The sequence below is a fragment of the Saccharopolyspora spinosa NRRL 18395 genome (assembly GCF_000194155.1).
Classification (GTDB): domain Bacteria; phylum Actinomycetota; class Actinomycetes; order Mycobacteriales; family Pseudonocardiaceae; genus Saccharopolyspora; species Saccharopolyspora spinosa.
Map to the genome: position 1 here is coordinate 354,825 of NZ_GL877882.1, position 57,497 is coordinate 412,321.

Below are 57,497 nucleotides of genomic sequence, written 5' to 3' on the forward strand. Positions count from 1 at the left end.
CGAGTACGAAATCCATGACACGAAGCAGGAAACCGTCGGCCCACCGGTTGTGGCGGCTGGTGACCAGCAGCGCCAGCGGCACGCCGACCAGGTAGGACAGCAGCAACGACAAGCCCGCGAGTACGACGATCGAGGTTCCGCCGCTGAGGGCGAGTGCGAGCACATCGCGGCCGAGAACATCGGTTCCCAGCGGGAATTCGGCCCCGGGCGGTTCCAACGGACCGGCCACCGAGCGCACCGGGCCGGCCAGTGCCGGGCCGACCAACGCCACCAGCGCCGGAACTCCGAGCATCACTGATCCGAGGACGACGGTGGGAGCGGGGAATCGACGTGCAGTCACGCGACCACCTCGCGTTGTGGGACGAGTCGCCGGGATGTGACGTCGGCGAGCAGGTTCAACGTGATCGTGGTGGCAGCGAACACCAGCGCGTAGCCCTGCACCGAGGGCAGGTCGCGGGCCATGACCGCACCGATGAATCCCGAACCCATTCCTGGTAAGGCGAAGATCGCCTCGACGACCACCACCCCGCCGAGCAGCCCGTCCACCGCCCGCGCGAGCTGCTGCACCGCGGGGCCGAGCGCGTTGGGCAGCACGTGCCGGAACACGACCTTGCCTTCGCTCAGCCCGTGGAGTCGGACGTGCATGGCGTATTCGGCGTTGTCGGCCTCCGCGACGCCGATGCGCACCTGGCGCGCCAGGGCGCACAACTGCTTGCTCACCAGCACTCCGACCGGCAGGACCAGGACCGCTGGTTGCGTGGCCAGCGACCACCCGGACGCCCCGGCCGCGGTGGCCGGAAGCCAGCCGAGTTGGAGGGCGAACAAGGCCACCAACAGCAGGGCCAGGGCGAACTCCGGCACCGAGTTGAGCATCACGATCACGCCGTTGAGCACCCGATCCAGCAACGATCCCTGGCGCAAACCCGTGGTGACGCCGGCCGCGACGGCCAACGGGATCACCACCGCCAGCGCGAGCAGTGTCAGCAGTGCTGTGGTGGCGAAACCTCGGGCGATCTCGTCGGAAACGGCCTCGCCGGTCAGCAACGACTGGCCCAGGTCGCCGTGCACCACACTGCCTAGCCAGTCCAGGAAGCGCTCCCACAGCGGCCGGTCCAACCCCAGCTGCTCGCGCAGCGCCGTAACCTGCTCATCGGTCGCGTGCTCGCCCAGGACCACCACCGCGGTGTCGCCGGGCAGGATCGAGGTCAGCGCGAAAACGGCGACCGCCACCGCAGCGAGTTGCAGCGCGGCGGCCCCGAGCCGCCGCAGCACGAACAACCCCATCAGCCAAGGGCCGCCCGGTCGAAGCGAGCCCAGTCCAGGGAATTGGGCGGGGCTGGCCGAACACCGGTCACCGCGCTGGACACCGCCACGTTCCAGTCACTGAACCCCCATATCACCAGTCCGCTGGTGTCCCGTGCCAGGCGCTGCGCGTCGGCGAGCAGCCGCGCCCGCCCTGCCTGGTCCACGGTGCTCAGCGCGCGGGTAAAGAGCGCGTCGAACTCCGGTGACCGGTACCCGGTGTAGTTGTTGCTGCCCGCGTCGCCCCGCATGCGCTGCCCCATGAAGGTCGTCAGCGGCAGCGTGGCAGTCCGGGTATGGGCGGCGACGCCGTTCTTCTTGATGTCGGAGAAGTACGTCTCGGACGGCCCCATGCGCGGGGTGACTCGCATCCCGGCCTCGCCGAGTTGCTGGGCGATCAGCGTCGCCGCCGACTCGAAGTAGGGGTCGGCCGCGCTGGTGAGCAGTTCGAACTGCAAGCCCTCGGCCCCGGCCTGCCGCAGCAGATCCCGGGCGAGGTCGACGTCCCGCCCGCGCTGCGGCAGGTCCTGCGGGTAGTACTTCAGGCCCATGCCGAACAGGTCGTTGCCGAGCTGGCCGTGTCCGCTGAGCGCGACGTCGACCAACGCCTTCCGGTCCACACTGGACAGAACCGCCCGCACCAAGCGCGGGTCGTTGAACGGCGGGCGGTCGATCTTGAGCGCCACGGCCTGCATCGTGCCCTGCGATGCGGCCAGCAACTGAGCGCGGCTGTCTCCTTGCAAGAGCTTCGCGGAGTTGGCGCTGACGTCGTGGATGTAGTGCACCTGGCCGGACATCAGCGCGGCTACGCGGGCGCTCTCCTCGTTGATGGGCACGAACTCCAGCTCGGCGGGTGTTGGCGGACCACCCCAGTAGCCGTCGAATCGGGCGAACACTGCGGGACGACCCGGTTGGAACGAGGAGAACCGGAACGGGCCGGAACCAACTGGAGCGGTGAAGTCCGTGGTGCCAGCCGGAACGATCTCGGTGGCCGGCGCACCCCACACCGAGGGGAACTCGAAGTCCGGGGCCTGCAGCACCAGTTCGAGTTCGCTGGCCGAGCGCGCACGACTGGCGGCGAAGTCGACGGCGGCGAACTGCCGCCGCGCGGGCGAAGCCGTGGCGGCGTCGGCGATGCGGCGGTAGCTGTAGAGCACGTCGTCGGCTGTGACCGGCCGGTTGTCGTGGAAGCGGGCGTCGCGCAGCCGGATCAGCCACCGCGTGCCGGTGGCGTCGGGCTCCCACGACTCGGCCAGGCGCGGCACGACGCTCATGTCGTCGGTCGACCAGCGCCTTCGCCCGCGCCTGGTCGACGAACAGCGAGCTGGTGTGCGGGTCGAGCGACTCCTTGGCACCCGCGGTGGGAAAGGCCACGCGTAGCCGCCCGTTCGAGCTGCCCCCACCACCGCAGGCCGTCAGCGGTACGACCGCGAGCGCCCCCAAAGCGCCCTTGAGCAGCTTTCGTCTGTTGACGCCAGTCACTGTCGTGCTTCCTTCCCCGTCGTTGCGGAATCGCTGGTCGATTCGCGGTTCACGCTCCAGCTCCGCGGCGCCGATTCCGCCGAGCAGCCCCACGGAGAGCAGCGCCAGCCACGGTGCCCACCGCAGCGGTGCGTCGCCGGTGAGGTCGAGCAGGGCACCGACCAGCCAGCTCACCCCGGCCGCGACCAGGCTCGACACCAGGTAGTAGAAGCCGTAGTAGGTGCCTGCGAGGCGTTCGCTGCCCACCTCGGGCAGCAGTTCCATTGCGAACGGATTGGTGATCGCCATCCCGATCGTGAACAGAACCGTCGTCAGCAGCACGGGCAGGCACACCAACGCGGTCCGCGTCCAGTCCGGCGCGCCTGGATCCGGTGCCGCCAGCAGCGGGCTGCTCACCAGCACGGGGACGAAGGAAACTCCCATGCACATCAGGCCGATCGACACCGAGCGGCCCGGACTCCACCTGCGGCGGCACCACTGCGTGATGCGGACCTGCGCTCCTACGCCGACCACAGTGGACACCACGAACACGGCGGCGATGGACTCGGTGAGCCCTGAAACCCGTTGCGCCTCCAAGGGCAGCAGCAGGTAGAGCTGGTTGTAGAGCCCGAAGTACGCGGACAGCGCGAGCGTGAACGCCAGGAAGCGCAGGTTGGTGACCACTTCGCGCCAGCTGCCCAGCACGTTGTCCTGCTGCGGCTGGAGTTTCTGGCGCGGCAGCACGATGATCTGGGCGGTGGTGAGCACGGCGAAGGCGATGCACGCCACCCACGCGATCATCCGGAAGTCGACGGCGAGCAGCGCGGCACCCAGCAGCGGACCGACCAGCGTCCCGGCGTGTGCGAAGACGTTGAACACCGCGAACGCCTCGGCGCGACGCTCTCCCGCCTCGTGCATGAGGTAGGTGCGCACCGCGGGGTTGAACAGGGCACCTGCCAAGCCGGTGAGCACGGCGGCGGCGAACAACCCGGGCAGCGAGGTGAACACGCCGAACAGCCCGAACGAGACCACCCGCATCGCGCAGCCAGTGATGATCATCGGTCGGCATCCGAGCCGGTCTGCTGCGGTCCCGCCGACCAGGTACATCCCCTGCTGGCTGAGGTTGCGGACACCGAGCAGCAGGCCGATCACCGCCGCGCCGTAGCCCAGGTCCGCGCTCATGTACGACGCCAGGAACGGCAGCAGCATGTAGAAGCCCACATTGATGCCGAACTGGTTGATCATCAACAGCCGCGCGGCGGGCGCCAGCTGCCGGAAACCGGTCGCGCTCATCGGTCGTCCTCCCCGCACACCCCGCAGTCCTCGGCGCTTCCGGTGCTGCGGGAAGAGCAGGGGTCCACGACTTCGCGCGTCCTGGTCCATCCGCCTGAAATTGCTGGCGATTCCACTTCGGACGGTCTCCGCGCTGCGGGCACCAGGCCATGTCCGGCGAGGTAGTCGTCGTCGAAGATGCTCTGCCAGTAGCGGTGTGGCCCGTCCGGGAACACCCCGCACACCGCGTCCGACCCCAGTTCCTCGGCGCACCACGCGGCGACCAGCGCGACAGCGCCGGTGCTCCACCCACCGGTCACGAACGATCCGGCGGCGAGTCGCCGGCATGCGTCGGCCGCCTCCGCCGGGCCGATCCAGTGCACCTCGTCGAAGACGCCGTAGGCAACGTTGCGCGGGTGGATGCTGCTGCCCAGCCCGCGCATCAACCGGTGCGCGGCTGGTTGACCGAACACCGTGGAACCAACCGAGTCGACGCCCACGATCCTGATGTTCGGCCAGTGCTCGCGAACAACCGAGGAGATCCCGGCGCTGTGCCCACCAGTGCCGACACTGCACACCACCGCGTCCAGGTGCTCGAACTGGCACGTGAGCTCCCGACCCAGACCGATGTACCCGGCGGGATTGTCCGGATTGCCATACTGGTCCGGCCAATAAGCACCCGGCAGCAGCGCGAGCAACTCGGTCACCCGGTCACGCCGTGCCCGCTGCCAGCCGCCCACGGGGTGGGGCTCCCGCACGATCTCCACCCGTGCGCCGTGGGCCCGCAGCAGCGCCCTCGTCATTGCGTCCAGCTCCCGGTCCGCCACGATCACGACGGGATGTCCGAGCGTCGAACCGACGCAGGCCAAGCCGATTCCGAGGGTTCCGCTGCTCGACTCGACGATCGCGCCGCCGGGGCGCAGCTCGCCACGCCGCCGGGCGCCCTGGATCAGCGAGAGGGCGGCTCTCGCTTTCATGCCGCCGGGGGCGAATCCTTCGAGTTTGGCCCAGAAACCGGGGTGCGGCGAGGAAAGTGGCGTGTCGATGCGCAGCACCGGGGTGTTCCCGATGAGGTCCAGCACGGAGTGGCACTTCGGCCCCCCGGCGGTCCAGCGCGCTTCGGTGGCCGTCACGTCAACTCACCTGCTGCGGTGTAGCGGTAGAGGTCCGTGCTGTCCCCGGTCAGCCAGAAGAAGGGGTACGGCTCTGCCGACAGGGCGTGGACCGAGGTGCCGACCAACTCCCGGAGCACCGCGCTTCCGGTCTGCGCGAACATCACCAACGGCAACCCGCGTTCGCGGCAGTGCCCGGCGATCTCGTCGAAGGTCCCGTTGCCGAGCACCATGCCGGACGCCAGCACCGCCTGTGCCCCGCCGATCGCCTCCCGGTGGTCCAGGAGAACGGGCTCATCCCACTCCGTGCGACCCCCCTTCAAGTCGCACGGGACATAATTGACGCCACGCTCGCGCAAGGCGGCAAGTAACGAGTTCACCACACCGATTACCGCAATGCTGCCGCCCTCGGGCACCGGGACGAGGTCGGCGACCGCCCGGGCGCGGGCCATCGACTTCGCCAGTGAGGTTCCGGCTGGAATGCGTACCGCATGGCTTTCCGGGTGCTCTGCGTGCGGGACGAGCGCGGCCAGGTAGGCGTCGAGCACGGCGACCCGCACCGCGGGGTCTTCGTGCTCCAGCAGTTCGGCGACGCGCTGGCCGACGAGTTCGTGCACCGTACCGGGCTCGATCTGGCCGGGTTCCACGGCGCAAGAGCCCACTGCGCCGCCGATCCGCACGCTGAGTACGCAATTGGTGTATCCGGAGCTCCTTCCGGTGTGCTGTGCACTTTGCACGGTCATGAAGACGACCGAAGTCCGGACGTAGTGCAGGCGCCGTTCATCGATTCTTGTTGGGTCAGTGGTGCGAACCCGTTCGACCACTGCGCGCAGGGCCGAATGCGATGTCCGGGCCAAGGAGAGTTGAGCGGGAAGCACAGATGTCTCCACGGGAGTCAGCGTTCGGTACGGCAGGCTGCCCCGCCGTTGGTCCGGTCGGATCAGACCTGCGTTGCTGGCGCCCTGGTGTGGAGCAGTTCACGAGGCTGCGTCAGGCCGGCACACCAGTCGTGGTGGCCGTACTGGACAGCAATGGCACGCGCTGCGCGCTGCTGCACGTCGAATACCTCCTCCGGGGCTCCGCGACCCCGTACGAATCGGCACGACGGTGTCAGTCTCCTGACTCATGGATCATCGCTGCTCGCCGGCCTTCCCACCGCATGAGCGGCAGTGGCACAGGTGGCGGCAGCTCCCCATTCACAGTGGCGGGACCGTGCCGGACTCGCACCGGCTTCCTGGACACCATCGCGTGAACTACCGCGGCGACATTGGCAGCGCGCGGACCGGGTGTCAAGACCTTGCCAGCCAAGATCACTCCGGTGCCAGGCCGAGTAGCGTGGCCCAGCGATCAGCGCAGTGTCGGGCGGACTGCGGCGGTCGTGCTGATCACGCTTTCAGGGCGGCCTTGACTTCGGTGTAGCCCCACCAGCACCGGCCAGGCTAGTGGCGAACGATCCGCTGGCAGCCACATCCCACGACGCGGTTCCGTCTATCCCGGGCGGGATGGGCCTCCGAAACCGTCTTTGAGGTCGCGGTTCGCGGGCCGCTGCGCGAGCGATGAGTTGCCGGTCACACGGCCGCTCTGCTGCGCCCGCGCGCAGTTCAGGAACCGCGGGGTATTGCGGTGAGGTAGGGCACGAAGGTGCTGGTGTTCTCGCTGACGGCGAGCTCGTGTCCGATCGGTGGGAAGGCGCGTTGCGGGCAGACCCGGCACCTACGGCCAACCCGGCAAGACCTTCGCCATCGGCCTCGGCTGCGGGCAGATCCTCACCCAGGTCGCCGAGATGCCCAACGGGCGGCGCTACTTCTGGATCGCCCGCACGGTCTCGCGCTGCATGGCGCGCTCAACTCCGGCGGGCTGCTGCGCGTCCCCGGCGCTTTCAACCCGCTAAGCGCGAAGCTGATCCAGGACACCGGTTTCGACGGTGTCTACATCTCCGGCGCGGTACTGTCGGCCGATCTGGCGCTGCCCGACATCGGGCTGACGACACTGACCGAGGTGGCCGGGCGCACCCAGCAGATCGCGCGCGTCACCGACCTGCCGGTGCTCGTCGACGCCGACACCGGATTCGGCGAACCGATGAACGTGGCACGCACCGTGCAGACGCTGGAGGACACCGGTGCCGCGGGCTGCCACATCGAGGACCAGGTCAACCCGAAGCGCTGCGGGCACCTCGACGGCAAATCGGTCGTGGGTGCCGGGGAAATGACCCGACGGATCGCAGCTGCGGTGCAAGCCCGCCGCGACGAGAACTTCGTGCTCTGCGCGCGCACCGACGCCCGCGCACTTGAAGGGCTCGACGCCGCGATCGACCGGGCACGTGCCTACGTCGACGCCGGTGCGGACATGGTCTTCCCCGAAGCGCTGGCCGACGAGGCCGAGTTCGAGCGGTTTCACGCGGCGGTCGACGTTCCGCTGCTGGCCAACATGACGGAGTTCGGCAAGAGCCCGCTGCTCGGGGCGGACACACTTGAGCGGCTGGGCTACAACGTCGTGATCTACCCGGTCAGCCTGCTGCGGCTTGCGATGCACGCAGCCGAGGAAGGGTTGCGCCTGATCCGCGCCGAGGGCACGCAGGAAGCGCTGCTCGACCGCATGCAGCACCGCTCGCGGCTGTACGAGCTGCTCGATTACGCCGACTACAACACTTTCGACGACAACGTCTTCAACTTCACCGAACCCGGGAGGAAGCGGTGACCTCCGCAGCTCCGCAGGTCCACAAGGGACTCGCCGGTGTTGTCGCCGACACCACCGCGATCTCCACCGTCGACAACAGCACGAACTCGTTGCTGTACCGCGGGTATCCGGTTCAGGAGCTGGCGCAGTCCTGCTCGTTCCTGGAGGTCGCCCACCTGCTGTGGAGGGGCGAGCTGCCCACTGCCGAACAGCTGCGCCGGTTCGCGACGACGGAGGCATCGCAGCGCGAGGTCGGGCGCACGGTGCGCGCGATCGTGCACCACACGCCCGAGAACTGCCACCCGATGGACGTGCTGCGCACCGCGGTGAGCTACCTCGGCGCCGACGATCCGACCGCCGAGACCGGCGGCCCGGAGGTCGACGAGCGCAAGGCGCTGTCCCTGCTGGCGAAGCTGCCCACCGTCGTCGCCCTCGACCAGCGCCGCCGACGCGGGCAGGAGCCGATCCCGCCCGACCCGGAGCTGGGCTACGTGGCCAACTTCTTCCACATGACCTCCGGCTCCGTGCCGGATCGCGAGACGCTGCGCTGCTTCGAGATCTCGCTGATCCTCTACGCCGAGCACAGCTTTAACGCCTCGACCTTCACCGCCAGGGTCGTGCCGTCGACCCTGGCCGACCTCTACAGTTCGGTCACGGCCGCGATCGGCGCGCTCAAGGGACCGCTGCACGGCGGCGCGAACGAGGCGGTGATGCACATGCTCACCGAGATCGGCCGGGCCGACCACGCGGAGCAGTGGCTGCACGAAGCGCTGGAGCAGCGCCGCAAGATCATGGGTTTCGGTCACCGCGTCTACCAGCACGGCGACTCCCGAGTGCCGATCATGCAGAAGGCGTTGGAGGAGTTCGCCGCCGGACGCGACGCCTCCGCGCTGATGGCATTGCACCACAAATTGGAGACGGTCATGTTGCGGGAGAAGGGAATTCATCCCAATCTCGACTACCTGACCGGGCCTGCCTACCACCTGATGGGCTTCGACATCCCGACATTCACCCCGCTGTTCGTGATGAGCCGGATCACCGGATGGGCCGCCCATATCATCGAGCAGGCCAGCGCCAACAGCCTCATCCGGCCGCTGAGCGCCTACGGCGGGCCCGTCCAGCGGCACGTTCCGCTGCCAGCGCAGCGCCTCGTCGGTTAGACCGAGCCGGGAGGTGGCGAAGCCGAGGCAGTATGTGCATGATCGGTGCGGGCAGTCTCATCTGGTGCGTGCCGATGACGAAGCCGTCGAATCTGCGGACGAGTAGGGATATTCAGTCATCAAAGTCCCGGTGGGTGGAAGGTGATGTCGGTTCGGTCTAGATGCGGCGGACCGCCTCCGGGACGAACCGCGCCATCGCCGTGTCGAGGGCGGCTTCTAGCTTGCTGGGGTCGGCGACGAGTCCGGAATCGATGGATGAAACGAGCGCGACCTATGCCGGCCTCCGACAGGAGTGTGCGAAGTGCGCATGATGTTGCTCAGCCCAGGGTGAACGGATCGCGGGTTCCTCCGGTCAGCTCCACCCAGACGGACTTTGTCTGAGTGTATGCGTTCACCGCCTCGATGCCGTTCTCGCGGCCGATGCCGGAATCTCCGAAGCCGCCGAACGGGACGCTCGGTGCGATGACGCGGTACGCGTTGATCCAGACGCTGCCAGCGCGGAGGCAGGCGGCGACCCGGTGCGCCCGGTGGACGTCCTTGGTCCACACGGCTCCGGCGAGACCGTAGGGCGTGTCGTTCGCCAAGCGCAGTGCTTCGTCCTCGTCGGTGAAGGGGGAGACGGACAGAACGGGGCCGAAGACCTCCTCGCGCACCACGGTGGATCCGGGTTGACTCCTGTCAGGACGGTGGGCTGCACGAAGTAGCCGTCCAACTGCTCATCGGCGGAGCCTCCGCAGGCGATGGTCGCGCCTTCGGATTCAGCGATCCGCAGGAACTCCTGGACTTTCTCGTACTGCGTCCCGTTCGCCACTGGACCCATTTCGGTCTCCGGATCGTTCGGGTCACCCAGTTTGATCTGCGCTGCCCGTTCGGAGATCAGGCGGACGAGCTCGTCGTGGACGTCGTCGTGCACGATCAACCTGGATCCCGCCATGCACGTCTGCCCGGTTGCGGCGAACACCCCGGCGATTACCCCGTTGGCGGCTGCGGCGAGATCGGCGTCGGGGAAGACGATCTGCGGAGACTTGCCCCCGAGTTCCAAGGTGACCGGATTCAGGTTGTCCGCGGCGGCGTGGGCAACGGCGCGCCCGGTGGTCGTCGATCCGGTGAAGGCGACCTTGTCCACGCCTGGATGGCCTGCGAGGGCCGAACCGGTCTGCGCGGACAAGCCGGTCACGACATTGACCACACCGGGCGGGAAACCGGCCTGCTCGAACAGTTCCGCGAAGGCCAGTGTGGAGGCCGGGGAGTGCTCGGACGGCTTGATGACCACCGTGCAGCCCGCGGCGAGTGCGGGGGCGAGCTTCCAGGTCAGCAGGAGCAGGGGAGAGTTCCAGGGAGTGATGGCTGCGACTACACCGACCGGCTCGCGTCGCGTGTAGACGAGGTAGTCCGGGTTCGGTGTGGGGATCTGTCGCCCTTCCAACTTGTCGGCGATACCCGCGTAGTACTGGTACCACAAGCCCATGCCGTTGAGTTGGCCGATCATTTCCCGGTACAGCTTCCCGGAGTCGTTGACTTCGAGTATCGCCAGCCGGTCGGCGTTCTCACTGATCAGATCGCCGAGCCTGCGCAGCAACGCGGCCCGGGCGAAGCCGGTCGTCCGGCCCCACTCTGCGTCGAGCGCCGAGCGTGCGGCGGTGACGGCGGCGTCGACGTCGTCCGGCCCTCCGTCGGGAATCTGCGCCCACGCTCGACCGGTGAAGGGGTTCTGAGAGGCGAAGGTCTTCCTGGACATCGCGTCGACCGTTTTGCCGCCGATGATCATTCGGAAGTGCTGGAGCTCGTCGTTCATGTTTCCTCCCGCGCGGTCGGTCGTGCCGAGGTACGGCTGCGTATGTGGCGCTGGCGCTGCCTGGTGCGTCAGCGATCCGCGGTCAGGCACCGGGGCTGTGACTTCGTGCCTGACCGCGGATCTACGAGCAGTTCTGGTTCGGGGTTTCAGGCCACCGAGATGCTGTTTCGGACCGAGCGCACGACCTCAGCCGGGTCCACGAACGGTGAGGGGCCTGGCCAGGTCGACTCGGTGATCCGGGCTTCGATCAGGCCGGGTTGCGGCAGGGAGGTCAGTTCGGCCCGCAGGGCGTCCGGGCTGTCCGCGACTGCTCCGGACAACCCTTCCAATGCTCCGCCCACTTCAGCGAGTCGTAGCGGGGTCGGAATGGCTTGCCCACCAGTGATCGAGTACGCGCCGTCGGCGAGCACCACCACGAGCAGGTTTGTGGGGCGGTAGGCAGACAGCGACCACAAGGAGTTCGCGCCCATCAGGAAGTCGCCGTCGCCGAGCACAGCGATTACCTGCCGATGGGGCGCTGCTTCGGCGAGCCCGAGTGCGCCGGCCAGCGCGGAGCCCATAGCGGCACCGAAGTAGAAGTGCGGGCCATCATTCGTCACGTGTCGGACGGCCGACGTCGCGGTGCCGAGGGACGCGACGAGCGTGGCCTCGGGGTGCGTGTCGACGATCGCCCGAACGGCTTCAACGACGTTCACGTTGCCCTCCCAGTTCGGGTTCGAGGAGGAGTCCGCTCGTTTCTCCTGCCTGGTACGCCATGTTCAGCACGGATTCGGTCATGCTCGCCGCGTCGTCGCTACTGCGCAGCGAGAAGGTCTGGATGCCCAGCGACCCAAGCATCGGGGCGGTGGCGCGGCCGATCGGGATCTGCGATGGGTTCGTCTCACCCAGCGTGCCCCGCATCGAAATGATCAGCGGGATTCCGAGTCGGTAGGGCACTGCCAGGGTGCCCAGCGCGTTGAGCGCGTTGCCGAGTCCCGAGCTCTGCAACAGAACCACCGGCCGCTTCCCGGCGATTCGCTGTCCCGCCGCGTAGGCAACGCATTCCTCTTCGCGGGTGAGGGAGCGCAGCGGAACACCCCGCTCGGAAAGCCCGGTGAGCACACCGTTGAGCCGCGAGTCCGGGACGAAGGCGGCGACCGAAACATCGCCGGCGAGCAGTTGGTCGACGACTTCCGCCTGCCATCGCAGGAGTGTCGTCCGCGTCGATGTCGTCACGACGTCCTCTCTTCTTCGCGCATCGTTTTCTCTCCTTTTCAAGGGAATCCGGAAGTTTCACCGCGGCAAGTGGGCGGTGAAGAAGTCGTGCAGTCGACTGCAACCCGTGGTGATCGCGTCAGGTGCTGCGGCGTAGCTGAGTCGGAGGTGGCCCTCGCCTCCGGGCCCGTATTCGGCTCCCGGGCGCACCAGCACACCGGCCCCGGCGAGCGACTCGGCGAGGCTGGCCGAGGGAATATCGTTGTGGTAGCGGATGAAGAGGTAGAAGGCACCCTCCGGCGCCGTCACATCCACGCCCGGCGTTGCCTCGAGCGCCGCGAGCATCAAATCGCGCCGCTTCCGGTACTCGGCCACCATCGGCTCGGTCAGCGCCCGACCGTGACGAGTCGCGGCCAGCGCCGCGCGTTGCACCGCGGAATTCGGCGCTCCGTTGACGGTGCGGGCCGTGGTCGCGATCGCCTTCGCAGCCGCGGGAGGTGCGGTCACGTGCCCGATCCGCCAGCCGGTCATGGCGTAGGTCTTGGAGTAGGTCTGCACGTGGACGAGGTGGTCGGCGAGTGCCTCGATCGACAGAGCTGAGACGAAGCCGTGCTCGGACCAGTCCAAGGCTTCGTAGGCTTCGTCGGCGACGAGCAGGGTCTCGGTGTTGTGCAGGAGGTTCGCGACGTGGTCCAGTTCATCTCGTCGCAGTACTGCCCCTGTGGGGTTGCCCGGGTTGCACACGATCAGCAGCCTCGCGCCGGGGAGCGCGTCAGCGAGGGCCTCAGTGTCGAGGTGGAAATCGCGACGCAGGGGTAGGAACACCGGGACGCCGCCCGCGAGCCGCACGAGGTCTGCGTACAACGAATAGGTGGGGGAGGGGATGATGACGCGGTCCCCGGGGTTGACCAAGCCGAGAACGGTGGCGGCCAACCCGCCCGACGCGCCGTGGGTAACCACAATAGATTCTCGGGTGATTTCCCGGCGAGCGATGGCGGCCGCACGTCGGGCGATCGCTTCGCGTAGCTCCGCGTCTCCGGCGAAGTCGGTGTAATGCGTGTGCCCGTCGCGTAGCGCTTCGATGGCCGCCTCCACGATCACAGGCGGCGTGTCGAAGTCGGGTTCGCCCATTGCCAGGGATACGACACCAGGGGCGGGCGTGGTCGTCGTCGGACGGAGCGAGTTCCGCCAGAGGTCGGCTATGCGAGCGGCGGGTGCGGAACTGGCCGCCGGCGGGGTGTGCATGAACTTCTCCTCGGGTGATGGGCGGGTCTAACTCGCGGGTGTACCGAGCACGTGGACTGGGGACTCCGTCAGCATGGCGCGTCGATCGGTTAAGCAGAATGCTGTTCTAGGCAATGCGGTGATACGGTTTCCTTTATGGGCATCACGTCCGGCCAGCTGGCGCTCGTGCGCGCCATCGAAGAGCACGGCAGCCTGGCCCGCGCTGCGCATGCACTGGGGATCACCGCGCCCGCTGTGTCCCAGCAGATCGCGAGGATGGAACGCGACGTCGGTTCGGCGGTCGTGGAACGGGGCGCTCGTGGCACGCAGTTGACGGAGCTGGGCAAGCTGCTGGCAGTGCACGCGGAGCGGGTCGCCGCCGAACTCGAGCAGGCGAGGGAAGCGGTTGCCCACTACCTGGGCGACCACGCGCTTCGACTGCGCGTCGGGGCGTTCCCGTCCGCGGCGGTCGCGCTGCTGCCGGAGGCGCTCACCGCCTTGCGTTACCGGCATCCCGACGTGGAGCTGTCCGTCAGCGACCTGGTTTCCGACAGCGGGCCGGAACTCGTGGCCGCCGGTGAGCTCGACGTCGCGATCACTGCCTCCTACGGCCAGCCGCTTGCCATCGAGTCGAACGTCCGGCTCGAGCACCTCTGCGTCGACCCGATTTACGTCGTGCTGCCGGACGACCATCGGTTGGCGAGCAGGTCTTCCGACGAAGCGGTTGAGATCAGTGAGCTTGGCGAGGACGTGTGGGCCTGCGGTGTCGCGGGCCGGCCCGCTCGGACTCAGCTGGAGGTAGCGGCCGCGCAGTTCGGGGTGGCTGCCCGCCGGAATTTCCAGACGGAGTCCTATGACGTCGCGCAGGCGTTGACCAGTTCCGGTGTCGCCGTGGCCTTCGTGCCGGAACTCGCTCTCGTGCGGGCAAGGCGAACGCAGACGCGGCGGTTGTTGCCCGAGCTGCACCGCGACATCTTCGCCGCGCTGCCGTCGACGACCGACCACGTGGCACTCGCGGTCGAGCTGCTCGCGCTGTTGCGGCAGGGGCACTGCGGGTGACGCAGGTGCACGATGGGCTCTCCGATCGTTCATGATTGTCCTGCAGACGGCTGACGAGCGATCGCGAACCGCAGTCTGGTGCCGGGGCGGGCTTGCGCGAGCAGCCCGAGATCGGCAGCGTGCACGACGGCGATGACGGGGTATCCGCCAGTGGTCGGGTGGTCGGCGAGGAACACGATCGGCTGGCCGGAGGGCGGGACCTCGATCGCACCGCGCACCATTCCTTCGGAGGGAAGCTGGGCGCTCGCGGAGTGGTCGAGCAGGGGGCCGGAAAGACGCGCTCCGACCCGGTTTGTCTCCGCGGTGACCGCCCAGCTCGCCGATGTCAGCGTCTGGAGCGCATCAGGAGCGAACCAGTCTTCGCGCGGTCCTGCGTGGATCCGCACCGTTGGGTCCAGAGTGGACGGTACCGCGCTGAAGACGACATCGGGACATCCGACCAGGCCACGCGGATCTGTGCCGATTGGCAGCTCTACTCCTGGTGTCAGGGGTTCTGGCCCAAGCCCGGACAGGGTGTCGGTGGAACGGCTGCCGAGAATCGGTGGAACGTCGATCCCGCCGCTGACACCGAGGTAGGTGCGGAGCCCGTAATCCGGCCTGCCCAACTGCAAGGTCTGACCAGGCTTCACGTAGAGCCGTTCGGCGAAGGCGACCGGACGCTGATCGAGCCACGCGGGCGTGGGGGCCCCGGTGATAGCAACCGACGCCGCTCCGTGGAACAAGACGGCCGCTCCGCCGAGCGTCGTTTCCAGGCATGCCGCGTCCTCTGAATTGCCGACGAGTCGGTTGGCGATGCGGAAGGCGGCTTCATCGGCTGCACCGGAGGTGGGCACGCCAAGATGCGCGTGGCCGTGGCGGCCGAGGTCTTGGACGGTCATGAGAGGACCCGGCGCGAGGATCTCGACGGTCGTCCGTGCCGGACTCACGGTCCCACCGCCCGGAAGCGAACCTGGTCCCCGACGTTGATCAGGTTCGGTGGGCTGCGGCGGGGATCCCACAGCGGCGGGCTCACCGAGCGTCCGATGATGCTCCACCCACCAGGGGTGCCGCCCGGATAGATGACGGTGTACTCATTGGCGATTGCCACGCTGCCCGCAGGCACGTTGGTGCGCGGGCTGCCCAGGCGCGGAACGCGCAGCCGTTCGGGAATGCCCACGGTGAAAGCCAGGCCGGGGCTGAACCCGAAGAAGTCCACCAGGAAGGTCGCCGAGCTGTGCAGGTGGACCACCTCGTCGCGGGTGAGCCCGGTCTGCTGGCACACCAGGTCGAGATCGGCACCGTCGTAGACCACTTCCACTCCGACGGCCTCGCCCGTCAGCGGGCGGGATTTGCTGACCGGGGCGCGGGCGAGGTCCTGCGCGACCAAATCGAGGACTTCGCGATCAGCGACAGCCAGCACCGTCCGGGGTCCAGGAACGATCTCGACGAGTCCCCCGGAGTGCTCGCTGCTGCGCAGCCAGGAGGCCAGCGCGTGTGCATTCTCGCCCTCCGACACGTCGATCAACAAGCCGCGCTCACCCGCCCATCGCAGGCGTCGCGCGTCTGTCACGGCACGGTTCCGATGTCGGGAAGCGAGGCCACAGCGACGCCTGCGGATTCCAGTGCTGCCCTGGTTTTGTCGGCGAACGCGGCCGCTCCTGGCGAGTCCGAGTGCACGCAGAGGGAATCCACCTGCATCGGGATCGTGGTTCCGTCGTTGCTGACCACCGTTGCAGTCGTGGCCATCGCCACGGCCTGGTCCACCGCAGCGGCGGGGTCGCTGATGACTGCGCCTGGCTCACCGCGCGGGACCAGCGTGCCGTCGCGTGTGTAGGCGCGGTCGATGAAACCCTCGCGCAGCACCGGCACCCCTGCCTCAGCGGCGTGTCTGGCAAGCCTCGTACCTGGCTGGCAGAGCAGTGGCAGGCCCCGGTCGAACTGGCGGATCGACTCGACGATCGCGGCGGCGTGCTCGATGCGGGCCACCGCTGAGTGGTAGAGGGCTCCGTGCGGCTTGACGTAGCGCACGGTGGTGCCGACGGCTCTCGCCATGCCGTCGAGCGCGCCGAGCTGGTAGATCAGGTCGTCGAGGAGCTGTTCCTGTGGCACGGCGATGTATCGGCGGCCGAAGCCGCGCAGATCGTGAAACCCGACGTGTGCGCCAACTGCGACACCGTTGGCAGCCGCGGTTTCGCACGTCCGGCGCATGGTGGAGGGGTCACCGGCATGGAATCCGCAGGCGATGTTCGCGTCGGTGACCCTGCGCAGCAGGGCGTTGTCATCCGACATGGTCCAGGCGCCGAATCCCTCACCGATGTCGGTGTTGAGCGAGATACGTCGCTGTTGGTCAGGCATCTGCGACCTCCGGGGTCGGGGGACTGTTTCGTCGTTCGGTGCGGTTCGCAGGCTCAACGGTCAACGCACCATCTTTTCTTGGCTCATCGCGGTTTTTCCCTCCCGCAATGAGAGCTCCTTCGTTTCTGGTACGAGCAGGACAACCGTCACCGTGACCGCCGCGCACGCGACCACGTAGATCGACACCGCTGAGGCGGAGCCGAAGGCTGTCAGCAGCGCCACGGCGATCATCGGAGCGAACGCCGCGCCCGCGATCCCAGCCAGTTGCGAACCCAGCGCCGCTCCGCTGTAGCGCACGTTGGTCGGGAACAGCTCGCTGATCAGTGCTGCCTGCGGTCCGTACATCACGGCGTGGAAGAACAAACCCCCGATCGCGGCGGCGAACACCATCGCGGGACGTTGGGTGTCCAGCAGGGCAAAGAACGCGAAACCCCACGCCCCAGTGCCGACAGCTCCGATCAGGGAGAGCGTGCGCCGACCGAACCGGTCGGAGAGATGACCGGCCAGCGGGACGACGAGCAGTTGCAGCGCTGAACCGACCAGCAGCGCGTTCACCACGAGTTGCCGGGGCAGTGAGTCGAGTCCTGCCGCATAGCTGAAGATGAACAGCGTCCAGATGTAGTAGCTCACGTCCGGCGCGATCCGCACCCCTGCTGCGGCGAGAAGCCGGATCGGGTGTTCCCGCACAACGCTGAGCAGCGGGGCCTTGCTGGTCTTCTTAACCTCCCGGAACGCCGGGGATTCCGACACCGCGATGCGCAGCCACAGTCCTATCAGGACTAATACGGCGCTGAGAAGGAACGGCAGTCGCCAGCCCCATGCGTCGAATTCCTGCTGCGGCAGGATCGCCAGCATCAGGCCCAGCACACCGGCCGCGAGCAGGTTTCCGACCGGAGCTCCGATCTGTGGCCAGCTGGCCGCGAGTCCGCGACGGCGGGCGTCCGAATGTTCGCTGCTCATCAGGACCGCGCCGGCCCACTCGCCACCGAGGCCGATGCCCTGGAGGAAGCGCAGGGCTGTCAGCAGGATCGGCGCGAGCATCCCGACGGAGTGGTAGGTGGGAAGCAGGCCGATGCCCAGCGTCGCGGCACCCATCAGGTACAGCGTGTGCACCAGCGCCTTCTTGCGGCCGAGGCGGTCACCGAGGTGCCCGAAAATCGCTGCACCGATGGGGCGAGCGATGAAGGCCACCGCGAACGACCCGAACGACAGGAGCGTGCCCACTGCCGGATTGAAGCTGGGGAAGAACAAGCGGTTGAACACCAACGAGGCGGCGAGCCCGTAGAGGAAGAAGTCGTACCACTCCAAAGCGGTCCCGACAGTGCACCCGAACAGGGCTTTTCGCGTCGATGCTGTGACCGGTGCCGGATTTTTCATCGTCTTATCGTGCGGAGATCGAGCGGTCGGGAGAACGCTGTTCTGCTGTGGTCAGCATGCTGGATCGCTTAATCCTGAAGCGAAGTTGGGCCCGGGGCTGCCCGCCGCGGCTGCCGGCGGGCAGCCTCGGAAAGTGCTCCTCAGCCGGCGAAATCGGCGGTCAAGCTGGACATGGAAAGTCGCCCGGGCGGTAGGTGTCAACCTGCGGGCTGCGCTGCTGGACGAGCACGCCCCCGCTGACCACCAGCTTGGTGCCGGTGACGTACGCGGCATCCGGGGAAGCGAGAAACAGCGCAGGTCCCGCGAGGGTCTCAGCGGTGCCGCCGAGCCCGAGGGGAACCGTCTGGTCCCGCATCCGGGTCGCTTCGGCCGACTCGTTGGCAACTGTGGCGATGAGTCCGGGCACCAGGGTGTTGACCCGCCCGGGTGACGGGGTCGGCCAGCTCCGCAGGCAGCTCATCCCAGGACCCCACCCCGGACTCGGCATCCTCGGCCGCGTCGGTCTCCTCGGCCTCGGCGATGATCCGCCCGGCCTGACGGCGGAACCACTCCAGATCATGACTGGCGTCCAACGACGCATCCGCGGCGATCTTGGTGCCATCAATGGCCACCGTCGCAAGCCGCACCATCCCCGCCCGCGCACACAACGCCAGCACCTGCGCGATCACACCCTCGAACCGCTCGATGTGCGTTTTGCGGAACCGGGCGATCGTGGTGTGATCCGGCACGCCCGGCGCGCAGATTACCCGGAACGCCACATCCGTCTCACACAACCGCTGGATCTGCCGCGACGACCGTTCCCCGACCACATACGCATAGATCAGCAACGCCAGCAGCATCCGCGGGTCATACGCCTCACGCCCGCCACCGCCAAGCCGGTGCCGGGCACGAAACCCCTCAACGTCGAACTGACCAACCACATCCAGCACGAACCACCCCAGATGCCCCGCCGGCAACCACTCCCGCAAATCCGGCGGCATAAAAAACTGCTGATCACGCTCAACGCCCCGAAACTGCAGCCCGGCGATCGAGATTGGGTGAATGAGGTGAACGGACCGTTTGTGACATCTATCGGGGTGAACAGGCCGTTCGCTTCACACCTGCAGCCCGGCGATCGAGGCGCTGCTTGCGGCGCAGCCCAGCGGTACCCCGGCAGCAAGGTCAAGGTCTCGGCGGTCGATGCAATCCGGGACAACAACGGCCTGATCTACCAGCGCCAGCGATGATCAACGCAGCTGGGCAGGCCGACCCCCCGCGAAGTTCGCCGCCGCACTGCGCCCGTTGCTGGCCGAGGTCGTCGGCCCGGTCGTGGCTGAGTCCGTGCGGGCCGCACTCGGCGAACCGGGCGCAGGCCGACGCGATTGTGGACGAACTCGCGCGACGGCTGGGAGGTGCGGCAGATGAGCGACTAGCTCACCGCCTGGCTACGCACCATCGCCCCGCCTGGTCCGCGCTCGTGGTCTGGCTGGCCACGTGCGGCGCGTCGACATGGCTCGTCAACGCGCTCGGCGACGCCGGGTCCACGCTTGTCGTGCCGCTGGTGCTCGCCGCGGTCTACCCGGGACTCCGCAGCTCGAACCGCACCTGCCGCCGTGGGCAACCCGCGTGCTGCTCGGCAGCAACACCCCACCCACCTACGGTCCACCGGCCGAGACGGCTGGTGACGCTGTCGGTATGACAGCAAGCCCCACGCGCCCGAGTGGATGATAAAGAACCCTGTTACCCGGGTGCGGGGTGTCTCGTCCTTTTCGGGTGGCAATGTCCGCTCTATCGCTGGTGTTAACGGAAGCCTTTACGGAATCCTTGCAGGCCGGGCCCTTGTAGGACGGGTGGGTAACGCGGAGTGTTGTTGTTAGCACGTGGCGCTGACCTGCAAGGACCAACGCGGCGTGTGTGCCTTTGGTGGGACGTCGGGGGTCTTGCCAGGGGATTGGGGGAGGGGCGCGGGCGGCGGTCGGGGTCCGCCCGCCCCACCAAGATCGAGATCTTGTCCGGGGCCACACTGCGGCAAGCTCCAGTGTGACAACGCCTCGCATCCTTCACGGCTTCAGTTCCCGTTCGATCGATGACGGTGCGGGTGCCGCAGGCCACCAGTGCCAGCAGGCGAATCTGCGGGTAGCCGGCGCCGCCGTGGTTGCCTGCCTGTGGCAGAGCCGCGCCCTCATCGCTCTCGCGGACATCCTGAAACTTCACAGGCGTAGCTGGCATCAGCTGGGTGACAACCCGGACTGCATCTTCGCCGCCGTCCCACGGTTCCATCACTCGAGGCATGCGACCTCGTGTCGCACCTTGTCATTGCGGGCGGCGACGCTGCGGTTGAGCTTGAACCGGTTGATCACGTACTTGATGCCGTGTCGCTGTTTGCCCCTCGTGCACCTCTCCTTCCGGAAGTCGTGCGGATGGCCGCCTGGGCTGAGTGCGAGCTGCGCAGCCCGTCCAGCACGAGGGTGATGACACCGTCGGCCTCGGCCCGCCAACCGGGGCGGTCATGGGCCGCGCCGATGCCGTGCAGTGCCATCATGACGGCACCGGCAGCCACGTCGTCGCGGGCGGCGCCGTCCTTCACGGCGGCGGCCACCAGGTCGGTGACGGCCTGCTCCAGCGCCCGACTGCCCTCGGCGAGGACACCCGAGCGGTCGGCCATGAGCGTGGCAAGCGTCCGGGCCAGGCCCTGGTGGGCGTCCATGTGGTCGACCATGCCGTGTAGGAAGGTCGCCAAAGCTTCCGCCGCGGGCAGCGTTGCCTGTAGCTGGCGGGCGCGGTCGCACAGCGCCGCGACTTCCCCGTGGTAGACCGCCTCGGCCAGCGCCTCACGGGTGGGGAAGTGGCGGTACAGCGTGCCGGTGCCCACGCCGGCCAGGCGAGCGAAATCATCGAAGCGCAGGTCGAAGAAGCCTCCGGCGTCGAAGACCTCCCGGGCTGTGGCGAGCAGGGCCTCGCGCTTGCGTTGGGCGTCGGCCCGCAGCGGCTTGGGGGCGGTCATGCGCTACCTCGCGTTGACAAATGGAGGTGGCCTCCATATTTTCGAAAATGGAGATGACCTCCAATTCGATCGTACCCCACGAGGTGCAGCTTGAAGATCCTGATGTTCGGCCGAGGTGTGATCGCCACCTTGTACGGCTGGGCCCTGGAGCGGGCCGGGCATGACGTCGAGTTCTACGTCCGCCCGGGCCGCGCGGCGACGTACGGGGACGCGGTGGACCTCGACCTGCTCGATACGCGGCGCCGGGTGTGGGGCAGCGCGTCGTCCAGAAGTGGCCGGTGCGCTACCGCGAGGAGCTGGAGCCGGACCACGACTTCGACCTGATTGTGCTCAGCGTGCAGCACTACCGCCTTGAGGAGGCATCGGCCTTCCTGGCATCGCGCGTCGGCCAAGCCACAGTGCTGGTCTTCGGCAACATCTGGGCCGAGCCGCTGGCCGCGATCGGCGACCTTCCCGTCGACCAGGTCGCCTGGGGCTTTCCCCAAGCCGGCGGCGGCTTCGGCGAGGACGGCGTGCTCCGCGGGACACTGCTGCTGCCGGTCCTCTTCGGCACCTTCGGCCGGCCCCCGACCGAACGTGAGCGGGCCGTGCGCCAGGCGTTTCGCGAGGCCGGGTTCCGGCTCCGCGAGCAACCCGACTTCCGCGGCTGGCTGTGGATCCATTTCGTGTCGGACGCCGGCCTGCACTCGCAGGGCCTGAGGCTGGGCTCGTTGGCCAAGCTGGCAGGAGCGACGGGCGACTTGCGCGAGGCGCTGCTGGCCAGCCGCGAGCTTCTGCCGCTCCTTGAAGCGCGCGGCCTTTCTCTGCGACGTCACCGGGGCGGCGGGCTGCTGTTCCGTGCGCCCACCTGGCTGACGGCCCCTGCGCTGGCCTGGCTGACCGCTCATGTCGCGTCGGTGCGCGTGAATTTTGAGGCGCACTCCGATCCCGAGGCTCAGGAGCCTCGTGAGATCTGCCGAGACGCGCTGGCGGAGGCACGACGGTTGGGCGTCGCGGTACCGCGATTGGAAGCGGCGGAACCGAGCTTCGCCCGCGAGGGAAAGGGCTGAGCCTGAATCCGCGTGTGTCACGAACGTTGAGAGGAGCTCGATGGAGGAAGAGCTACTTGATGCGGTGCTGTGCAGGGGATGAGGGTGCCCTGCCCGGTGTCCCAGACCGTGGCCACCACCTCCACGTCCCCGCCGAAGTCGTCGCTGGCCAGAACCGGGCTTAGCGCGTCCCGGCGGGTCTCGAACTCGACTGCGGTAACGGCGCGCGGCCCCGAGGAGGCACACGCGGAGTGCGCGTACCCGGCCACTTCCAGCAGGCAACCGGCCATGTCCACGTGCGTCCCCACGAGCAAAGATCTCGGCGACGACTGCGGTAGCCCGGTTATTGCGGGAAACGATGACGAATTGCATCCGGTGCAGGTTTCGTCGCTGCGGGATGCGCGGCCGATGCGCTGCTGGTCGCCGGTGCGCGCACGCCGGTCGCCGGATCGACATCCTGGAGCCTGAGAGCGGATTGCCGCCAGGGGTCTGAAGACTTCGTGAAGAAGGTATGAACCGGGGTTGGGCATGCTTCATCTCGGAAGCAAAGCCGAGGCTTGGGAGTGCGGACATGATGGCAAACGATCACGACACGGTGCTCGCCACCATGATCTTCGACCTGGTAGCCCCGGCGGGTGTGATCGCGCCGGTTGGTGTGGAGCTGCGGTACGACAGCCGGAATCCGTACGAGATCTCCATGAAGCTCAATGCTGAGCCAGCTGCTCTCGCACAACCTGTGATGGCCCAGTTCTCCCGCAACCGTCTCGATGCGAATGGAGCGCAATGATGATGACGATTCGAAAGCTGGCCGCGACCACCCTGCTCACGCTGGGGCTCGCCGGTGGTATCGCCGCCACCCAGGGTGTGGCGTCCGCAGCCACGTTCGTCCCGGCCGGGGTCTACTCGTCGAGCTCGGCCTGCGCTAAGGCGGGCAACGCGGGCTTCCCGCAGCACCGTTGGGTCGGCTGGCGCTGCGAGAACCTGCACAACGGCCGGTACCTGCTGTGGGTGCAGCCGAGGTACTGATCCGGTGCATGGTGCGTAGGTGCGTCGGAGCCGCAATCCGACAGCACCTTCAGGACATGCCCGCCCCGATCGTCGCCGACGCACTCGGCTACCACCCCGTCACCACCGTCCGCCTCGCTACCCAGGCCGGCACCACCTGGCGCCGCTACACCCCAGGCGATCACTCGCCACTACAACCAGGACGAACTCGCGACAGTTGAATACGCGAACCCGCCAGTCTCACCACCCATTCCGGCCGTCCCCCATCTTCGTCGGCCGCGCCGCACCGTCCGGGAACGAGCCAGTGGCCGCGGTGTTCGACCGTGATCGTCTACACCAACAACGCCATCCAGTAGGAACGCGAGAATCAAGCTGTCGGCCTGGGCGCGCAGGAAGGTGCGCCAGGCGTCATCGCGGCGCGTCGATGGCGGGATCCTGCTGGCACGCAGGATCTTGCGGATGGTCGAGGCGGCGACCCGATGGTCGAGGCGACGCAGTTCGCCCTGGATGCGAACCACACCTCAGATCCGGTTCTCCCTCGCCAGGCGCACGATCAAGGCGACCGGTTCGTCGCTGATCGGCGGACGACCCGGCGGCTTCGGCTGCCGCCACCGCGCGGCGATCAGCCTGCGGTGCCAGCTCAACAACGTTCCCGGCTTGACAATCCGGTGGGTGCGTAGGGTCTTCGGAAGTATCCGGGCAAGCGAGGCTAGGACCGCGCGATCAGGCCAGGCAGGCGAGGCCTCGGATTGTTCCGTCGCAGCACAGCGACCTCGTGTCGCAATTGCGAGTATCTCTGCGTCCTTCGACGCCGGCGATCGAGCGAACAGGGTTAGCCAGGACAGCACCTGAGCTAAGAGCCGATAGACCTGACGAACAGCCGCGATCGTCGATCATCGGACGTCACGATCGCCCAGGTCAAACCCGGTGGCCGCATTCTCGACCAGGGTAGGCGTGGGATCCCTCTGGAGGAGTTGTGTCGCCTGCCAGCCTGAAGGGACCACCGGTTTGCCATGAGCATGGGACCGGGTTGCAGATGCCCAGCCCAGACGGTCCCATCAGTGGCAAACAGGTGGTCCCATGCTCCTGGCAAAACCGGCTCTGAGGTGGTCCCTTACTCCTGGCAGCCGACAGGCGTCGTTGCGCAGTGGCGGACAGGGCACGGATGACTCCTATGAGGTAGTCGATTACGTGCTACCGTCTACGCCATGTGGATAGGTGGTGCTTCCGCGAGCCCGTTGGATCGGCAGGTTCGGGATTGGGGCGAACGCCGGAGGCAACACGCACTCCAGGTTGTTGACTCGCACACGGCGGGCAATCCGACGCGAATCATTGTCGGTGGCCTCGACCTGCCTGAATATGCTCGCACCGTGCCACTCGCACGCGCCTGGTTGCGAGACGAAGCGGACTGGGTGCGTCGGCGCCTCAACCACGAACCACGCGGCGGGGCGCTGACCTGTTCCGTGCTGCCAATCCCTGCAACCGACGACAGCCACGATCTGGGCGCGGTCATACTTGAGCCCGGGTCGTACCCGCCGATGTGCGGGCACTGCATGATCGGTCTCGCCACAGTTGTTCACGAGCTCGGTCTGGCGCGGGGAAAACCGGCGGGTGATGGCGGCACTCGCTACCGCATCCTCACTCCGGCCGGCGTGGTCGCGGCGACGGTGCGGGAGGGACCGACGACGGTTGCGCTCGAGAACGTCGATTCGTATGTAGTCGCGAGCTGGCCGGAGGTCCTGGATGGCCACGAGGTCACCTGCACCCTGGTGTACGGCGGGGATTACTACCCGGCGATCGACGCGACCGAGCTAGGCCTCACTCTCGACCGCTCACACGCCGATGACATCGTCCGTCTGGCGCGGGAACTCTCTGTGCGCATGGCACAGCGTGCGGTGATCGACCCGGTCACCGGTGGCAAGGCCGACATCTACCAGGTGATGTTTCATCAGGCGGCTGGCACGCGGAGATCGGTGACCGCGGTGGTTGCTCCGCCGGGGGTGATCGACCGCTCTCCGTGCGGCACCGGTTCGAGCGCGCTGTTGGCGCTCAAGATCGCTGCCGGAGAGGTCGATCCGGGTGCGGCCCTTACCACGACGAGCATCATCGGATCTGAGTTCCAGGTGCACGCTGCCGACGTACGTGCGACCGGGGGCAGGCAGATCGTGCAGCCGGTCGTTGTGGGCTCCGCGTACATCAACGGATTCGCCACGGTCGTCGCTGATCCGGCTGACGCCTTGGCCGACGGCTTTGCCCCCATCTAGACCGACCGAATACCGCAGCAGCCGTTGGCCGACAGCAGAGGGAATGAGAAGCATGACCACATTGCGCAAGGACGTCGTCGTCGTCGGAGGTGGCCCCAGTGGCCTGTCGGCGGCGTGGCAGCTGCGGCACCTCGACATCCTCGTCTTGGAGCAGCGCGACAGGCTCGGCGGGCGGCTGAAGTCCTCGCCGCGCGGCGATTACTGGCTCAACTACGGGGGCCATCTCTTCCCGGGCGCTGGCTCCAACATGCATGACCTGACCCAGCAGCTCGGCCTCGAGGTCATCGAGATTCCCGGCCTCAAGACGGCGATGTCGTTCGCCGGCAAGGTGTACAAGAGCAAGCGTGTCGAGGCCTACCCGTTCCTGCTGCCGATGACGCTGCGGGAGCGCTTCGACCTGGTCAAGGTCGGTACCACGCTGATGGCCACGGTCGCGAGGTGGCAGCGAGTCGCGAAGGAGCGGCCCGGTGAGCGGCCGTCGGCGCGGCGTGAGCGGATCGCGGCCTTCCGGGCGGGGGAGACCTTCCGTGACCTGCTGGGCCGACCATCGCGCCGAGTTGATGAGATCTTCCAGTCGGCTGCTCGCCGTGCGGCCGCGGAGCCGGAGCAGCAGAGTGCCGGCGTCGGTGTGGCTCTGTTCGGAGCAGTGTGGAGTGGGAAGAAGGACAACACCGCCCTCAACCTGCACGGCGGTTCCGGGATGTTCGCCGCCGCGATGGCCCGTGAGCTGGGGGACCGGGTGCAACTGGGTGCCACGGTGACGCTGGTCGAGGAGACCGCCGACGGCGTGCACGTGGTCTACCGGGTCGGCGACGCCGAACACGAAGTGCTCGCCGACCAGGTCGTCGTCGCGGTGCCGGCCCATTTCGCCCGCACGATGGTGCGGGACATCCCGGCTGACGTCGACGAAGCGCTGCGGGTGCCGCAGTACGGGTCCTGGGTCGGCATGACGATGCTGACCGACGAGCCGGGACCGATGCCCTACGACGACATTTATGCAATGACCACCCCGGATCGTACGTTCGACATGTTCTTCAACCACGCGAATCCGGTTCAGGGGCCTGGGCGTCGCGCTCCGGGTGGCAGCCTGATGTGTTACGCCGGTGGCGCCACCGCCACCCGCCTCCTCCAGCTCAGCGACGAGGAGATCACCGAGCTGTACCAGCGGGAGATCTTCGAGCTGTTCCCGGCGCTACGCGGCCACATTGTCGAATCGCACATCCAGCGGTGGACGATCGGTGGCACTTACCGATCCGTCGGGGACGCGTCCTTCGAGCCAGTGCTTCGGTACGCCGCCGAGCCAGCGCACCGGATCCGGTTCGCCGGTGACTACTTCGCGCCGCTGGGGCAGATGGAGGTAGCCGTGACCGCGGGTAAAGACGCGGCCGAGGCGGTCATCCGTGATCGCGCGGGAGCGCATCAGCGTCGCTTCGGCTCGGTCAAACCCAGGTGAACCCCTTGACCTACCTCGGGGAAGCAGCGATATTCATACGTAGACGGTAGTCGATTACCGATCAGATACCACCCTGGAGGAAGAATGCGCCCTTCAACGAAGAAGGTCCGTGCGCGATTCCGCCGCACTGCGGGGATCGCGGTGGTGCTTCTCGTCGTTCCGCTCGCACTCAGTGCTTGCGGCAGCAACACTTCGGGCTCCTCGACCGCAGGAGGATCCAGCGCGACCAGGGTGGCGGAGATCGCCGACCTGGTGCCGGCACGGATCCGTAACAGCGGGACGCTCCGGGTGGCAGTGCCGGATGGCTCGGCACCGCTGGCTTCGGTGAACGACTCCGGTCAGCCGGTGGGTATGGACGTCGACATGGCCAACGCTTTCGGCGGCCTGATGGGGCTGAAGGTCGAGATCACCCCGGGGTCGTTCGACTCCCAGATTCCTGGCCTGCAGTCCGGCAAATTCGACATCGCGATGGGTGAGTACTACATAACCGCGGCGCGACTCGCTTCGGTAGACTTCGTCTCCGGCTGGCGCGACTACAGCAGTTTCGCAACCCGGGCCGACGACACATACACACCCAAGCTCCCCAGCGAGCTGTGCGGTCATGGGATCGGTGTGCTGAAGGGCTCGGCGGAAGAGGCGAGCGTCCAGGAGTTCAATACCAAGTCGTGCGGGGGCCACCCGATGACGATCGGTTCCTTCCCCGACCAGGCTGCTTCGTTCCTGGCGCTAAACAGTCAGCGCATCGACGCGGTCGTCACCGGTCGCGGACCGCTCGAGGCCGCGGCGGCTCAGAACAAGTCGTTCAAGATCACCGGCGAGATGGGCGGTGGCCCGACCGCGGTCGCGGTCGCACGTACTGCTGACAACGCCGACATGCTCAAGGCGATTCAGATGGCGTACGACAAACTCGTCGCCGACGGGACCTACGGCGCGATCCTGAAGCAGTGGAAAACCGATTATGGCGCCGTTCCCACGGCGACGATCTACACCAAGGATTCCACGCCGCCGAACTACTCCTGACGTTGCCCTGGTCGGCCCGACGGTGTCGGCGTGACCAAGCAAACGCGCAGAGGAGAAGAGCATGACTCAGCAAGCAACACATGGAGGACGAGCCGTGCCGAGCACTGCAGAGCGCGTGGCGGGCGACGAACTGCAGGCCGTGCCGCGGAGGCATCCCTGGCGGGTCGTCACCGCGCTGGTCATCGCGGTCTTCATCGCGAAGTTCGTCCAGATTCTCTTCACCAACCCGCGATTCCAGTGGGACGTCGTCGGCCACTACCTGACGTTCGACAACATTCTCCAGGGCCTCGTTCGCACGCTGATGATCACTGCTGCATCGATGGCGATCGGCATCCTTGGTGGCATCGTCCTCGCGGCGATGCGGCGATCCGCCAACCCGGTGGTCTCCTCGACCGCGTGGACCTACATCTGGTTCTTCCGCGGCACTCCGGTTCTCGTGCAGCTCATCTTCTGGTTCAACCTCTCGGCGCTGTTTCCGTCGATCAGCATCGGTATCCCGTTCGGCCCCCAGTTCTTCGAATTCAACGCCAACTCGGTGATCTCTGTATATGTCGCGGCGATCCTCGGTCTGGGGCTCAACGAGGCGGCCTACATGTCCGAGATCGTCCGGTCCGGCCTGAACAGCGTCGACCGTGGCCAGACCGAGGCGGCCCACGCGCTCGGCATGCCGGGCTGGCTCACTTTCCGTCGCATTGTGCTCCCGCAGGCGATGCGAGTCATCATCCCGCCGACCGGCAACCAGGTCATCGGCATGCTCAAGACCACCGCGCTGGTCAGCGTGATCGCGCTGCCGGACCTGCTCTACTCCGCGCAGCTGATCTACAACCGTAACTTCAACCCAATCCCATTGCTGATCGTCGCCAGCCTCTGGTACCTGCTGCTCACCACAATTCTCTCCATTGCGCAGCACTACATCGAGCGACATTTCAACCGCGGTCAGCTTGGCGAACGCGGCGGTTCTGAAGGGCGCCGCTGGCGCCGGAAGGACTCTGGACCGCTGACCCCGGGTACGGAAGGAGCGGGACGATGACACCTACGCCTTACGTGGTCGCAGAGGCGCTTTACAAGAGCTACGGTCAGGTCGAGGTGCTGACTGGCGTCGATCTGGAGGTGAACGCGGGCGAGGTGGTCTGCATCATCGGCCCCTCCGGTTCTGGCAAGAGCACCTTCCTGCGCTGCGTCAATCACCTGGAGCAGGTCAACGGAGGCCGGCTCCAGGTCGGCGGCGAGTATGTCGGCTACCGGCAGAACGGCCGCAAGCTGCACGAGTTGTCGCCGCGGGAGACCGCCAGGCGCCGCGAAGACATCGGCATGGTCTTCCAGCAGTTCAACCTGTTCCCGCACATGACCGTGCTGCAGAACATCATCGAGGCGCCGGTCCGGGTCCGGAGGATCCCGAGGCACGAGGCGGTCGCGACCGCGCGCGACCTGCTGGCGAAGGTGGGCCTTGCCGATCGTGAGGATGCCTACCCCCGCCAGCTCTCCGGCGGTCAGGCGCAACGCATCGCGATCGCCCGGGCGCTGGCGATGAAGCCGAAGCTGATGCTCTTCGACGAGCCGACGTCGGCGCTCGACCCCGAGCTGGTGGGCGAGGTGCTCGCGGTGATGAAGCAGCTTGCCCTCGACGGCATGACCATGATCGTGGTCACCCACGAGCTGGGGTTCGCCCGTGAGGTCGCCGACAAGGTCGTGTTCATGGATGGCGGCGTGATCGTCGAGAGCGGCAAACCGCATCAGGTGCTCGGCAACCCGCAGACCGAGCGCTGTCGCAGCTTCCTTGAGAAGGTCCTCTAACCCCCTTCGCCGCCACCCCGTCACCGTGAAAGTCCCAGTGAAAGCAGGAATCCCCTATGCATCCGGCCGCCCCTACGTTCATCACCTCGGCGTTCATCGACGGCCGATTCGTCGACGCGGCCTCGGGCGAGACCGTCGACTCGGTCGACCCGGGCACCGGGAAGGTGATCGCGTCGGTGACCGCGTGCGGCGAGCCCGAGGTCGACACGGCCGTCCGCGTCGCCCGGCGCACTTTCGCCTCCGGTGTGTGGAGCCGCATCGAGCCCGGCGAGCGCAAGCAGGTACTGCTGCGTTTCGCCGATCTCCTCGACGAGCATCGCGAGGAGCTCGCTCTGCTGGACTCGATCGACGTCGGCAAGCCGCTTGCTGACACCCGCACCCTCGACCTCCCCGACGCGATCAACACCTACCGGTGGTATGCGGAGGCGATCGACAAGGTCTTCGGCCGGATCTCGCCTGCCTCGGCCGAGCACCTCGGCCTGATCTCGCGGGAGCCGATCGGGGTGGTGGCCGCCGTACTGCCGTGGAACTTCCCGATGGCCACGCTCTCCTGGAAGCTCGCGCCCGCTCTCGCGGCAGGCAACTCGGTGATCGTCAAGCCGGCCGAGCTCTCCCCGTTCAGCACGCTGCGGCTCGCCACGCTCGCTCAGCAGGCGGGTATCCCGGACGGCGTCCTGCAGGTTCTTCCCGGGCACGGTCACGTGACCGGGAAGGCGCTGGGCCTGCATCCGGGCGTCGATGCCATCACCTTCACCGGCTCGACCGAGGTCGGTCGGCACTTCCTGCGCTACGCGGCGGACAGCAATCTCAAGAGCGTGGTCCTGGAATGCGGCGGCAAGAGTCCGCAGATCGTGCTCGCCGACTGTGCCGACCGGCTCGACGCGATCGCCGACGAGCTCGTGACCGCGGCGTTCTGGAACATGGGCGAGAACTGCACCGCCGGATCACGCGTCCTGGTCCACCACGACATCCACGACGACCTGGTGGCTCGTCTCGCCTCGCGGGCCGCGGCCCTGCGGGTCGGACCGCCTCAGGACCTCGGCACGCAGATCGGCCCGCTGGTCGAGCAGGCCCACCTCGACAAGGTCCTCGGCTACATCCAGCGCGGGCTCGATGAGGGCGCTCGCTGCGTCACCGGTGGCCGGCGGGTTCTGGAGGAAACCGGCGGCTGGTACGTCGAACCGACCGTGTTCACCGGCGTCACCCCGGAGATGGCCATCGCTCGGGAGGAGATCTTCGGTCCGGTCGTCGCCGTGATCGCGTTCGACAACGAGGACGAGGCGATCGAGATCGCCAACGGCACCAGCTACGGGCTGGCATCCTCGGTCTTCACCTCCGACCTCGACGCCGCGTTCCGGGTCTCCCGAGCCGTCGAGGCCGGCACCGTCTCGGTGAACTGCTACAGCGAGGGTGACATCACCACACCGTTCGGGGGTTACAAGACCTCCGGTTTCGGCGGGCACGACAAGGGCCTGGAGGCCTTCGACCAGTACACCGAACTCAAGACAACCTGGATCGCCCTGCGGGCCTGACCGCCCCGGACCTTCTCGTCGGAGGCCCCCGGCTCCCGATTAGTAGTACATTACCGATTACCGGTAAGATGTGGAGGACAATAATGACTGTCTGGCGAGGGATCGTCGTCGCGGCGGCGCTGCCGTTTCGTGAGGACCTGTCCGTCGATCTGGACCGGTACCAGGAGCATGTCGCCTGGCTTGCCGCCAACGGATGTGACGGTGTCAGTCCGAACGGCTCGCTCGGGGAGTACCAAGTGCTCACCGAGGCTGAGCGCGCCGACGTGGTCCGAGCCGCGGTCGAGGCGGCGCCCGAGGGCTTCTCGGTCATTCCCGGAACCGGGGCGTACGGCGGCCACGAGTCCCGCCGGTGGGCAGAGCAGGCCCGGGAGGCCTGCGCCCACGCGGTGCTGTCGCTGCCGCCGAACGCCTACCGGGCCAGCGACGACGAGGTCGTGGCCCACTACCGCGAGCTAAACGAGGTCGGCCTGCCCGTAGTGGCCTACAACAACCCATTCGACACCAATGTGGACCTGACGCCACAGCTGATCGCCCGGATCGCGGAGTTCGAGAACGTGGTCGCGGTGAAGGAGTTCTCCGCCGACGTGCGACGGGTGCACCAGATCCGGAACCTGGCCCCGCGGATCGACGTGCTCGCGGGCGCCGACGATGTGCTGCTGGAGCTCGTGCTGATGGGTGCGGGTCGGCTGGATCGGCGGGTTTTCCAACGCGTTCCCCCGGGAGTGCCGCCGTCTCTACGATCTTGCCGTGGCCAAGGACGTCGAGCAGGCCCTCCCGCTGTACCAGCAGGTGCACGACGCCTTCGCCTGGGACTCGCGCCACACCTTCATCCAGGCCATCAAGCTGGCAATGGACATGGCCGGTCGCTACGGCGGTCCGTGCCGGTATCCCCGCCTTCCGCTCTCCGCGGAGGACGAGGCACGTGCGCGCAAGGACTTCGAGGTCGCCTTCGCGGCGCTCACGGCTCAGCCTGGGTGAACCGGTTCCACCGCCCGGGCCGGCCGGCGCAGGGCCAAGCAGCGAAAGGCACCGCGATGAAGATCGTCGGTATCGACGTCTACGAGTACCGGCTCACCTACGCCCACGGTGAGTATGCGATGTCCGGTGCGCGGGTCTCCACGCACCAGACCTCGACCCTGGTCCGGGTGCGCACCGACGAGGGCGTCCACGGGTGGGGCGAGTCGTGCCCGCTCGGCGCCAACTACCTGCCGATGTTCCCCGGCGGGACCCAGGCCGCGTTGCGATACCTGGCTCCGTTGCTGGTGGGACTGGACCCGCGCGAGGTGCTCGCTGTGCAGGGCGTGCTGGACGGCGCCCTCCGCGGGTCGTACGACGCCAAGAGCGCGATCGACCTGGCGTGCTGGGACATCCTCGGCAAGAGCCTGGACGTGCCGGTGTCGCTGCTGCTCGGCGGCGTGCTCCAGCAACGGTTCCCGCTCTACGAGGCGGTGCCGCTCGCCCCACCTGCGCAGATGGCCGAGTTCATCACGCGTCGCAAGGCCGCCGGCATCGACTGCTTCCAGGTCAAGGTCGGCAACGATCCCTACGACGACGCGGCGCGTGCACGCGCGGCCGTAGAGGCGGCCGATGGCTCGCGCGTCATCTGCGACGCCAACGGCGGCTGGGGACTGCAGCAGGCGATGATCGCCGCGCGTGAGTTCGACGATCTGCCGGTCTACCTGGAACAGCCGTGCCGCACGACCGAGGACTGTGCTCACGTGCGCCGGGTCAGCACGTTGCCGATGGTGCTCGACGAGAGCATCACGACGCCTGCCGACCTGACCCGGGGGGTCGAGCGGGCCGGCGCGGGCTCGGTCAACCTCAAGCTCAGCCGCCTCGGCGGCATCACGCCAATGCGGCTGCTGCGCGACCTCGCGGTCTCCCTCGGCCTCACCGTCTCCCTGGAGGACACCTGGGGCGGCGATGTGGTCACTGCGGCGGTCGCGCACCTGGCGGCGTCGACCGCGGCGAGCGACCTGCTCAGCGTCTCGTTCTTCAACACCTGGACCAACGAGCACGTCAGCACCGTCCCGCCAGCTCACGACGCGGGCTGGGGGATCACGCCGACTGGCCCTGGTCTGGGTGTCGACGTCGACCCGACCGCGATCGGCGCACCACTATTCGTCAGCTGAACCACCACGAGGAGAACGAATCAAAATGACGTCATCCGAGCAGTTATCCGGGCTCTACTCGGCCATTGTCACGCCGTTCACTCCGGACGGAGCAGAGATCGTCGAGGGTGCCCTTCGCGACCTCGTCGACCGCACGATCGCGGCTGGCGGCGACGGCATCGTCGCCTGCGGAGGAACCGGGGAGTTCATCTCGCTGAGTGCCGAGGAGCGACGGCGGGTCGTCGAGATCGTCGTCGACCAGACCGCCGGGCGCGTTCCGGTGGTCGCGCAGACCGGTGGCCTTTCCACCTTGGAGGCGATCCGGCACACCGCGCACGCCACGGAGTGCGGCGCGGATGCGGTGATGCTCACGCCACCGTTCTACGAGGCGCTGTCGCGCGCGCAGGCCGTGCAGTACTTCGGTCAGGTCGCCGAGTCCACCACCTTGCCGGTGATGGTCTACAACCACCCGAACGGCACCGGTCTGCACATGGACACCGAGCTGATCACCACCCTAGCGACTCAATTCGACAACATCAGCTACATCAAGGACTCCAGCGCCGACCCGTATCTGCTGAGCGTGCTGGTGACCGACCTGCGCGACACGATCAGCACTTTCTGTGGCGAGGACGTGCTGGCCGGGGCCGCGCTGACCCTGGGCGTCGAGGGCCTGGTGACCGGGAGCTTCAATTTCATGACGCCGGTCCATGCCACCATGCGGGACGCAGCTCGTGCCGGTGACTTTGCCACGGTCAGCCGCCTCTGGAAGGAGACGCTCCCGCTGGTGGTCACCCTCGCGAGCAACCCTTACACAAGCGGCGTGAAGACGGCGTGCGCGCTGCTCGGTCACGACATGGGGCCGGTCCGGGCGCCGCTGCCGACGATCAATCCCGAAGGTCGTAAAAGAGCGGATCGCCGAGCTCGATCCCGCCTACTTCACCGGCACGGGGCGGGCGTGATGGAACACTACGACGCGATCATCGTCGGCGGAGGCCCGGCCGGGATCACCGCCGCTTGGGCCCTCCGCGACCGCCGCATCCTGGTCCTCGAGGCTGGTGACCGGCTCGGTGGGCGGCTGAAGTCCGTGCCGCGGGGCGACTACTGGATCAATCTGGGTGGCCACCTGTTTCCCGAGCAGGGCTCGCACATCCGCTCGGTGATGGACGATCTCGGACTCGGTGTCATCGACATCCCGGGCAGCAAGTTCGCGATGACCTTGGGCGACCAGCTCTACCGCAACAAGCGGATCGAGAGCTATCCCTTCACACTGCCGATGACATTCAAGGAGCGCGTCGGCCTGATCCGGGCCGGTCTGCGGATGCTCGGCGGCGTCCACGGCTGGCGTCGGGCGATGAAGCGGCGGCCGAACGAGTCCGAGACCGACCGGCGCGCCCGGGCGGCGACATACCTGGGTGACCGGACGTTCCGTGAGTTCCTCGGTACCCCGCCGGAGCGAGTGGACGCGATCTTCGTCTCCGCCGCGCGCAGGGCCGCGTCGGAGATCGACGACCAGGCCGCCGGTGTCGGTGTCTCGCTCTTCGGTGCCGTCTGGAGCGGTGGGAAGAGCTCGATGGCGCTCAACCTCGACGGGGGCTCCGGCCGGCTCGGGGACGCCGCGCTTGCCGCGCTCGGCGACCGGGTTCGGCTGGGCGCCGTGGTCACCCGGGTCGTCGACGAGAGCGACAACGTGCGGATCGACTACGACCAGGGCGGCGAGCAGCACACCGTTTCGGCCGAGCACGTCGTCCTCGCCATCCCGGCGACGGTCGCGGCGCGCGTGACGGTGGGTCTTCCGGCTGAGGTGGTGAACACGCTGCGGTCGGTCACCTACGGCCCCTTCCTCACTATGGGGATCCTCACCAGCGAGACCGGTCCGGCGCGATACGACGACATCTATGCGGTGACTACCCCTGGGCAGTCGTTCGACATGCTGTTCAACCACGCGAACCCGCTGCGACGCGGCCCACGCCGTCCGGGAGGGAGCCTGATGGTCTACAGCGGTGGAGCGCCGGCAGCCGATATGATGCGGCTCACCGACGACGAGGTGCGCGACATCTACCTCACCGACCTGCTGCGGATCCTGCCGGAACTCGAGGGACAGATCGCCGAGGCCATCGTCCAGCGGTGGGATATCGGCAACGTCTACCGCCGCCCCGGGATGGACTTCGGTCCCGTTCTCGAGTATTGCCGCCGTCCGGCCAACCGCATTCACCTGTGCGGTGACTACTTCGCCGAGCTCGGAAACATGGAGATCGCGGCCGGCTCCGCGGTCGAGGCGGCCTCGTCGATCTGCGGGAGCCTCGCCCAGAGCTCGGCTGCCCGTACCTGACGACCTGCGCGCCCGGACGGGCTCAGTCGCCCGACCACTCATGCACGATATGGGAGAGATGGTGCGCCATCAGTTTGCTCGTCCGGGCGGAATCACCGGCCTCGATCGCGTTCAGGATCTCGAGATGCTCGGCGGCCGACGCCGTCAGCTGCCCCTGGGCGCTCAGACCGGGCAGGCCGTACAGCCGGGTGTGGTCGCGCAGGCTTGCGATGAGCTTGACCAGGCGCTGGTTGCCGGCGAGCTTGGTGAGCCCGAGGTGGAACTCACGGTCGCTCTCGAGGTAGCCGTCCAGATCTCCCTTCGCCGCGGCGGCGACGTTGCGCTCGGCGAGCGCGCGGAAGGACGCGAAGTCGTGCTCGGAGGCGCGCCCCGCGAGCTTGGCCATCGCCGGCACCTCGAGCAGCTGACGGATCTCGTGTATCTCCTCGAGATCACTGCGGGAGGACTCGAGCACCTGGTAGCCGCGGTTGCGCACCGGAACCATGAAGCCTTCGTTGACGAGCGTCAGCATCGCCTCGCGAACGGGGCTGTTGGAGACACCGAGCTGCGAGGCCAGCGCCGCCGCGGAGTAGATCTCTCCAGGCCGGATTTCTCCGCGGATCATCGCTTGTCTGATCACCCGAAGGGCTTGTTCACTGAGCGAGATCCGCTGCATCTGGCTCTGGGACGTGTCAATCGATGCAGTCACGGGCGAGTCTGCGGCCATGTCTGTGATCCTCCCAGTCCGAAACTGTCATCGAGGCGAGTCGGCGGCCGTGGCCCATTGCCGACAAGCTGCCCTCTGTAGTACTTTACCGGTAACAGACCACGATGACCACCGCCGCATGGAGTGGTCTCGACCACCTGGGGAGGGCACATCGGTGCCAGCGGCCTCACCTGATGGAACTGGGCCGACAACCAGCCCGGCGCGGCCCGGGCGGCGGCCACTCACCTAAACGATCTTCGCTGCTGATAGGAATCGCGGGAGAGGCCGCCTGTGCGGATGCTAGACAGCGCGGGGATGTAAAACACGCGCCGCAGCCTGGGGTTATCGCGTTTCGGGCGGCGCAGGTTGCCGGTGCCCCGCTGCGGCAGGTCTTCCCGTCGAGGGTGAAGCCGCACCCGGGCTCCCGCCGCTTACGAGAGGAGTCGTTCGGCGCTCGGCCCCTTGGCGGCACCCGGCGCGTCCACCTTGAGCTGCGTGCGATCGGACGGGGTGAGCCCGAACCGAGCCCCGTACTGCGCGAACGTTGTCTCGGAATCTCGCTGCACCGTCAGGGCCGGGTTCTTCACGAACCCATTCGGCCCCTGCACCAACAGCGCGGAGCTGTTGACCAGCTTGGTCGCCTGCTTGTAGCGGGCCAGCACTTCGCAGACGATCACGAACGCGTCGGTGTCCCACCGGGTGAGCACGCCGACCGCGATCAGACTCGGGGCCAACCGGTCCCACATCGCGGGGGCATCGTCGGACAGCTCCTCCGGCGTGACCTCGCCCTCCGCCGCGATCGGCTCCTCGTGGTTGATCCGGTCCTTGCGGTCGCCGTGCAGCACCTTCAGCGCTGTCGGCTTCGGCTTGGTTCCCTGCGCTCCCATCGCAACTCTCTTCACTGCTGGAGAACTTGAGTCCCCGAACGGGCCATCGGGCGTGGCCGGGGCGCGAACTAAAGGCAGGCTGCCCCGAAGAAGCCGCCGAGATTGAGAATCTGAACCGGAGGTGTCCTGAAGCGCCGCTTCAACTTCGGCGAATGCTCGCACCTTCCTGTCGGCACACGCCCACCAAACAGGGCGAAAGTGCCACTCGGCACGGTGACAGCAGATGGCTGCGAGCTCTCGGCTGCTTACGGATCGCATATCTTTCGTCTGCTGATCAGCTTCAGTTCCAATTCGATAGGAGAGATTTTCATGCACGTTGCCATGAAGAGGTGGGGTCGCGCCGTGACCGTAGCGGCGGCGATGGCAGCAGCGGCGGTCACGGCGATGCCGGGCGCCAGTGCCGCACCGACTACCAGCCAGTTGGCGGCACCGAGCGAGATTCGCACCTTTGCCGACAAGTGCCTTGACGTGTACGGATTCGTCACGGACGACGGCACGAGAATTGTTCAGTACACCTGCAACGGCAAGGCCAACCAACATTTCAGGATCTGAGAGTCGGCGCCGGAAAGGACGTCGATCTCGCGGAGATAGACCGCCTTTCCGGCTCAGGCTCAGCGTTCGCAGTCCATGCGGCGATCTTGCCGTCACCCCACGCGACACGAACTGGTGATGGTGCCCATGATGGACACGACGAAGCCCCCGTCAGCCAGGGAGGCGGGTTCTAGCGATCCTCGCAACACCCTGGATTTCAGGGAGTTGCGGGGATCGTGGTTTCTGGGGAGTTGAGGGCTCGGTTCTTCGAGGCGCTCGACCGGGAGTCGGGCAGTGTTCTGGCCGCTGCCCGTGTGGTGGGAGTGAACCGGAACACGGCTTATGGGTGGGCGCCCAAGGCTGGTATCCGAGGGCGGGGAAAGGCCGGTCCTGCCAGGCACCCGGGGCGTGCGGCCTACGAGCGGCTTCGTGCCTCGGGTGTCGCGGCGTGCTGCTGCCGCGCAGGTGGGTGTTCACGTGCGTACCGCGCAGGACTGGGATCGCGGCTGGCGCAAGCAAGGGCACGTGCGGATCCATGACAATGGCCGCAAGATCGACTATAAGACCGGTGTGAACACCATCGTCGCCGCCTCGTCAGCACCGTCTCTGGCAGCGGTTGAGGCCGAGCTGCACCCCCAGTTCCTGACGGTGGCGGAGCGGGAGACGATCGCTGATCTACTCCGTCAGGACGCCTCACTGCGGGGGATCGGGCGGGCGCTGGGCCGGTCGGCGTCCACGATCAAGCGCGAGATCGACGCCCGTGCGGTCGACGGGGTCTACCGGCCGCACGCGGCGCAGCGGGCGTGGGCGGGCAGTCGCGCCCGCCCGAAGACGGCTAACCTCGCTCAGGACGGGCCCTTACGCGACGACGTCGCCGGCAAGCTGCGGGAACGGTGATCGCCGGAGTAGATCCGTCACGCTCTGGTAGAGCAGTTCCCCGACGATAAGAGCATGCGGGTGAGTACCGAGACGATCTACCAGGCCATCTATGTTCAGGCCTGGGGCGGGCTACGACGCGAGGTCGCGGACGCTCTACGCACCGGACGCACCCGCCGCGAACCACACCGGCAGCCCGATCAGTACAAGCCTCGCTTCGTCGACGACATGGTGATGATCTCCGACCGGCCTCCGAAGAAAGCGCTGCTCTCGGTGATGGGAAAGGTGCGGGCGCTCACACGCAGAACACGACACCGGACGCTCGAAGCCCTGCTGCGCCAGCTCAATCCGGTGCTGCGGGGATGGTGTCAATACTTCCGGCACGGTGTCTCCAAAGCCACGTTCGGTTACCTCGACGCCTTCACCTGGCGTCGGGTGGCCACTTGGCTGCGGAAACGACACAAACGGATCAACTGGAAGGACCTCTACCGACGGTTCCTGACCGGCAGGCCCGGAAACCGCCCGGCTGAGAACGGGATCGTCATGTTCGACACCACACGGTCGAAGTCACTCGATACCGGTGGCGCGCGAACAACATCCCCACACCATGGACGAGCACAGCGGCCACCCCGGCAGCTGGTTAACCCCGGGAACCCGTGGAGCGCCGGATGCGTGGAGACATGCACGTCCGGTGCGGCGGGCGGGCCGGGGAAACGGACCGGGAGCAATCCCGGCACCGCGCCCCGGCCCGACCCACCATCGTCGGCACCCGCAGCGGGAGCGCGATCGTGACCCTGGTCGAACGCACCACCCGGTATGTGATGCTCGGGCACCTGCCCGGCAGGCATACCGCCGAGGAGGTCCGCGACGTCCTTATACCCCTGATCGCGACCCTGCCCGAGCACCTGCGCGGCTCGCTGACCTGGGACCAAGGCTGCGAAATGGCCGCCCACAAGCAGTTCACCGTGGCGACCGGGGTGCCGGTCTACTTCTGCGACCCGCACTCTCCCTGGCAGCGCGGTAGCAACGAAAACACCAACGGCCTGCTGCGCCAGTACTTCCCCAAGGGCACCGACCTGTCCATCCACTCTGCGGCGGACCTCGAACACGTCGCCCAGCAACTCAACGGTCGACCACGCAAAACGCTCGGCTGGAGAACTCCAGCCGAGCGTCTGCGTGATCTACTGGCAACCACATAGGCATCAGGTGTTGCAAGGACCCCAAGAATCCGCCGGAACGAACGGGGGCTTCGTCGCGGATCAGGGTTGATCAGGTACCGGAGCTACGGCCACTGGCCGCGCCCGGCGGATACCGAGCCGACGAGCGGCCCCGCGAATCATTGCCCCGCTGACACTGAACGCACGACGCATGGCGTTCTCCGTTTCTTAGAGCTCGCGCGGATAGGCAGCTGATCATGGGCGTTTGGTGGGGCGTGTGTCCCAGCGGTGGGTGGTCCAAGCGCGTCGGATCAGGACACGGAGGGTGATGATGGCGTCGGCGAGATCGAAGAACGCATTGACGACGGTCTTCACGCGTTCGTAGCAGCGTTGGAGTCGATTGAAGGCGTTGTGCCAGGCGTGCGTGCGTTCCACGGGCCACCGCTTGCCGACCTGGATCGGTGCTTTCTCGCCTTTGCGGGCGATCTGGCCTGCCAGGCCACGCTCGTCGAGTGCGGTGCGGGTCTTGGCCGAGTCGTAACCGGAATCCAGATGCGCGGTGATGTCGTCGGGGAGCGGACCCAGTTCGCCCAGCAGGTCGAGGGTCGGCGCCAACAGTGGGGAGTCGTGTCGGTTGGCCCCGGCCAGAACGCGACCGAGCGGGATGCCGTATCCCTCGGTCCCAACAGAGCGTTTCATGCCTTGTTTGCGCCGGTCGACCGGCGAAGGACCGGCGACCTCGCCTCCGCCGGGGGCCTTGGTGATACACCCGTCGACGGCGATGTCGGTGAGCACGAGGCCGACGATGCGGTCGTAGGCATCCAGCACGATCTGCTTGAGCTGGGCGAAAATCCCCAACCTGATCCATTCATCACGGCGGGTCCGGATCGTCGTTGCTGAACACGTGGTGTCGGCGATGCCCTCGTAGGAGCAGCCGAATCGCAGTACCTGCAGCAGTTTGTCGAACACGATCCGGTCGCTGTCCCGGCGACGGTGACAGCCCCACGGATGCGCGGGGTCGAACTCCTCCCGGGGTGGCAACAGCGCGGCGAACTGGTCCCACAACGGCTCGGTGAGCCATGATGGCAAGAGGCAGGCACGGGTACTCCAGGTGATCACGAAGCATAGGAACTTCCATGATCACCACGCCCGTGCCTGCACCCACATCTGGGCAACCCCACCAACATCAATCCGCGCGACCTCTTACTCGTCGTCCAGACCTGTCAGGCGATGTCGTCGCCTGGGTGTCGGTGACGGACGACGTGCTCCGCGTCCACTACTGGGCCGACGTGCTGACCTCCGACTACGCAGCCCGGTTCGCCGGCTACCACCTCGCGGCTCTGCGCCTCGCCGCCGCCGACCCGGACGCGGCGCACGACGACGCCGGTCGGATGGTTGATGAGGTCGGTATGGACGGGCTGGAGTTGTTCACCACGGTGGGTTGCAAGGTGTACTGGCGCGAATGATCCACTCCGGCACCTCGCTCCGGGACGTTGGTGTTTGCTGGGTGAGCGGGGGTCTGAAGACTTCGTGAAGAAGGTATGAACCCGGGTTGGGCATGCTTCGTTATGAGGGTATGGGAAGCCGAGGCTTGGGAGTGCGGACATGATGGCAAACGATCACGGCACGGTGCTCGCCACCATGATCTTCAACCTGGTAGCCCCGGCGGGTGTGATCGCGCCAGTCGGCGTGGAGCTGCGGTACGACAGCCGCAATCCGTACGAGATCTCCATGAAGCTCAACGTAGGCACGGACGGTCAGGTGGACTGGGTGATCGCCCGCGACCTGCTGGCCGACGGGCTGATCGCCGAGGCAGGCGAAGGCGACGTGCGCATCCGCCCTCGACTGGACGCTTCGGGTGTGGTCGTGATCGAGTTGAGCTCGCCGTCGGGGCAGGCCTCCTTCGAGGTGGATGCCGATCAGCTTGTGGACTTCGTGAACGACACTTACGACGTGGTCGCGCCCGGTGATGAGCACCGGTGGATGAATGTTGACGAGGTGCTGAGCCGGTTGCTTTCGCACAACCTGTAGTGGTCTGGTTCTCTGGAAGCGCCGCACGCCAGGCGGCTGGCTGGGGGTCTTGGCGGTGTTGAACACGTGAAGACTGCGCCGCGCTGCGTCTCCGGGCCGGGAATCCACCCAGCGCAGGTGCAGCGCTGTATGCGGGTATTCGTCGCCGTCGAATACGGCGTTGTATCGCTACCTGAATTAGATCCGGCGGTTCGAGCCGTTGAGAATCCGCGTGTCACCGTCGCGGCGCGTGGTTGTCTCCAGCTCTCCGTAACATCCGGGCAGCCGTGGGGCTCGGTCGACGCAAACGCGCAGATCTTCTCAAGCCGGCTCATCTGCGACAGCCCAGCGCGGCCGCTGTTCTCCGGATCCGAGCGCGTGCCCGCCGACTGCCTGGTCAGGTTCTTGGTGCGCTGACGCTGGGTTATGGTCAAGGTGGGCCTACAAGGGTGCCCGTGGCGGTGTCTGCGGTTAGCTGCGTGGTGTCAGGCAGGGTTTGAACACCCATCCTTGATGGGGGGATCGGACTTGGATCCAGGTGTCCACCGGGATGGAGCCGACGCCACAGTTAGGGTCATTTGGACCGCCAGTACCCGGTTCGCCTCGGATGGGCTGGCAGGAGCCAATGACGAGTTGGCCGGTGTCGGTCATCATCTGACGGCCGAGGTCGTTGTTGAAGCTGGGTGTCGGGCGTACCGCGACCTGGGTGTATCCGAGTTCATAGGTGCATTCGCCGGGCTTTGGTGAGTCCGCGGGCGTGGCCGGGTTGACCGGGGGCGTTGGGGTTGAGATAGCGATGATGGTGGTGACCACGCCGCCCGCGAGGAGGGCAACCGTTCCCAGCGTCATGATCCACTTTAGGCGGCGGGATGCCGGGACTGGGGCGGTTGGGGCCGGTTCTTGTCCAGCAACTGGAGCCGGTTCCTGTTCGTCGGTTGAGGTTGGTTCCCGTCTGGCGTCGTCGAGCCGCTCCCACGCGTCGGCCCATGTCCCTTGTGCGGCGGTGTCAACGCCGAGTGCCCGCAGAATGTCATCAAACACGCTCTGCGGGGCGAGCGTGCGGCCGCTGAGGTAGTTGCCGAGTGTGCTGCGCGGAACTTCACGTCTGTGCTCCCGCAACCGTTTGACCGTGTCATCCAGTGAGAGCTGGTGCTTGCCTTCCTGGCGGCCTTCGGCCCGGCGAAGTAGATCGAGTTCGCGTTTGAGGTCGCTCAGCGTGTGGATCCGGGCCGGGTCCGCGTCGTCCACCATCTACCCCCTTGGTCACAGTGGGTAACTAGTCTGGCACAAGATCATCCAGGGGCATTCAGGAGTGTCCATGACCGTCCAGATTGGCACTATCGCAGGTCAAGCCGGGTGTGGACTGGTGGCCGCGAGATCGCCTCGCAGCACCAACACACATGAACGGATGATCGATCATGCCTAGGAACACATCTGCGGACCGTCGACGGCGTCTCATCACCATGACCGGAATGGCCATCCTTGCTACGGCGGCGTTGGGGGCCTCGGTGTCTGGGGTCATGCCCGCGACCCTGGTGACATCTGCGGAGGCGGCGCCCGTCACCGCTTCGGCAGCCGTCGTCGGCAACGTGCACGCGGGGGCGCCGTATCGTGTCACGGCGTGGACGTTCGCGACGGTCCGCAACCAGCCGCGTTCTGCTGGTGGGCGGGTGGACAAGGTCACCGCCAACCACGGTTATGATGCCTACTGCTGGATCCACGGCGAGAACATCAATGGCAATACCATCTGGGTTCGGCAGTTGGGGGACGCGCGGGTGCAGGGTTATGTACCGGCCGCCTACCTGACCGGCGGTGTGACCGGCGGTGTAGGGACTAAGTGCTAAGTGGCTGCGGACACGCGAAGATCCGGATGGGCGGACATCGGCGGACGTGAAAGTTCCGGGTTGACGGACCTGGCCGTGGGCCGCGATACGCCCTGTTAATCAATGCGCAGGGGCCCTTTCGGCAGGCTCACGCTCTGATTGGCGATCATGGCGTGGTTGTTCCGGAAGGGCCTCTCGTGTGGGTCGTCGTCTTCCCAGGCCGATCACGGCGTGCCAGGTCACGTCGCCGACCTGGTTGTCGCGGCCGCACAGTTGAGCTTTGTGTGGTGAGTCGACGCACAACCATCCGTACGACTGGCCCGAAATGCGGCTCGTGCTCGCGCAATCTGCCGTGCCTGCGCCGTTTGGGTGGAGCCGAACGATCCCGGCCGTGATCCGCGCCGACCGCGCGACAGACTGAGTCGTGTGAACGATCGGCCGGACATACGCAACACCAACGCTGGTGAGGTGAACGGTCCTGTCGTGCAGGCAGGCTATGTCGGCCACATCTCGTTGACGAGCGCATTCGAGCGGCCGCTGGTGCCGCGGCAGCTGCCGTTGGCGATCCCCGGCTTCACCGGCCGGACCGAACACCTGGCCACGCTGGACGCCCTGCTGACCGACAACGACGCCACCGTGATCTCGGCGGTGGTCGGCACAGCGGGTGTGGGCAAGACCGCGCTGGTCGTGCGGTGGGCGCATCAGGCCCAGCGCTGTTTCCCCGATGGGACGCTGTACGTGAACCTGCGTGGTTACGGCCCCGGCACACCGGCCACGGCGGGCGACGTCCTCGCTGATTTCCTGGGCGCGCTGGGCATCTCGCCGGAGCGGATCCCGGTGCGCCTGGACGCGCGGGCCACGCTGTATCGATCGGTGCTGGCGGGACGGCGGGTGCTGATCGTGCTGGACAACGCGGACAACGTCGCGCAGGTGCGTCCCCTGCTCCCCGGCGCGCCGGGGAGCAGGGTGGTGGTGACCAGTCGAGCCGAACTGAAGGGGCTGGAGGTCGGAGAGGGCGCGCGGCGGATCCCGCTGGACCTGTTCACCGAACACGAGGCGCTGGAGCTGGTGCGGGCGATGCTCGGGCCGCGGCGGGCCGAGGCCGAACCCGAGGCGATCGTCGCGTTGGTCCGGGCATGCGCCCGGCTTCCACTGGCGCTGCGGATGGCCGCCGGACGCGCCGCGACCCACCCCCACCTGACGATCACCGAGCTGGTCGCGGAGCTGGACAGTGAGCGCGGTCGGTGGGAGGCGCTGAGCGTCCCGGCCGATGAGCACAGCGCGGTGCGGACGGTGTTCGACTGGTCCTATCACCGGCTTCCCTCCACACAGGCGCGGATGTTCCGGCGGCTCGGGCTGCATCCCGGCCCGGAGATCGGTTTGCACGCGGCCGCGGCGGTGAGCGACCTCGGTGTGCGCGCCGCGCGGGAGTCGTTGGCCAGCCTCGCCGAGCAGCACCTGATCGAGCCGATCGGCCGAGACCGCTACACCTTCCACGACCTGCTGCGCGCATACGCCGCCGACCTCGCCGAGCGGGACGACGATCGGGACCAAGCCCGCCACCGCCTGCTCGAGTGGTACGCGCACCACGTCGGGAGCGCGTATCGGACGATCATCCCCGAACGGGCGGACCTGCACGCCGGAGCCGGTCTCGCCACCCGTGCGCGCCCCGAGATCACCTTCGCCGGACCCCTCGAGGCGTGGGTGTGGGCCGACCTCGAATCCGTCAACCTGGCCGCCACCGTCCGTGCCGCCGCGCACCACGGCCTTTCCGAGATCACGATGCTGCTGGCCGACATCTACGCGAGTGCGCTGGGCCTGGCGGGCCGCTGGGACGATGCGCTGGAGGTGTGCCGTCTCGGCCTGACTGCGGCCCGCCACGTCGGCGATCACCGGGGCGAGTGTTCGTTGTTGCAGAACCTGGGCCTGCTGTACCGAGGCGTCAACCGGTGGTGGGAAGCGACCGACATCTACCGGTCCGCGCTGGCGCTGGCCCGCGATCTGAACGACGCCCTGCTGGAGGCCGAGGTGCTCAGTCATCTCGGCTGGGGGTACCTCGAGCTCGAGCAGTACACCGAGGCTCGGCGTCACCTGGAGGCGGCGCTCGTGCTGAGTGCCGATGAGCCACCTGGGCGCCTGCACGGCTTCATCGAGTTCTGTCTCAGCGGGGTGCGCACCGGACTCGGCGACCACGAACGGGCGTTGCGGCATGCGGAGCGCAGCCTCGCACTGCTGCGGCAAGCCGGTATCAGCGATGTCGAGGCCTCCGCGATACACGCGATGGCGCGCGCGAGACAGGTCGCGGGTGCCCACCCCGAAGCGATCGCGTTGTGCGAACGCGCCCTCGAGGTGGAATCCGGGCACGACAACCCACGCAACCACGCAACGGTCCTGGACACATTGGGCAGCTCGCTGCGGCACACTGGTGACGTGGCGCGGGCCGTCGCGTGCTGGCGCGAAGCCCTCGCCATATTCGACGAGCGCGGCGATCACCGCGCCAGCGACTTGCGGGAACGCCTTCGCGCGCTCGAAGCCGACCAACGGCAGCAGTAACTCCGATCGGTGCCGCTGATCTATTCTCCCGGTACAGCCAGCCGCGAATATCTGTGAACCTCACAACGCGCGCCGAAAACTCTCCGCGCCATTCGGACAATCCGCAACACTCCATTGTGGATACTCGGTCAACCGGACAGCGGCCCGCCGAACCCCGCCCCATCAACCCACCCCCAACACGCAGAAACCTGGCCACGTTCACCAGTACGCGCCTCAACACTGCGGCGCGAAGGACTGCTGCCCTTCCTCGAAACCAAGACCATGATCCTCGAGGGCCGCCCGGCGGGTTACGAGCTTCCCGCCCAATAACCGCTCGGACCAGCACACCCTCCTCCCTCGCTACTACGCGAAACTGGGTCAAGGACCGGGCGGCCGTCGGCGTGCGAGGCTGTTGTCTTGGTGGCGGCGAATGTCATCCTCGGCTGCTTGGAGAACCGTGCGTGCGACGGTTGCTGGGAGAAGCAAGTGGCCATGCGTCTTCGCTCATCCCGGTGTGGGGGCAGCACAGGAATGAGTTGCGCGAGGTGGGTTGCCTGGGGGTGGCGTCGCTGGGTTTGCGACGCCACCTCGGTTTTCGGTGGTTAGCTGAGGTCGGTGATGACGGTCTTGTTCTCCATGTAGTTGTTGAAGACGGCGTGGCCCATTTCGCGCCCCCAACCGGATTCCTTGTAGCCGCCGAAGGGGAGTGCGGGGTCGAAGACGTTCCAGGTGTTGACCCAGACCGTGCCGGCGCGCAGGCGTCGTGCGGTGCGGTAGGCCTTGCCGATGTCGCGGGTGAACACTCCGGCACCGAGGCCGTAGTTGGTGTTGTTGGCGGTGGGCAGAATATCCTTGTCGGCGTTGAACGGTGCGGCGGCGACGACCGGTCCGAAGATCTCTTCCTGGACGGCCTTCATCTCCTCGCGGGTGCCGGTGAGGATGGTGGGGCCGACGAAGTAGCCGCGGTCGCCGACTCGGCTCCCGCCGATGATGTTGGCGCCGTCGTCACGCCCGGAGGCGATGTAGCCGCTGACGCGGTCGAACTGTTCCTGGGACACCAAGGGGCCCATGTCGGTGGTGAGGTCGAGGCCGTTGCCGACCTTGATGTTGCGGGCTTGTTCGGCCACGCCTTCGACGACCTGGTCGTAGATGGACTCCTCGACGTAAAGCCGGGATCCGGCCACGCAGCACTCGCCCTGGTTGAAGAAGATCGCGTGGGCGGATCCGGCGATAGCCTTGTCCAGGTCGGCGTCGGCGAAGACGATGTTGGGCGACTTGCCGCCGAGTTCGAGCGTGACCTTCTTGAGGTTGCCCGCAGCTGCCTGGACGATTTCCTTGCCGACTTCCGTGGAGCCGGTGAAGGCGACCTTGTCGACGTCGGGGTGGGCGGCGAGGGCGGCGCCGGCGTCGCCGTAGCCGGTGACGATGTTCAGGACACCCGGCGGCAGTCCGGCTTGCATGGCCAGTTCGCCGAGTAGCAGTGCTGATAGTGGGGTTTGCTCAGCGGGTTTGAGGATGAGCGTGCAGCCGGCGGCCAGGGCTGGGGCGAGTTTCCAGGCTGCCATCAGCAGGGGGAAGTTCCACGGGATGATCTGCCCGCAGACGCCGACCGGCTCGCGCAGCGTGAACCCGAGGTAGGCCTCCGGCCTGGCGGTCGACATGGGGATGGTGTTGCCTTCGATCTTGGTGGCCCAGCCGGACATGTAGTGGAACATGTCCGCGGCCAGCGGGACGTCGGCGGCTTTGGCGACTGCGTAGGGTTTGCCGTTGTCCAGCGATTCCAGGAGCGCGAATTCCTCGAGGTGGTCGAGGATCAGGTCACCGAGCTTGTGGATGATGCGGCCGCGCTGGCCGTGCGGCATGGTGCGCCACGGTGCGTCGTCGTCGAAGGCGGCGCGGGCCGCTCGCACCGCTCGTGTGATGTCCTCGGCTTCTCCGTGGGCGACCGAGGCCAGTTTCTCCTCGGTGGCCGGGTTGAAGCTGTCGAAGGTCCGGTTCGACGCCGCGTCGACCCATTCGCCGTTGATCAGCAGTTTGCGGTTCAGGTCGCCTACGACCTGCTGGATGCGGGGTTCTTCGGCGGCAATGGTCATCGTTAACCTCCTCGGTCGTCAGCGAGCCGGTCGGGTCGCTGGGCGTATCGGGCTTTACCCTGGTGCTGTGGCATGGGCGTTGCCGGAGTGGACGGTGCTCGCGCTGTTGCGGGAGGAGTCGCGGCACGGCTTCGCCATCGCCGCGCTGACCGCAGCGGACGGCCCCCTGGGGCAGGTTTGGCGGATCCCGCGTCCGCTGATCTACCGCGCGTTGAGCCGGTTGGAGCCCGCCGGTCTGATCGAGCCGCTGGCGGTGGAGTCCGGCGCGGGGCCACAACGGACGGTCTACGCGTTGACCGACAGCGGTCGCGAGGCGGTCGACGAGTGGTTGCGGCAGCCCAGCGAGCATGTCCGGCAGCTGCGTTCGGATCTGCTGATGAAGCTGGCGTTGCTCGACCGCCGTGGTCTCGACCCGCGGGGTCTGCTGCGTGACCAACGGGCGGTGCTGGAGCCGATCGTGGCCGCGTTGGCGGCGGACCGCAAGCGGCAGGAGGACTTCGACGCGGTGCTGTTGGCCTGGCGGCACACCAATGCCGGCGCGGCATTGCAGTTCGTTGACGACTTGCTCGCCGAGGCGTCTGGCGGGGCTGGCGGCCAGTGTCATGTTGATCGTCCGGCGCGACGCCGAAGCCAGGACGGTGGTTGATCGCATTCGGCGGCGATCGTCCGCCAGCTCAGTCCGGCCGCGCGTCGATCGGCGAGGTAGGCGTCGATGTCGGGGAACCCGAACCGGTTCGCCACGCCCACGGCGCGCTCGACGCAGCGTTGCCGAGATGTCGCGTGGGGCGCCTTGGTCAGGCCGTGGCGGGCCAGTGCGGTCTCCACGGCGCTGCGGCTGAACCCGACTTCGGCGGCGATGGCCCGTACGGAGTGGTGCCGTACCAAGTGGCGGTCGGTGAGATAGCCGCGCACGTCGGTGAAGCCGAGTCCGTGGATCACGGGTAGCCAGCGCGTGTCGTGCCGCAGTTGTGCCGCGTCGTCGGTGATCGCGTGCGCGGCATCCGGATCGACCGTGGCCAAGTGGCGGGACAGCCAGTCCTTGTGCAGGCCGGCTTCCCGGCTGATCCCGGCCAGGCTCGCCCCGGCGGCCCTGCGATCACGGACAAGCGCGCCGATATCGATGAACCCCAGCCGCGCGGCGGCTGCGGCCGCGGTCTTTTGCAGGTGCTCGAGGCAGCGGCGTCGGGTGCCCTCGGTTCGTGCAGCCGGTGAGATCGCCGCGAGCGCCTGCAGCGTCTTGAGTCGTCGTTGCGCGGGATGCTTTCGGCCGCGGGCTGCTTGTGCGGCGGCGTCGGTCAGGGCACCGGAGCGCACCCACACCTGCCCCAGCTGCGATCCAGCGCGGACATTGGGATCGAGAACCCTGCGCGCTCGCATCGCCCGTGCCCGCCGCCGTCCGGTGTCCGTGCCCTCCAGTGATTCACCGCGTTCCAAACCGAACGCCTGCCGGTAGGACAGGTGGTCCCAGCCATGCGAGCGCAGGTGCGCGATGACCGATCGGAACCAGCGCCCGCACAGGTGGCACTGCACCAGGTCGCCTTCGCGGACGACGGATCCGATCGGCGCGTGATGTGCGGGCGTCACCGACCACACCTCCCGCGACGGCGACTAGTCACAATGAGACTAGAGTAACCGCGGACCAGCGTAAAGCGCTGATCGTCACGAGCCGACCCCCTCGGCTGGGCGACTACTCGGTCACGCGATCAGGGGCAGCGCCGAAAGATTCGCAGTCCCCATTAGCCAACTCGGGCGAGTTGGAGGCGGCAGACACGGCGCAAGTAGCGGTTGGCGTGGCCGCCGTGGGGCACGACCAGCGTGGGCCGCGTGAGCAGGTGTCCGTTGTAGCGAGTGGCCAGCAGCGCGGCACACGCGCCGAAGTCGGGGGCGATTTCCGCCCAGGACAGCACGACTTGGTAGTCGTCTTCGGAGCGAGCTCGTGAGGCAGCGAAGCGGTACAGATTCTGTTCGGCATCTTGCTCGGTCTTCGCCACACGATGGGCAAGCATGTCTCGGGAGGAGTTTGCCGCTCGTGTGGCCGAGGCAGAAGCTGCGGTTCATGAGATGGAAATCCGTCGCACCAAACTGGTTCGCGCTCGCCAATACCGCCGTGAGGTGGCCACCGATGCCCGTGGCCGCCGAGAGGCAGCTCAACGGGAGGCGGCTGAAGCCGAGGGGCGAATACGTGAGGTCGGGGTGCTGGTCGAGCGAACCTACGCTTGGGCTTCGGCTTTTGCTTCGGGAAGGCAGGATGTCGGCCGGGAGAGTCTCGGCGGCCTCGGCGTCACCGCTGTTGCCGGAGCTGACGTCGGTGGCGGTGATGATCTCGCTGTCCGGGTCGATGGCGATATGGCCTGTGGGGCCGTCGAAACCGCGGGCTTGGGTTTTGTGCCCGTGGCGGGTTTCGGGGTCGACGGTGGAGATGACCCGGTCGGCCGCGACCGGCCGGGTCATGCCAGCTGTGTAAGCCGCGGGTGGGCCAAGATCGGGAGGGCGCCGTCCTCCCAGAAATGGTTCATTCGTCATGCAGGACACATCGGATTCGAATTCTGACCACCGCGCGCAGCCGGGCGGCCAGGTCGGCACCGGCGGCCGTCAGCAGACCACGGATCGCCGAGCGGATCATTCCGCCGGGCGTGCTTAATGGTGAAGCTGTCGATCTGCCCGGCAAACGTGCTCAAAGGACAGTACTCGTCACTGCAAAAGAACCGGCGAGTCCGCGATCAAGCGCCACCCGGAATGGACAGATCGCAGTCAACCAAGATCAGATCTCCTCGAAGGCCGAGATCGCAAAGACACTGCGAACATCATCAGGCTCCCACAAGTTGAGCGTGCAAACCGGTCCAGCGTCGGTACATGCAGGCGCGGGGGCCGCGATCTTTCTGTTCCCGGGAGTGCAGATGATGGTGGATCTGTGGCTGTCCCGCTACGTCGCGGAGGGTGCGGGCTGGGCCGAAGTCTCATTCTGCTCGCGCTAGTGAGGCATTTGAGCTTTTCGAGGTCAGAGTGAAGGGCTGTCGGCTGCCAGGAGTAAGGGACCACCTCAGAGCCGGTTTTGCCAGGAGCATGGGACCACCTGTTTGCCACTGATGGGACCGTCTGGGCTGGTGGTTTGCAACCCGGTCCCATGCTCATGGCAAACCGGTGGTCCCTTCAGGCTGGCAGGCGACACGGGCGAGCACATTTCAGCAGTCGGTGTGCACACAGCTGGTTGGGCTTGCCCGAGCTAATCTGGATTCGTCATGAGTGCACCGCCCTTGAAACAGTCTCAGGGTGGGTGGCCGGCGGAGGTGACGAGCTTTGTCGGCCGCCGGATAGAGCTGAGCCAGGTCAGGCGTGCGTTGTCAGGTTCGCGGCTGGTGAGTCTGACCGGTGTTGGAGGTGTGGGCAAGACTCGGCTGGCATTGCGGCTGTCCTGGGACGTGCGGCGCGCGTTTCCGGACGGGGTTTGCTTGGTCGAGCTGGCTGGCCTGGAGGACGAGGGGCTCGTGCCCCAGTCTGTGATTACTGCTTTGGGGATCCACGATCAAGCGACTCGTTGGACGCCTGAGACCGTGGCCGAGCGTGTGGGGGACCGGCGGCTGCTGCTCGTTCTGGACAACTGTGAGCATGTCTTGGAGACGTGCGCAGCCACGGTGGCCACGCTCTTGGAGCGGTGCCCGCAGCTTCGGGTGCTGACGACTACGCGACAGGCACTCGGCATCGCAGGAGAGCAGGTCCTGCGGGTGCCGGCGTTGAGCTACCCGCCGGGTGACGCGGAATTGCAGCCTTCAGGCTTCATGGGGTATGAGGCCGTGGCCTTGTTTGTGGACCGAGCGGGCGCCGTGGTGCCGGACTTCGCTCTCGATGACCGCACAGCCTCGGCAGTGTGCGCTATCTGTCGCCGCCTGGACGGGATCCCGTTGGCAGTCGAATTGGCGGCGTTCAGCCTCCGAGTCTTGTCTCCCGATCAGCTAGTGCAACGGCTGGATGACCGATTTTCCTTGCTGAACGTGGGAAACCGGGATGCGTTGCCAAGGCACCAGACACTTCGTGCTCTGATCGACTGGAGCTTCGATCTGTGTTCGGAAGAGGAGAGGACGTTCTGGGCGAGGGCGTCCGTGTTCGCTGAACACTTCGACCTCGAAGGTGCGGAGAGAGTCTGTGTCGCGGACGACCTGGATCGGACAGTCGTCCTCGATGCTATTGCTGGACTCGTGGACAAATCAATCCTGATCCGCGACGAGCGGGACGGACGAGTCCGCTTTCGGATGTTGGAGACGATCCGACAGTACGGCCTGGACGTGCTGCGTGGTTCCGGCCACGAACGGCAGGTTCGGTGTCGTCACCGCGATTGGTATCGAGGACTGGTTGAGCAGATGCAACTCGACTGGTTTGGCCCGGATCAGACCGCCTGGTTCGCTCGCATGCGGGTTGAACACACGAATATTAGGACCGCGCTCGAATTCTGCTTGCGGGAGCCAGGCGAGGCTTCGGCTGGGGTGCGCATCGCGGACAACCTCCGGGACTACTGGCGCGTGAGCGGACTCATCAGCGAGGGACGTCGCTGGTGCGATCGGTTCCTGGAGGGGGATAGTGGCGCGAGCGTCCGGCGTTTGCGTCTGCTCATCAGTGCTAGCCACCTCGCACTTCTTCAAAGCGACCTGTGGGCAGCGGTTGAGCCGCTCGACGAAGCGCGAAGCCTCGCGTTCGACCTTCGTGACGAGTTCTGCGACTTGCTGCTTCACGTTCCGGAGGCAGTGGCGGAGGCACTCCAGGAGGAGTTCCCGCAGGCCATCACTACATTGGAAGAGCGCATAGATGGGCTTCGCCGTTCCGGTGATCTGCCGTGGTTTTCGACCGCGCTGGTCGTTTTGGGAGTGAGCTGCTCGCTGTTGGGCGACCATGAGCGGACGACCACCTACTACAACGAGCTGCTCGATCTGTGCCGAGTACATGGCGAAAAGTGGCGTCGGTCGTATGCGCTTTGGGGGCTGGGGGTTGATGCGTGGCGGCAGGGTGACACGCTGCATGCCACCGAGCTTGTGCGGGAAAGCCTTGAAATTCAACGCCATTTCAATGACTACTTGGGCGCAGGGCAGTGCGTCGAGGCCCTGGCGTGGATCGCGACGAGCGAGCGGCGTTGGCAGCAAGCTGCGCGGCTTTTCGGGTTGGCGAGCACAATCCGTTACGAGACAGGCGGGCGTCTCCTGTACTTCTTCAGTGGGTATCATGCTGAATGCGAGCGAAAGGCGCACGAGGAGCTGGGGGATGGAGCCTACGCCAGGCTTTTTGAGCAGGGCGCGAATGTGGGGCTTGAAGGTGCTATCGGGTACGTACTAGGTGAACGGAGTGTCAAGCATCGACCGAAGAAGTATGACGCTACACCCCTGAGTCGTCGTGAGCGGGAGGTTGCTGACCTGGTGGCACAAGGTATGAGCAACAAGCAGATCGCCAATGGCCTTATGATCTCTCAACGGACAGCGGAAGCCCACGTTGAACACATTCTCGTTAAACTAGGATTCATGTCTCGTGCCGAGATTGCAGCCTGGGTAACCGAGCAGCGGTCGGACGATACCCCTTAAATCTGTACGGCCGCCGGTTGCGACGCTAGCCACCATTGTTCCGTGCCCGAAGAGGTCACCGATGCCGAGGGCTACACCCGGGACGCTATCGGTATCCCTTTGGTTCATCGGGCGTCCTCACAGTCATCGCCTTGCCAATGACGCGGGGATCGCTGTCTCAGCGAGCGCGGCGCCCTCTGAGACGGCGTCGTTGACCCGGCGAGGCTGGACGGCATCACCGATAACCGACCGCGGAATGCCTGCCCGTGTCAGGGAGTCCGCGAGCGAGTTGTCCGGCGTGGCACCGGACCAGTGCACCGCCCAGGACACCGACAAGGTTTCCGTGACACCGCCGCCGAACATCCCGGTGACGTTGAGGTCGCCGCCCGGGGAGGCGACGACTCGAGACCGTTCGATCACCCGGATACCCAGCTCGTTGAGCCTGGCGAGCAACGGGTAGAGAGTCGGCTCGCCCTCGCCTTCGGCGACGTGGAGGCAGCTGGTCACCAAGGTCACGTCGGATCCGGATTCCGCCAGTTTCTCGGCGATGAGTACGGCGTCCGCGCGTCCCATCTCGTCGATGACGGCTCCCGGGCCGGTGGGCCGCCGGCCGGACATGGCGTCGTCGAGCGTGATGAGACGGGGTCCGTTCGTGGGTACGTTGATGGGGCTCGGGACGGCGGTGGCGCCGGTGGCGAGGACCGTGTGGTCCGGGCTTTCGGTTCGCACGAACCCGAGATCCGCGTCGAGACCGAGCCGGACGTCGACCTGCGCCTGTGCCAGGCTGTGGCGCCACCACTCGATGAGCCTGCGGAATTCACGGCGGGAGAACGAGTCGGTCCACTGGAGCATCCGGCCGCCCAGTTCCGAACCGCGGTCCACGAGCGTCACGCGATGCCCGCGCAGGGCCAGCGCGCGGGCTGCTTCCATCCCGCCGGGCCCGCCGCCGATCACGAGGTAGCGCATCGGCTCGGACACGGGTTCGGGCTGGCGCTCCTGGCCTACGCGTGGATTTCCGATGCACCGGACGCCGTGGCCTTTCATGTGGAAGTTCGCGCACACGTTGGCGCCAACGCACGGCCGGATGTCTGCGTGCCGACCGGTCTTGGCTTTGCTGAAGAACTCGGGGTCGGCGATCTGCGCTCGGACCACGCCGACCAGGTCGGCATCGCCGGACGCGACGATCTCCTCGGCCAGCGCCGGATCCGTAACACGGCCCACGCAGGCGACGGGCAGGTTCGTGGTCTTCTTGACGGCGGCGGCGAGGTGCCGGAACAGGCCGTGCGGGGTGCCGGTGGCGGGGTAGCCGTAGGTGAAGGACTCCCGGTGGGTTGGGGTACCGCCGGTCACCGACAAATAGTCCACCAGGCCCGACTGTTCCAGGTGCTGGGCGACCTCTCCGGCGATCGCCGGGGTCATCCCGTCGGCGATGAACTCGTCCGCGCTGATCCGGACGCCGAGCATGAGGTCAGAGCCGATGGCCGTGCGCACGGCTGCGACGACAGCGAGCGGGAAACGCATTCGCGCCGCGGTCTCGCCACCCCACTCGTCTTGGCGCAGGTTGAACGCCGGGGACAGGAACGTGCCGAGCAATGAACCCCGTGCCATGAGCAATTCGACACCGTCGAGCTGTCCCTCGTGGACGCGGGCAGCCGCCGCGCCGTATGCGGTGACGACCTCGGCGATCTGCTCCGAGGAGATCGGGGACGCGGTTTCCCTGGTCCTTTCCGGACGATACTCACTCGCGGAAAGCACGTGCATGTTGGCCGAGTGGGTCAGCAGGCCCGAGTGCGAAAGCTGGGCGAGTAGCCGCCCACCTTCCGCGTGCACGGCGTCCGCAAGCATCTGGTAGCCCGGAATGACGCTGTCATCGTGGTTGGCCATCCTGGCAGGCCCCATCTCGGCCCGCTGCGACAGTGTCACGGCGGTGTTTCCGGTGACCTGCATGGCGGCGCCCGCGCGAGCGCGAAGCCGGTAGTACTCCGCCTGGCGTGCGCTGGGGAGCCCGTCTTCGGCGAACATCTCTTGGTGAGCGGGTACGTAAAGGCGGTTCGGCAGCTCGTGCTTCCCGATCCGGATCGGCGAGAAGAGGTGGGGCATGTCCACAGTGGTCCTCCGGTGTGGTGGGTCAGGCGGCGGTGGGCGGAGTCGGATCGAGCACCCCCTTGGCGGCGGGCGTCATCTCGGACAGCGGCGCCGAGCGTGTCTCGGGGAGAAGGGCAGCGAGGACGCAGAAGGAGATCAGCGCGGCCGTGGAGACGTAGACGGCCGGGGCGAGGGAACTGCCCGTGATGCCGACCAGCCAGGTGGACAGGAAGGGCGCCGTGCCGGCGAATATCATGTAGGCGCCTTGGTAGCCGAGCGCGTTGCTGCTGTAGCGGACCTGTGGTGGGAAGAGTTCGACTGAGATCACGGTGGTCATCACCGAAAGCCCGGCCAGGGAAATCGCGAACAGACACTGGCCGATCGTCGCGGTGAACACGTTGCCGACGGCCATGAGGACGAAGGACGGCACGGCCAATATGACGACGGCGGCGTGGCTGACGAGGGTGACTGGTTTGCGTCCGATCTTGTCGGAGATCCGGGCGTAGACCAGTCCGGCGACGCAGAAAGCCAGTACGGCGGCCGCGTTGATGAGCAACGCTGGGGTGCGGCCGAAGCCCAGCTCTTTGGTCAGGTGGGTGACCATGTAAGAGCTCAGCATGTAGAACGAGATTCCCGAGACCGCTGCCGAGACGAAGAGCAGCAGGATGCGTCGGTACTGCGTGCGGAGTGCCGTCACGACCGGCAGTCGCTCGAGGTTGCCCTGCTGCTTGGCCTGTTGGTACGCCGGGGTTTCCTCCACCTTGAGCCGCAGGTAGAGGCCGATGATGCCCAGCGGGCCTGCCAGCAGGAACGGGATTCGCCATCCCCATGCGGCGAACTGTGTGTCACTAAGGATCGCGGAGAACGGCAGTACCAGGGCGATCGCCGCGACGAAGGGGAACACCGAAGAGATGTTGATCGATGCGCCGTGGACACCGCGCCGTTCGGGAGGTGCGTGTTCGACGACGAACGCGGACGCACCCGAGAACTCGCCGCCGACCGAGAAGTTCTGGATCAGGCGCAACGCGAGCAGTAGCAGTGGAGCCGCGATGCCGATCGTCGAATAGGCCGGCAGTAGTCCGACCAGGACCGTGCAAGCGGTCATCATGATGATGGCGACCGAGAGCACGTTGCGGCGGCCGACCTTGTCGCCGAAGTGCCCGAACACGATTCCGCCGAGCGGGCGGCCGACGAATCCGATCGCGAAGATTCCGAAAGTGGCCAACAGCGCGGACAGGGAGTCACCGGTGGGGAAGAACTGGGTGGCGATGACGGGCGCCACCAGTCCGTACACGGCGAAGTCGTAGTACTCGACGAATGTGCCGCTCACGCCGGTCAGGAGTGCGCGGACCCGTGATCGGTTGGCTTCGCGGGCGCGGGATGTCTTCGTTGACATGTGATCACCTCGTGGTTACGCGACAACATCATCGGTGTGCGTGGCCTGACTCCATTGGCGCAGCTGAGCGCGGCGCACCTTGCCCGTAGCCGATCGGGGCAGGTCGTCGGCGAACCTGACCGCCTGCGGCTGGGCGAACTTCGAGTACTCTTCTCGGATGTGCCTCGCGACCTTCGCCGCGAGTTCGTCGCTTGCCTTCGTCGGATCCTTCAGTTCCACCCAGACCTCGAGCGCCTGGCCCTTTACCGGGTCCGCGACGCCGATCACCCCTGCTTCGTTGACGAAGGCGAGTCGGCGCACGACGTCCTCGACCTCGTCGGGGCCGATCCGGTAGCCCGAGGTCTTGATGACGTCGTCGACGCGTCCGGAGATCCAGTAGAAGCCGTCGTCGTCGACG

47 protein-coding genes, 10 pseudogenes and 1 riboswitch (2 of these 58 cut by a window edge) are annotated in these 57,497 nt (G+C 66.9%); of the genes and pseudogenes, 27 read left to right on the top strand and 30 right to left on the bottom strand.

All coding sequences use genetic code 11. The features are described from left to right. From SSPN_RS0137155 to SSPN_RS56020, 7 genes and pseudogenes are all read right to left on the bottom strand, one after another. Nucleotides 1-292, bottom strand: the 5' end (the start) of a protein-coding gene (locus tag SSPN_RS0137155) for an ABC transporter permease subunit (RefSeq protein WP_010315033.1). Its footprint begins 476 nt before the window's first position; 292 of the gene's 768 nt are visible here — the first part of the coding sequence; its start codon is at nt 290-292; its stop codon lies off the left edge, out of view. 44 nt (nt 293-336) lie between these two features. Next, a complete protein-coding gene (locus tag SSPN_RS0137160; RefSeq protein ID WP_029536100.1) occupies nt 337-1,284 on the bottom strand; it encodes an ABC transporter permease in 948 nt (315 codons plus the stop codon). Then, complete coding sequence (locus SSPN_RS47770; protein ID WP_010315035.1) at nt 1,284-2,576, bottom strand: ABC transporter substrate-binding protein; 1,293 nt, start codon at nt 2,574-2,576, stop codon at nt 1,284-1,286. Before SSPN_RS47770 ends, SSPN_RS0137160 begins: the two co-directional genes overlap by 1 nt. A gap of 445 nt (nt 2,577-3,021) precedes the next feature. Then, a pseudogene (locus tag SSPN_RS63160) lies at nt 3,022-4,146 on the bottom strand (MFS transporter); the annotation flags it as partial. Continuing rightward, a complete protein-coding gene (locus SSPN_RS0137170) occupies nt 4,053-5,168 on the bottom strand; it encodes a PLP-dependent cysteine synthase family protein (RefSeq protein ID WP_010315040.1) in 1,116 nt (371 codons plus the stop codon). The pseudogene SSPN_RS63160 and the gene SSPN_RS0137170, both read right to left, overlap by 94 nt. Continuing rightward, a complete protein-coding gene (locus SSPN_RS0137175; RefSeq protein WP_202799002.1) occupies nt 5,165-5,890 on the bottom strand; it encodes a hypothetical protein in 726 nt (241 codons plus the stop codon). Before SSPN_RS0137175 ends, SSPN_RS0137170 begins: the two co-directional genes overlap by 4 nt. 348 nt (nt 5,891-6,238) lie before the next feature. Next, nucleotides 6,239-6,406: riboswitch (cobalamin riboswitch) on the bottom strand. 342 nt (nt 6,407-6,748) lie between these two features. Next, nucleotides 6,749-6,871, bottom strand: a pseudogene (locus tag SSPN_RS56020) (hypothetical protein); the annotation flags it as partial. Between the two features lie 82 nt (nt 6,872-6,953). Between SSPN_RS56020 and prpB the strand changes: the two are divergent. Then, complete coding sequence (gene prpB, locus SSPN_RS0137180; RefSeq protein WP_029536102.1) at nt 6,954-7,844, top strand: methylisocitrate lyase; 891 nt, start codon at nt 6,954-6,956, stop codon at nt 7,842-7,844. Next, the gene (locus SSPN_RS0137185) at nt 7,841-8,983 is read left to right on the top strand and encodes a bifunctional 2-methylcitrate synthase/citrate synthase (protein WP_010315044.1); all 1,143 of its coding nucleotides are present in this window, start codon (nt 7,841-7,843) and stop codon (nt 8,981-8,983) included. Before prpB ends, SSPN_RS0137185 begins: the two co-directional genes overlap by 4 nt. Nucleotides 8,984-9,300: 317 nt before the next feature. Here SSPN_RS0137185 and SSPN_RS47790 read toward each other — a convergent pair. The 4 genes and pseudogenes from SSPN_RS47790 to SSPN_RS0137205 all read right to left on the bottom strand — a co-directional run bounded on the left by SSPN_RS47790 (nt 9,301) and on the right by SSPN_RS0137205 (nt 13,217). Beyond that, nucleotides 9,301-10,778, bottom strand: a pseudogene (locus tag SSPN_RS47790) (aldehyde dehydrogenase). A 146-nt stretch (nt 10,779-10,924) separates the two neighbouring features. Further along, nucleotides 10,925-11,473: a thiamine pyrophosphate-dependent enzyme gene (locus SSPN_RS49710; protein ID WP_010315046.1), complete on the bottom strand. Its 549-nt coding sequence runs from the start codon at nt 11,471-11,473 to the stop codon at nt 10,925-10,927. Further along, nucleotides 11,460-11,993, bottom strand: coding sequence for a thiamine pyrophosphate-binding protein (locus SSPN_RS47800; RefSeq protein ID WP_010315048.1), 534 nt, complete (start codon nt 11,991-11,993; stop codon nt 11,460-11,462). The genes SSPN_RS49710 and SSPN_RS47800 overlap by 14 nt, the downstream gene beginning before the upstream one ends. Nucleotides 11,994-12,050: 57 nt before the next feature. Next, the gene (locus SSPN_RS0137205) at nt 12,051-13,217 is read right to left on the bottom strand and encodes a pyridoxal phosphate-dependent aminotransferase (protein WP_029536103.1); all 1,167 of its coding nucleotides are present in this window, start codon (nt 13,215-13,217) and stop codon (nt 12,051-12,053) included. A gap of 135 nt (nt 13,218-13,352) precedes the next feature. Between SSPN_RS0137205 and SSPN_RS47805 the strand changes: the two genes are divergently transcribed. After that, nucleotides 13,353-14,255, top strand: a complete 903-nt coding sequence (locus SSPN_RS47805) for a LysR family transcriptional regulator (RefSeq protein ID WP_010315052.1) — start codon at nt 13,353-13,355, stop codon at nt 14,253-14,255. A 29-nt stretch (nt 14,256-14,284) separates the two neighbouring features. Here the strand turns inward: SSPN_RS47805 and SSPN_RS0137215 are convergent, their stop codons facing one another. The 7 genes and pseudogenes from SSPN_RS0137215 to SSPN_RS0137255 all read right to left on the bottom strand — a co-directional run bounded on the left by SSPN_RS0137215 (nt 14,285) and on the right by SSPN_RS0137255 (nt 20,949). Then, nucleotides 14,285-15,181: a 5-oxoprolinase subunit C family protein gene (locus SSPN_RS0137215; protein ID WP_010315054.1), complete on the bottom strand. Its 897-nt coding sequence runs from the start codon at nt 15,179-15,181 to the stop codon at nt 14,285-14,287. Then, nucleotides 15,178-15,804, bottom strand: a complete 627-nt coding sequence (locus SSPN_RS0137220) for a 5-oxoprolinase subunit B family protein (RefSeq protein ID WP_010315056.1) — start codon at nt 15,802-15,804, stop codon at nt 15,178-15,180. Before SSPN_RS0137220 ends, SSPN_RS0137215 begins: the two co-directional genes overlap by 4 nt. Beyond that, nucleotides 15,801-16,589, bottom strand: coding sequence for a LamB/YcsF family protein (locus SSPN_RS0137225; protein WP_010315058.1), 789 nt, complete (start codon nt 16,587-16,589; stop codon nt 15,801-15,803). Before SSPN_RS0137225 ends, SSPN_RS0137220 begins: the two co-directional genes overlap by 4 nt. A 60-nt stretch (nt 16,590-16,649) precedes the next feature. Further along, nucleotides 16,650-17,966 carry an MFS transporter gene (locus SSPN_RS0137230; protein ID WP_010315060.1) on the bottom strand — a complete coding sequence of 439 codons (1,317 nt, stop codon included), beginning with the start codon at nt 17,964-17,966 and terminating at the stop codon, nt 16,650-16,652. A gap of 160 nt (nt 17,967-18,126) precedes the next feature. Further along, nucleotides 18,127-18,426, bottom strand: coding sequence for an SDR family oxidoreductase (locus tag SSPN_RS58905; RefSeq protein WP_237710939.1), 300 nt, complete (start codon nt 18,424-18,426; stop codon nt 18,127-18,129). A gap of 292 nt (nt 18,427-18,718) precedes the next feature. Then, a pseudogene (locus SSPN_RS62350) lies at nt 18,719-18,946 on the bottom strand (transposase); the annotation flags it as partial. 1,355 nt (nt 18,947-20,301) lie between these two features. After that, a complete protein-coding gene (locus tag SSPN_RS0137255) occupies nt 20,302-20,949 on the bottom strand; it encodes a TetR/AcrR family transcriptional regulator (RefSeq protein ID WP_010315068.1) in 648 nt (215 codons plus the stop codon). Between the two features lie 90 nt (nt 20,950-21,039). On the opposite strand from SSPN_RS0137255, the pseudogene SSPN_RS47815 reads away from it, so the two are divergent. Beyond that, nucleotides 21,040-21,998 (top strand): annotated as a pseudogene (locus SSPN_RS47815) (ketopantoate reductase family protein). A 17-nt stretch (nt 21,999-22,015) separates the two neighbouring features. Here SSPN_RS47815 and SSPN_RS0137265 read toward each other — a convergent pair. Beyond that, on the bottom strand, nt 22,016-22,285 hold the full coding sequence (locus SSPN_RS0137265) for a hypothetical protein (protein WP_044576813.1): 270 nt from the start codon (nt 22,283-22,285) through the stop codon (nt 22,016-22,018). A gap of 263 nt (nt 22,286-22,548) precedes the next feature. Between SSPN_RS0137265 and SSPN_RS61105 the strand changes: the two genes are divergently transcribed. Both SSPN_RS61105 and SSPN_RS0137275 read left to right on the top strand, forming a co-directional pair. Further along, entirely contained in the window at nt 22,549-22,764 is a 216-nt protein-coding gene (locus SSPN_RS61105) for a hypothetical protein (RefSeq protein WP_010315071.1), read from the top strand. Beyond that, nucleotides 22,764-23,003: a hypothetical protein gene (locus SSPN_RS0137275; RefSeq protein WP_010315072.1), complete on the top strand. Its 240-nt coding sequence runs from the start codon at nt 22,764-22,766 to the stop codon at nt 23,001-23,003. The genes SSPN_RS61105 and SSPN_RS0137275 overlap by 1 nt, the downstream gene beginning before the upstream one ends. Nucleotides 23,004-23,503: 500 nt before the next feature. Here the strand turns inward: SSPN_RS0137275 and SSPN_RS61970 are convergent, their stop codons facing one another. Next, nucleotides 23,504-23,626: a hypothetical protein gene (locus SSPN_RS61970; RefSeq protein ID WP_010315073.1), complete on the bottom strand. Its 123-nt coding sequence runs from the start codon at nt 23,624-23,626 to the stop codon at nt 23,504-23,506. Nucleotides 23,627-24,190: 564 nt separating this feature from the next. Here SSPN_RS61970 and SSPN_RS0137285 point away from each other — a divergent pair. The 9 genes and pseudogenes from SSPN_RS0137285 to SSPN_RS53085 all read left to right on the top strand — a co-directional run bounded on the left by SSPN_RS0137285 (nt 24,191) and on the right by SSPN_RS53085 (nt 35,485). Next, nucleotides 24,191-25,246 (top strand): proline racemase family protein, encoded by a 1,056-nt coding sequence (locus SSPN_RS0137285; protein ID WP_083822327.1) that lies wholly within the window; start codon nt 24,191-24,193, stop codon nt 25,244-25,246. Nucleotides 25,247-25,298: 52 nt separating this feature from the next. Beyond that, the gene (locus SSPN_RS0137290; RefSeq protein ID WP_010315075.1) at nt 25,299-26,699 is read left to right on the top strand and encodes a flavin monoamine oxidase family protein; all 1,401 of its coding nucleotides are present in this window, start codon (nt 25,299-25,301) and stop codon (nt 26,697-26,699) included. A gap of 231 nt (nt 26,700-26,930) precedes the next feature. Beyond that, nucleotides 26,931-27,719, top strand: a complete 789-nt coding sequence (locus SSPN_RS0137295) for a transporter substrate-binding domain-containing protein (protein ID WP_010315077.1) — start codon at nt 26,931-26,933, stop codon at nt 27,717-27,719. A 115-nt stretch (nt 27,720-27,834) separates the two neighbouring features. Further along, nucleotides 27,835-28,749 (top strand): amino acid ABC transporter permease, encoded by a 915-nt coding sequence (locus SSPN_RS47825; RefSeq protein ID WP_237710940.1) that lies wholly within the window; start codon nt 27,835-27,837, stop codon nt 28,747-28,749. After that, nucleotides 28,746-29,513, top strand: a complete 768-nt coding sequence (locus tag SSPN_RS0137305; RefSeq protein ID WP_029536106.1) for an amino acid ABC transporter ATP-binding protein — start codon at nt 28,746-28,748, stop codon at nt 29,511-29,513. The genes SSPN_RS47825 and SSPN_RS0137305 overlap by 4 nt, the downstream gene beginning before the upstream one ends. Before the next feature lie 56 nt (nt 29,514-29,569). Then, nucleotides 29,570-31,045: an aldehyde dehydrogenase gene (locus SSPN_RS0137310; protein ID WP_010315080.1), complete on the top strand. Its 1,476-nt coding sequence runs from the start codon at nt 29,570-29,572 to the stop codon at nt 31,043-31,045. A gap of 83 nt (nt 31,046-31,128) precedes the next feature. Beyond that, nucleotides 31,129-32,023: pseudogene (locus SSPN_RS63165) on the top strand (dihydrodipicolinate synthase family protein). Nucleotides 32,024-32,175: 152 nt separating this feature from the next. After that, nucleotides 32,176-33,177, top strand: a pseudogene (locus tag SSPN_RS0137325) (mandelate racemase/muconate lactonizing enzyme family protein); the annotation flags it as partial. Between the two features lie 25 nt (nt 33,178-33,202). Further along, on the top strand, nt 33,203-35,485 hold the full coding sequence (locus SSPN_RS53085; RefSeq protein ID WP_010315090.1) for a dihydrodipicolinate synthase family protein: 2,283 nt from the start codon (nt 33,203-33,205) through the stop codon (nt 35,483-35,485). Nucleotides 35,486-35,507: 22 nt separating this feature from the next. Here SSPN_RS53085 and SSPN_RS0137335 read toward each other — a convergent pair whose 3' ends face one another. Together SSPN_RS0137335 and SSPN_RS0137340 are read right to left on the bottom strand one after the other, a co-directional pair. Further along, nucleotides 35,508-36,191, bottom strand: a complete 684-nt coding sequence (locus SSPN_RS0137335; RefSeq protein ID WP_010315092.1) for a GntR family transcriptional regulator — start codon at nt 36,189-36,191, stop codon at nt 35,508-35,510. A 410-nt stretch (nt 36,192-36,601) separates the two neighbouring features. Further along, nucleotides 36,602-37,057: a phage terminase small subunit P27 family gene (locus SSPN_RS0137340; protein ID WP_010315094.1), complete on the bottom strand. Its 456-nt coding sequence runs from the start codon at nt 37,055-37,057 to the stop codon at nt 36,602-36,604. A 213-nt stretch (nt 37,058-37,270) separates the two neighbouring features. On the opposite strand from SSPN_RS0137340, the gene SSPN_RS0137345 reads away from it, so the two are divergent. The 4 genes and pseudogenes from SSPN_RS0137345 to SSPN_RS47845 all read left to right on the top strand — a co-directional run. Beyond that, nucleotides 37,271-37,609: an RICIN domain-containing protein gene (locus SSPN_RS0137345; RefSeq protein WP_148272107.1), complete on the top strand. Its 339-nt coding sequence runs from the start codon at nt 37,271-37,273 to the stop codon at nt 37,607-37,609. Between the two features lie 417 nt (nt 37,610-38,026). Beyond that, nucleotides 38,027-38,716, top strand: a pseudogene (locus SSPN_RS63170) (transposase); the annotation flags it as partial. Nucleotides 38,717-38,740: 24 nt separating this feature from the next. Next, on the top strand, nt 38,741-39,256 hold the full coding sequence (locus tag SSPN_RS58915; protein ID WP_237710955.1) for a group II intron maturase-specific domain-containing protein: 516 nt from the start codon (nt 38,741-38,743) through the stop codon (nt 39,254-39,256). After that, nucleotides 39,223-39,663: pseudogene (locus SSPN_RS47845) on the top strand (IS30 family transposase); the annotation flags it as partial. The gene SSPN_RS58915 and the pseudogene SSPN_RS47845, both read left to right, overlap by 34 nt. 213 nt (nt 39,664-39,876) lie before the next feature. On the opposite strand, the pseudogene SSPN_RS0137365 reads toward SSPN_RS47845, so the two are convergent. Continuing rightward, nucleotides 39,877-40,721 (bottom strand): annotated as a pseudogene (locus SSPN_RS0137365) (IS5 family transposase). Between the two features lie 150 nt (nt 40,722-40,871). Between SSPN_RS0137365 and SSPN_RS0137370 the strand changes: the two are divergent. From SSPN_RS0137370 to SSPN_RS56040, 3 genes are all read left to right on the top strand, one after another. After that, nucleotides 40,872-41,087, top strand: a complete 216-nt coding sequence (locus SSPN_RS0137370) for a hypothetical protein (protein ID WP_148272108.1) — start codon at nt 40,872-40,874, stop codon at nt 41,085-41,087. A gap of 139 nt (nt 41,088-41,226) precedes the next feature. Further along, nucleotides 41,227-41,652 carry an SsgA family sporulation/cell division regulator gene (locus SSPN_RS0137375; protein ID WP_010315108.1) on the top strand — a complete coding sequence of 142 codons (426 nt, stop codon included), beginning with the start codon at nt 41,227-41,229 and terminating at the stop codon, nt 41,650-41,652. A gap of 129 nt (nt 41,653-41,781) precedes the next feature. Beyond that, nucleotides 41,782-42,048: a hypothetical protein gene (locus SSPN_RS56040; protein WP_148272109.1), complete on the top strand. Its 267-nt coding sequence runs from the start codon at nt 41,782-41,784 to the stop codon at nt 42,046-42,048. A 54-nt stretch (nt 42,049-42,102) separates the two neighbouring features. On the opposite strand, the gene SSPN_RS0137380 is transcribed toward SSPN_RS56040, so the two are convergent. Then, entirely contained in the window at nt 42,103-42,882 is a 780-nt protein-coding gene (locus SSPN_RS0137380) for a helix-turn-helix domain-containing protein (RefSeq protein WP_010309819.1), read from the bottom strand. A 167-nt stretch (nt 42,883-43,049) separates the two neighbouring features. Here SSPN_RS0137380 and SSPN_RS0137385 point away from each other — a divergent pair, with 167 nt between their 5' ends. Next, a complete protein-coding gene (locus SSPN_RS0137385) occupies nt 43,050-43,475 on the top strand; it encodes a hypothetical protein (protein WP_143539601.1) in 426 nt (141 codons plus the stop codon). A gap of 462 nt (nt 43,476-43,937) precedes the next feature. After that, a complete protein-coding gene (locus tag SSPN_RS0137390; RefSeq protein WP_237710941.1) occupies nt 43,938-46,007 on the top strand; it encodes an ATP-binding protein in 2,070 nt (689 codons plus the stop codon). A gap of 581 nt (nt 46,008-46,588) precedes the next feature. Here the strand turns inward: SSPN_RS0137390 and SSPN_RS0137395 are convergent. Beyond that, on the bottom strand, nt 46,589-48,079 hold the full coding sequence (locus SSPN_RS0137395; protein ID WP_010315115.1) for an aldehyde dehydrogenase family protein: 1,491 nt from the start codon (nt 48,077-48,079) through the stop codon (nt 46,589-46,591). Between the two features lie 67 nt (nt 48,080-48,146). On the opposite strand from SSPN_RS0137395, the gene SSPN_RS0137400 reads away from it, so the two are divergent. Further along, complete coding sequence (locus tag SSPN_RS0137400) at nt 48,147-48,725, top strand: PadR family transcriptional regulator (RefSeq protein WP_010315117.1); 579 nt, start codon at nt 48,147-48,149, stop codon at nt 48,723-48,725. Here SSPN_RS0137400 and SSPN_RS0137405 read toward each other — a convergent pair. After that, entirely contained in the window at nt 48,680-49,663 is a 984-nt protein-coding gene (locus SSPN_RS0137405) for a hypothetical protein (RefSeq protein ID WP_010315119.1), read from the bottom strand. The two genes, SSPN_RS0137400 and SSPN_RS0137405, sit on opposite strands and share 46 nt — an antisense overlap. 152 nt (nt 49,664-49,815) lie before the next feature. After that, nucleotides 49,816-50,085 carry a hypothetical protein gene (locus SSPN_RS47850; RefSeq protein ID WP_010315121.1) on the bottom strand — a complete coding sequence of 90 codons (270 nt, stop codon included), beginning with the start codon at nt 50,083-50,085 and terminating at the stop codon, nt 49,816-49,818. Here SSPN_RS47850 and SSPN_RS57315 point away from each other — a divergent pair. Beyond that, nucleotides 50,084-50,629, top strand: coding sequence for a hypothetical protein (locus tag SSPN_RS57315; protein WP_158309707.1), 546 nt, complete (start codon nt 50,084-50,086; stop codon nt 50,627-50,629). The two genes, SSPN_RS47850 and SSPN_RS57315, sit on opposite strands and share 2 nt — an antisense overlap. 689 nt (nt 50,630-51,318) lie before the next feature. Continuing rightward, the gene (locus tag SSPN_RS47860; protein WP_044576824.1) at nt 51,319-53,640 is read left to right on the top strand and encodes an ATP-binding protein; all 2,322 of its coding nucleotides are present in this window, start codon (nt 51,319-51,321) and stop codon (nt 53,638-53,640) included. 123 nt (nt 53,641-53,763) lie between these two features. Here SSPN_RS47860 and SSPN_RS0137430 read toward each other — a convergent pair whose 3' ends face one another. The 3 genes in view from SSPN_RS0137430 to SSPN_RS0137440 are tightly spaced (at most 28 nt apart) and all read right to left on the bottom strand, a layout consistent with a single transcriptional unit that may run on beyond the window. Next, the gene (locus tag SSPN_RS0137430; RefSeq protein WP_148272110.1) at nt 53,764-55,719 is read right to left on the bottom strand and encodes an oxidoreductase; all 1,956 of its coding nucleotides are present in this window, start codon (nt 55,717-55,719) and stop codon (nt 53,764-53,766) included. Between the two features lie 28 nt (nt 55,720-55,747). Further along, on the bottom strand, nt 55,748-57,100 hold the full coding sequence (locus SSPN_RS0137435) for an MFS transporter (protein ID WP_010315128.1): 1,353 nt from the start codon (nt 57,098-57,100) through the stop codon (nt 55,748-55,750). Between the two features lie 15 nt (nt 57,101-57,115). Next, nucleotides 57,116-57,497 carry the 3' portion of an acetate--CoA ligase gene (locus SSPN_RS0137440; protein WP_010315130.1) on the bottom strand. The gene runs 1,217 nt beyond the window's last position, so only the last 382 of its 1,599 coding nucleotides appear in the window; its start codon lies beyond the right edge, outside the window; its stop codon occupies nt 57,116-57,118.

Bases quoted from the DNA above. Each gene is read 5' to 3' on its own strand.
- SSPN_RS0137160 (WP_029536100.1), bottom strand. From the start codon at position 1,284: ATGGGGTTGTTCGTGCTGCGGCGGCTCGGGGCCGCCGCGCTGCAACTC.
- SSPN_RS47770 (WP_010315035.1), bottom strand. From the start codon at position 2,576: ATGAGCGTCGTGCCGCGCCTGGCCGAGTCGTGGGAGCCCGACGCCACC.
- SSPN_RS0137175 (WP_202799002.1), bottom strand. From the start codon at position 5,890: ATGACCGTGCAAAGTGCACAGCACACCGGAAGGAGCTCCGGATACACC.
- SSPN_RS0137205 (WP_029536103.1), bottom strand. From the start codon at position 13,217: ATGCACACCCCGCCGGCGGCCAGTTCCGCACCCGCCGCTCGCATAGCC.
- SSPN_RS47805 (WP_010315052.1), top strand. From the start codon at position 13,353: ATGGGCATCACGTCCGGCCAGCTGGCGCTCGTGCGCGCCATCGAAGAG.
- SSPN_RS0137225 (WP_010315058.1), bottom strand. From the start codon at position 16,589: ATGCCTGACCAACAGCGACGTATCTCGCTCAACACCGACATCGGTGAG.
- SSPN_RS0137230 (WP_010315060.1), bottom strand. From the start codon at position 17,966: ATGAAAAATCCGGCACCGGTCACAGCATCGACGCGAAAAGCCCTGTTC.
- SSPN_RS58905 (WP_237710939.1), bottom strand. From the start codon at position 18,426: ATGAGCTGCCTGCGGAGCTGGCCGACCCCGTCACCCGGGCGGGTCAAC.
- SSPN_RS0137255 (WP_010315068.1), bottom strand. From the start codon at position 20,949: ATGACCGCCCCCAAGCCGCTGCGGGCCGACGCCCAACGCAAGCGCGAG.
- SSPN_RS61105 (WP_010315071.1), top strand. From the start codon at position 22,549: ATGATGGCAAACGATCACGACACGGTGCTCGCCACCATGATCTTCGAC.
- SSPN_RS0137275 (WP_010315072.1), top strand. From the start codon at position 22,764: ATGATGACGATTCGAAAGCTGGCCGCGACCACCCTGCTCACGCTGGGG.
- SSPN_RS0137285 (WP_083822327.1), top strand. From the start codon at position 24,191: ATGTGGATAGGTGGTGCTTCCGCGAGCCCGTTGGATCGGCAGGTTCGG.
- SSPN_RS0137290 (WP_010315075.1), top strand. From the start codon at position 25,299: ATGACCACATTGCGCAAGGACGTCGTCGTCGTCGGAGGTGGCCCCAGT.
- SSPN_RS0137305 (WP_029536106.1), top strand. From the start codon at position 28,746: ATGACACCTACGCCTTACGTGGTCGCAGAGGCGCTTTACAAGAGCTAC.
- SSPN_RS0137310 (WP_010315080.1), top strand. From the start codon at position 29,570: ATGCATCCGGCCGCCCCTACGTTCATCACCTCGGCGTTCATCGACGGC.
- SSPN_RS53085 (WP_010315090.1), top strand. From the start codon at position 33,203: ATGACGTCATCCGAGCAGTTATCCGGGCTCTACTCGGCCATTGTCACG.
- SSPN_RS0137335 (WP_010315092.1), bottom strand. From the start codon at position 36,191: ATGGCCGCAGACTCGCCCGTGACTGCATCGATTGACACGTCCCAGAGC.
- SSPN_RS0137340 (WP_010315094.1), bottom strand. From the start codon at position 37,057: ATGGGAGCGCAGGGAACCAAGCCGAAGCCGACAGCGCTGAAGGTGCTG.
- SSPN_RS58915 (WP_237710955.1), top strand. From the start codon at position 38,741: ATGGGAAAGGTGCGGGCGCTCACACGCAGAACACGACACCGGACGCTC.
- SSPN_RS0137375 (WP_010315108.1), top strand. From the start codon at position 41,227: ATGATGGCAAACGATCACGGCACGGTGCTCGCCACCATGATCTTCAAC.
- SSPN_RS56040 (WP_148272109.1), top strand. From the start codon at position 41,782: ATGCGGGTATTCGTCGCCGTCGAATACGGCGTTGTATCGCTACCTGAA.
- SSPN_RS0137380 (WP_010309819.1), bottom strand. From the start codon at position 42,882: ATGGTGGACGACGCGGACCCGGCCCGGATCCACACGCTGAGCGACCTC.
- SSPN_RS0137385 (WP_143539601.1), top strand. From the start codon at position 43,050: ATGCCTAGGAACACATCTGCGGACCGTCGACGGCGTCTCATCACCATG.
- SSPN_RS0137395 (WP_010315115.1), bottom strand. From the start codon at position 48,079: ATGACCATTGCCGCCGAAGAACCCCGCATCCAGCAGGTCGTAGGCGAC.
- SSPN_RS57315 (WP_158309707.1), top strand. From the start codon at position 50,084: ATGTCTCGGGAGGAGTTTGCCGCTCGTGTGGCCGAGGCAGAAGCTGCG.
- SSPN_RS47850 (WP_010315121.1), bottom strand. From the start codon at position 50,085: ATGCTTGCCCATCGTGTGGCGAAGACCGAGCAAGATGCCGAACAGAAT.
- SSPN_RS47860 (WP_044576824.1), top strand. From the start codon at position 51,319: ATGAGTGCACCGCCCTTGAAACAGTCTCAGGGTGGGTGGCCGGCGGAG.
- SSPN_RS0137430 (WP_148272110.1), bottom strand. From the start codon at position 55,719: ATGCCCCACCTCTTCTCGCCGATCCGGATCGGGAAGCACGAGCTGCCG.
- SSPN_RS0137435 (WP_010315128.1), bottom strand. From the start codon at position 57,100: ATGTCAACGAAGACATCCCGCGCCCGCGAAGCCAACCGATCACGGGTC.